Source organism: Streptococcus sp. 20925_1_22, assembly GCF_041431685.1.
Lineage (GTDB): Bacteria > Bacillota > Bacilli > Lactobacillales > Streptococcaceae > Streptococcus.
In genome coordinates this window covers 57,672-98,777 of the sequence record NZ_JAPVYE010000007.1, presented here as the reverse complement: position 1 = coordinate 98,777, position 41,106 = coordinate 57,672, and the positions used below count along the sequence as shown (strand labels likewise).

The following is a 41,106-nucleotide window of genomic DNA, read 5'->3' as shown; positions in this document are numbered from 1 at the left end:
ATACCACCAACCTGTCAATACCTTTTTCCAATTTTTTTGTTTTTTTTTGAAGTTTATTTTTCAACTGTATGTATAAAGTTAATTTCTTTGTGCCTAGGGTACTTATTCTATGTCAGCTGACAGTATGACTTTCTATAATCTAAAAAGGTTGAGAAACATGCTCTCAACCCTATTTTCTTATTTATTTGACTTCTAACAGACCAATATCTCCATCCTCTCGACGGTATATAACATTTGTGCTACTGTCCTCTGCATCGGAATAGATAAAGAAATCATGTCCCAATAAATCCATCTGCAGAATCGCTTCTTCCAAGTCCATCGGCTTCAAATCTATGTGTTTTGAACGGACAACTTTTGATGGGACTTCTTCTGCTTCCTCAGCAAAGGAATCTGTGAAAAGCTGGCTTGTAGCAACCTTATTGCGATTCTTTCTTTCAATCTTGGTTTTATTTTTGCGGATTTGGCGCTCAATCTTATCTGTAACCAAATCAATTGACCCATACATATCCTGAGAGATATCTTCTGCACGAAGAGTGATGGAGCCTAGCGGAATTGTTACTTCCACTTTCGCAGTCTTTTCACGGTAAACCTTGAGGTTCACACGCGCATCAAGTTCTTGCTCTGCTTGGAAATACTTCTCAATCTTCTCAAGTTTAGAAACTACGTAGTCACGGAGAGCATCTGTTACTTCTAGGTTTTCACCACGGATACTATATTTAAGCATATAAGTACCTTCTTTCTAAACATAAATGTTTTATTTATAATATCATTATAACGCTTTCATTCCTTTTTTGCAAATTTTTTCTCATCTTGCGATTGAAAATGTCAAAATTTCTTTCACTCCTGCTTCCAGCAAGATTTGCTTAGCCAATTGCAAGGTTTTTCCAGTCGTATAGATATCATCAACCAGCAAAATTTTATCTGGCAAATCAACTCCATTCTTAATTTTAAAAACCTGCTGCGTCTGCAGACGCTCCTCACGTGTCTTGCTCGACTGTGCTAGGGTGTCATTTTTCTCTAAGATATCTCTGTATGACAAGTTTGCAGCATCTAAAATCCCCTGCACTTGATTAAAACCTCTCACTTGAAATTTTTCGATACTGACTGGAATCGGAACAATGGTATGCTCTCTAAACATTTTGACTGCTTTTTTAGCTGCTTTTGCAAATACAAAGCGCAATACATAGTCTCCCTGAAACTTGTATTGACTGAAATATTCCTTCATTGCTTCATTATAGGTAAATAGTGACTGATGCTGGACTTGTTCCCCCTCTTCCTCCCATTTTTGGCAATCTGCACATAAATCTGATTTTCCATTGCGAAAACAGCGAGGGCAATGCTCTTCAGATATGTGTTCAAAATTTTGATAACAAGTGGAGCAGCAGCTTGCCCCTTCTTCTCTTAATAGAAAAAGCTGTAAAAAACTACTTTTCTCCTCAATTTGTCCCTTACATAAAAGACACGTTGTCATAATCCCGCCTCCTTATTCATATCTCTCATTTCCCGGATTGCCTTTTCCATAGCAAGGGTAGTCCCATCATGAAAAAATAGCAACTGTCCAGTCGGTCTATCCATACTACGACCAACTCGGCCTGAAATCTGAACCAGAGCACTACGACTGAACAAACGATGATTGGCTTCCAAGACAAAAACATCTACGCCAGGAAAAGTTACTCCACGCTCTAAGATAGTCGTTGTCACCAAAATAGTGATCTCCTTGCGACGAAACTGCTCGACAATCTCTAGACGATTTTCTGTTGTAGAGGCGACAAAAGCCAGCTTTTCATCAGGCAGAGCTATCTGCAAAGCATGAGCAACATCCTCTCCTCTTTGAATTTCTGCAGCAAATATTAAGAGAGGAAATTGAGTCTCCCTCTGTTTTTGTATATATTTTAAAAGCTTAGGTGTTATTTTCTTCTTCTGAAGATGTTTTTGAAAATCAGATAACCAAATTTTCTGAGGGATGGTCAAGGGATTACCATGAAATCTTCTGGGAAGACTCAGGCGTTTCAACTCACCTTTTTGAACTCTTTTATCCAATTCATCTGTGGAAGTGGCTGTCAGAAAAATAGTTGTAGCATCCTCTTTAACTGAACTCTCTACAGCGTGATACAGTATGGGATTATCCACATAAGGAAAAGCGTCTACCTCGTCCACAATCAACAAATCAAAAGCCCGATAAAATTTTAAGAGCTGGTGGGTGGTCGCAATTACCAAGGGGCTGCGAAAATAAGCTTCTGACTCCCCATGCAGAAGGGCTATTTCACAAGAAAAGTCTTCTTTTAGGCGCCGATAAAGTTCTAAACAAACATCAATCCGCGGACTGGCCAAGCAAACAGACCCTCCTCTATCAATAACTCTTGCAAGCACTTGGTAAATCATTTCTGTTTTTCCAGCGCCAGTAACAGCATGCACTAACGTATTCTGTCTTTTCTCTAGCGCATCCAGTAAGCCTTTGGAGACCTTCCCCTGAAACTCTGTCAGTTGCCCCTGCCATTTAAGCACTTTATTTTTAGGAAAATTCTCTTGAGGAAAATAGTAGAGTTTTTGGTCACTCCGTACCCGACCCAATAGTAAGCATTCTCTACAATAATAAGCTCCAACAGGTAGCTGATTTTCTCGTTCAATCAAGCTGTTGCAGCGTCCGCAGCGGAGCTTGCCTTTTTCTTCTCGGATACTGGGAATTTCTTTTGCTTGTGCTCGCAAGCTAGGCTCTAACTGATTTTCTGTAAATATCCGTCCTAAACAATCTTGTAACTCTAACATACTTATTTATTCGTAATTTTTTGGCAAAATTCGTCTTTTTTTGTAAAATATAGTTATGGAATTTAAGACAATTAAAGAAGATGGTATGGTTCAAGAGGAAATTAAAAAATCCCGCTTTATCTGCCATGTAAAACGAGTTTACTCTGAGGAAGAGGCTCGCGCTTTTATCGCTGCTATAAAAAAAGAACATTACAAGGCTACTCATAACTGCTCTGCTTTTATCATTGGAGAAAAGAGCGATATTAAGCGGACCAGTGATGATGGGGAGCCCAGCGGAACAGCCGGAGTTCCTATGCTGGGAGTTCTAGAAAAGCACAATTTGACCAATCTTTGCGTTGTGGTTACTCGCTATTTTGGCGGTATTAAGCTAGGAGCCGGCGGTCTGATTCGAGCTTATGCTGGCAGTGTTGCTCTGGCTATCAAGGAGATTGGGCTGGTTGAAATAAAAGAACAAGCTGGCCTGCGCCTACAACTGTCTTACAGCCAATATCAGGATTTTGCGAATTTTCTTAAGGCGGAAAATCTTGCTGAATACGATACTGAATTTACAGATACTGTCTCCACTCTTCTTTTCGTTGACAGAGGTGAAAGAGAACTGCTTAAAGACAAACTGACTGAGTTTTTTAAGGGCAAATTGGAGATGATGGATCAAGGACTGCGCCAAGTAGAAGTCCCCTTGATGTTTTGACATAAAGAAAAGCTATGGCTCTCATAGCTTTTTTATATTTTACAAAGCTCTTATTTCATTTTATACTAATTCTATTAAATTATATTGAGGTATGTATTCTATGTCACGTATTTATCAAAACATTACAGAACTAATTGGGCAAACTCCCATCGTCAAATTGAACAACTTGGTTCCAGAAGGAGCTGCTGAGGTTTATGTGAAGTTAGAGGCTTTCAATCCTGGTTCGTCTGTTAAAGACCGGATTGCTCTCAGCATGATTGAGGCGGCTGAGCGCGATGGCCTTATTAAGCCTGGCGATACCATCGTTGAAGCAACTAGTGGAAATACCGGTATTGGCCTTTCATGGGTTGGAGCAGCCAAAGGCTACAAGGTTGTCATTGTTATGCCTGAAACCATGAGTGTGGAGCGCCGCAAGATTATCCAAGCTTATGGTGCTGAGTTGGTCTTGACTCCGGGTAGCGAAGGAATGAAAGGCGCTATTGCAAAAGCACAAGAAATCGCACAAGAACGCAATGGTTGGTTGCCACTGCAGTTTAACAATCCGGCCAATCCAGAGGTTCACGAACGAACAACAGGAGCAGAAATTATCGCTGCTTTCAGTGAAACTGGACTGGATGCCTTTGTAGGCGGTGTCGGAACTGGCGGAACTATTTCCGGTGTATCTCACGCTCTCAAAAAAGTTAATCCGGACATCCAAATCTACGCAGTCGAAGCAGACGAATCTGCTATCCTTTCTGGTGAGAAGCCAGGCCCTCACAAAATCCAAGGGCTTTCAGCTGGATTCATTCCAGAGACCTTGGATACAGCAGCCTATAACGGTATTGTCCGCGTAACTTCTGATCAAGCACTGGAATTTGGACGCTATATTGGCGGTCAGGAAGGCTTCTTAGTGGGAATTTCATCTGCTGCTGCTATTTTCGCAGCTATTGAAGTAGCGAAAAAACTAGGAGCTGGCAAAAAAGTCCTTGCTCTGGCACCTGATAACGGCGAACGCTATCTGTCTACCGCTCTCTATGAATTTGATGCTTAGTATTTTTGAAAAATATGTCCATTTCAATTTAGCAGTCGGCTATGAATTGAACGGCAATTCTATCTAAAACAAAAATATCCTGTTCGATAAGAGAACAGGATATTTTTTAAACTTTTTCTTTTTTTAAGAATTTTTTTGCCTCTTTGATCCAGATAGGCAGCTGTCTGCCTAAAGGCTCAAAACCAATTTTACAGCGGTCATTTGAAAAGCGGTGGCGTCTAGGGAGGCGGTGCTTTTCTTCTTCTAGGGTCCGCATGGACAGACTGGACTTCCCAGAAAATTCATCATAATCCACAACCTGAACCAAGACTTGCTGGCCAACCTTTACACTATCATGGATATTTTCAATATAACCCGGACGAATTTCTGAGATATGAATCAAGCCAATCGTTCCGTTTTCCAGTTCAACAAAAGCTCCATAAGGCTGAATCCCAGTGATTTTGCCTTTTAATTTATCACCGATTTTCATCAGTCTTCTACCTCAATCGTCTCAATCACAACATCTTCCACGGGCTTGTCCATCGCACCCGTCTCAACAGCTGCAATCTTGTCCAAAACTTGATAGGACGCTTCATCAGCCAGCTGACCAAAGACAGTGTGGCGCCGATCCAAATGCGGAGTTCCTCCCTGACTGGCATAGACTTCAGCGATAGCTTCAGGCCAGCCGCCGCGGCTCAATTCCTTAGCTGAATAAGGAAGATTTTTATTTTGAACAATGAAAAATTGACTTCCATTAGTATTTGGCCCAGCATTTGCCATGGAAAGAGCCCCACGAATATTGTACAATTCTGGTGAAAACTCATCTTCAAATTTCTCGCCATAAATAGACTGACCGCCCATACCAGTACCAGTAGGATCGCCACCCTGAATCATAAAGTCCTGAATAATGCGGTGGAAAATCACACCGTCATAATATCCATCTTTAGCAAGGGCAATAAAGTTGGCTACTGTTTTTGGTGCCTGTTCTGGAAAAAGCTGAACTTTCATGTCCCCGTGATTAGTCTTGATAGTCGCTTTTGGACCTTCTGCTGCTGCAAGTTCTACTTGTGGAAAATGTAATTCTTTTTCTACCATACCTAACTCCTCTAAGGCGGCAAAAATACCGTCTTCTTCTACTGTTTTTGTAATATAATCTGCTCTTTTTCGCAGTTCTTCATGGGAAACGCCCATAGCAATGCCAATTCCGGCATAGTCAAACAATTCCAGATCATTGAGTCCGTCGCCAAAAACCATGACATTTTCAGGTTTGAAGCCCAGATGCTCGACAACCTTGGAAACTCCAGCTGCCTTGGAACCTTCTGTCGGCACGACATCTGACGAATGAGGATGCCAGCGAACCAAACGCAGATGCTCCGCTAACGCCTCTGGCAGCTGCAGGCTATCTCCTCTATCTTCAAAGGTCCAAAGCTGATAAATATCCTTGTCTAAATGAAAGTCTGGATTTACAGGCAAATCTGGATAAACCACATCAATAGCCTCTGAAATCAGAGAATTTCGATTGGACAAGGCTGCTCCATGGCTGCCGACCAAACCATAGTCAATCCCTACTTCCTGAGCCCAAGCAATATAGGACATCACTCTATCAGACGGGATAACCGTCTGAGAAATCACCTTTTCTTTGCTGTCTTCGACATAGGCTCCGTTCAGGGTAACGAAAAAGTCTGGCTGCAAAGCTCTCAGTTCCGGCACGACACCAAACATTCCTCGTCCAGACGCAATACCCGTCAAAATCCCTTTGTCTTTCAACTGCTTGAAAACTGTCTGGATAGAATCCGGAATAAAACCTGTATCCTTGACCCGCAGGGTATCATCTATATCGAAAAAGACAATTTTTATCTTTTTTGCCTTATACTTTAATTTTGCGTCCATATCTCCCCTTGTCCAATCTTAATCTTTTCTATTATACCATTAAAAGTCTTCTTGTGGGACAAGATGGTGCTGAAAAGCATAAACAACTGCCTGAGTGCGGTCGCTCACCTCCAATTTGGACAAGATATTGGAGACATGAGTCTTAACCGTTTTGAGGGAAATAAAGAGCTCATCCGCAATCCGTTGATTTTCATAACCCTTGGCTAAAAGCCCTAAAATATCACGCTCGCGAGCTGTCAAATCCTCGTGGAGCTCGATATGGTTACGATGATACTCCACTTTCTTGCTGACCTCTGTTTCAATGGCAAATTCTCCCTTGGCCACTTTTTTGACGGCACGGAGAATTTCTTCAGCGCTGGAAGTCTTAAGCATGTATCCATGAGCGCCTGCATCCAGAACAGGATAAATTTTTTCATTATCCAGATAAGAAGTCAAAATCAGAATCTTTGCTTCCGGCCACTCTTTCAAAATGGCCAGTGTCGCTTCAATCCCATTCATCTCAGGCATGACAATATCCATGATAATCACATCCGGACGACTTGCCAAAGCCTGCTCAACTCCTTCTTTACCATTGACTGCTTCAGATACTTCTGCTATATCATCTTGCAGTTCCAGGTAACTTTTCAATCCCAATCTGACCATCTGGTGGTCATCCACTAACAATATCTTCATGATCTTCTCCTTCTAGTAAAGGTATCGTGATTTCAATAGAAAGACCTTTTCTGGGAGCTGTCAAAAGCTTAAAAGTGCCCGCCATATCCCGCACACGGTCTTCCATATTTTTCAAGCCGTAGCTGAGTTCATCCTGAGCCAGCGGATCAAAACCGACGCCATTATCAGATACCTTAATTTTAAGCTCATTAGGCGCCTGATAGAGATAAATATCCAGCCGACTGGCCTGGGCATGCCGCAGTGTGTTGTTGATAATTTCCTGCATAATCCTGAAGACATGCTCCTCCATCTGTTTGGGTAAATGCCCAACCTGATGATTGAAGTGAACATCAATGTCGCTTTTATCAGTCAGCTCCTTGATAATCACATCCATACCTTCGACCAGAGTCTTATTTTCCAACTCTGTAGGTCGTAGGTGGAGCAGAAGAATCCGCAAATCCTTCTGGGCTGTGTCAAGAATATCTGCAATCCCCTTGAGCTGCTTTTGCAGTTTTTCTCCATCAAGCCGTTCTACATTTCCAGCTACTCCTGACAGAATCATATTGGCTGCAAATAATTCCTGACTGACAGTATCGTGCAAATCACGCGCAATCCGCCGCCGTTCTTTTTCGATAATTTTTTCTTCTGTCTGCAGGGATTGGTTTTCAGATTTTTGGAGATTCTCTGTCAGACGGTGCAGCCTTCTCTCAAGCTGATGCAGAGAGCGATCCAGGTCGGGTTGGTCTGTTGGCTCCAGCCTCCGTCCATCCAGCAAACGCCGAAGATTTTTTTGCACATGGGCTACCGACAGATATTGTATCAAGCGAGCTGCTATCACAATCAGAATGGTCAGTGATAAACCGATAATCACAACAAAGAAAACAAATGACTGCAATAGCTCCAAATCATTAAAGAGCTCCTGCCAAGTGAAATCGAAAATATTGAAAATATAATGGAAGATGATAAATAAGACAAAGAAAGTATAGAGGAGAATGAGAAAATAATTTGATTTCTTCACTTTCTGACAACCTCCACATTTCCTAAGAAGCTGACGAGGACAATCTTCACTGTCTTATTGGCCCGTTTATAGTCTGGTGTCGTCAGCGAAATAGTTTCATTGCGCAGCTTGCGGGATGGATGATGCAGAAAGTTCAGTTCCCCGTAAAGAGTATTGATTTGCAGCTGAATTTCCACATCCAGCGGCACAATAATCTTGGTATCACCAAAACCTTTTCGAATGACAATGACGTTATCATGGTTGACTAAAATCACGTCTTCCAAATGAATGGTGTCTTTCCCAACAATGCGCAAGAGATTGATGTCGTGGAATTGACAGCTGTCCTTAGAAAAATGCTGCAGGTCCCCCAGCCAGCGATTCTTCTCACTCTGAATTTCTACATCTTCTTCGTAAACGAGATGGGTTTCTTGATTTTCCTTATAGATATAAGGGTAGGCCACAATCATCCCATAAACCAGCGCGAATAAAAGGGCAGCAATGACGTAGGGATTGAGCATAATAATGAAAAACAGCATAATCATGGAAGCGACTAGCAGAAAATTCCCTTTTTGCTTGCCGAAGTAATAATAGAGCAGCAGCAAAAAAAGGACCAAGATAATGACAACTCGTGAAAAATCAGCTGCCAACATGGTAACCAATGCCATGGATAATAAGACTGTTTCAACAAAAACAAATAATTGAACCTTCCACATAGCCGTTTCCTTTCTCTACCTTCCTATTTTAACAAAATTAGGCCAAAAATCCTCCGTCCAAGGCATGAAATGGGGAAATTTGTCCAGCAACAAAGAAAAAACCATCCTTTCAAGCCAGAAAGCTTAAAAGGATGGCCTAGCTTCATCAATGGTCGGAAGAACTAGAGCTACTAGAATGACTTTCATCATCGGACGATGAACTGCTCTTTGAGCTGCTACTAGACGATGAAGATGACGAGCTAGATGACGATGGTGTTGTTGCTTCTGTCACGTAAAGAGTGATTTTTTCATTAGACTTGAGGTCAATTGTCTGACCAGCTGCTGGTGACTGGGAAGTTACCAAGTCTGCCTGAGTAGAAGAGACCGAACGGTCAACAACTCGCTCAATTCGGGAAGAAGAAATTCCCATTTGAATCAAGTAAGAACGTGCATTAGCGTAGGTGTACTGCATGCTACCAAAGTCAGGCATAGACACACTAGTTACTTCTTTGGCCACTGTCAGCTTAATCTTATGATTAGAAGTCAAATCATAGGTCGAACCAGCTGCTGGTGACTGACGAATGACCTGACCTGGCTCGTACTCGTCCGATTCCTCCTCAACAATCTCAATCAATTTCTCAGAAACATTATAGTTTGTTTTCAGATTTTCAACCACGGCTGATTTTGCTTGACCGACATAATCTTCCATTACAAAGGTCTTGGGTCCCTTGGAAATAATCAGGTCAATCTTGCTGCCTTCGCGGCGCTGACTATTGGCCTGTGGATCAGTTTTAATGACTTTGCCAGATTCGACATTGTCGCTGTATTCTTCCTTTTCGTCTCCGACAACCAGCTTCTTAGCTTCGATAGCGGAGCGAGCCTCTGCTACAGTCTGACCAGAAACATCTGGCACGCTGGTATTAGACGGGCTGTTATAGAGAAGGACAACAAAAGCTGCCAAAACCAATAGGACTGCAAAGAAAAGCACCTTGTAACGCGTTCTCAAACGACGTTTCTTTGGAACTTTCTTAACCGTATCAGCTGTCTCTTCCTTAACTTCATCCGATTCCGTTTTAGCTGGAGTTGGCTTAACAGGTGGAACTGCTGGCTGCGGTACAGGTGAGATTTTTGGTAAGGTCTTGGTGTCTGCTTTCGCTACATCATCAAAGACTAATTTCTTTTCATTACGACGCTCATAAGATAAGCTGCTGGACAAGTCAACATACATCTCTGCAACTGACTGATAACGATCCGTCAGTTTTTTGGCTGTCGCCTTAATGACCACATTTTCCAGGGCTTGAGGCACATTAGGATTTTCAGAAATGATGGATGGCAGCGGCTTTTGGAAATGCTGCAGGGCAATCGTAACGGCACTATCCCCATCATAAGGGATATGACCAGTCAGCATTTCATAAAAAATAATCCCCATCGCATAAATATCACTCTGAACAGTTGCTTTAGAGCCACGCGCCTGCTCAGGTGATAGATAATGAACCGAGCCTAGCATTGAGTTAGTCTGAGTCAGACTTGTCTCTGCAAAGGCCACCGCAATCCCAAAGTCTGTTACCTTGGCATTGCCATCTGGGGTCAAGAGGACATTTTGTGGTTTCAGGTCACGATGGACAATACCTCGTGTATGCGCCAAGCGCATTGCCAGCAAGATTTGTCCCATGATTCTGACTGCTTCTTCATTTGAAATCGGAGAATTCTCTTTGATATAGCGCTTGAGGTCAAGACCTGCCACGTATTCCATAGCCAGATACTGCTGGCCATCTTCTTCCCCAATATCAGTAATCCGAACGATGTGCGGATGGTCCAAGTCAGCCATCGCCTTAGCTTCCCGCTGGAAACGCGCGACAGCGATAGGATCTGTCTGGTAATTGGTCCTAAGAACCTTTACCGCAACTTCCTCACCATCCAAAATCAAGTCCTTGGCCAAATAGACATCTGCCATGCCTCCGCGGCCAATCTGCTTGATGATTTTATATCGCCCGGCAAAGATTTTGCCGATTTGAATCATGCCTTATCCTCCTTGTCAAAGCGAACCAGAGCAACTGTGATGTTATCCAGTCCTCCAGCATTGTTGGCAAAGCGAATCAAGGTTTCTGTTTTTTCAGACAGGCTGATGTCGCTGGTGACAATGTCACAAATTTCACTGTCTGAAATCATATTGGTCAGACCGTCACTATTAAGCAGAAGGTAGTCACCATCCTCCAAAGTGATCATGCCATAGTCAGGCTGCACTTCGTCTTTTTGACCAATAGACTGGGTAATGATATTCTTCTGCGGATGACGCTCCGCTTCTTCTGGAGTAATCTGTCCAGCTTTCAACAAAGCATTAACAAGCGAGTGATCATTAGTCAGCTGACGGTATTCATCACCGCGAATCAAGCCGATACGAGAATCACCGATATGAGCATAGATGGCTTGATTATCAATAATAGCCAAGGCTTCCAAAGTCGTACCCATGCCCTTGTATTCTTCATCTTGACCAAATTGATGAATGCGCTGATTTTCCTCTTCCAAGTGCTCCGCAAACCATTCACGCACCTGATTCACCGAATCAATCTGAGTATCAACCCAGGCAGCTCCTAAGTCTGTCACAGCCATTTCGCTGGCAATGTTTCCAGCTCTGTGACCGCCCATACCATCTGCCAAGATAATCAGGGTCTTGCCCGCCCGATTCACAAAAAGATTGGCATAATCTTGGTTATTTGTACGCTTTTGACCAACATCTGTTAATAATGAAATTTCCATACTGTCAGTTTCCTCCTCTTATTCCGATATCTTCCTAAATTGACTGATAAAAAATCCGTCGCTTTCATATAATTCCGGCGTAATTAAGATACAGCCGTCTTTGACGATATCTTTTCTTTCATGGTCTAATAAGACTTGCTCAAAGTTCGGATGACTGGCCAGAAATTTTTCAACAACCTCAAAATTCTCTTTGGCCATAATCGTGCAAGTACTATAAGCTATTATACCACCTTTACGTAGACTTTGACAAACGCTGTCTAGTATATCCAGCTGAATTTTTTGTAAATTCTCAAAATCTGCATTTTCTTTATTATATTTTATATCTGGTTTGCGGCGAATTAAGCCAATACCTGAGCAAGGAGCGTCCACCAGGATTTTATCGAAAGCATCTGGGCCAAAAGTCTCAAATACCTTGGTCGCGTCCAGCTTTTTAGTTGTGATTTTATCTGCCAAGCCCACTCTTTCTGCATTTTCTTCTACGAGCTCTAACTTATGATCGTAGAGGTCCAAGGCTGTAATGTGGCCGCTCGTCAGATAGGAAGCCATGTGAACAGTCTTGCCCCCCGGTGCACTGCAAGCATCCAAAATCTCCTCCTCTCCTTCGATGTCCAGAGTTGGAGCCACAAGCTGGCTAGACTCATCCTGAATCGTAATCGCTCCGCTTTCAAAGAGCTGATGCCCAGCAAAATGCCCCTGTCTTTTAACCAAGGCTGACCGAGATAAAAGCGAGTTCTCAGCCCCTAAAAGCTGGCGAAGCTCTGCCTTGCGCGACATATCCGTCACGCGAATGCTGGCCTTGCTGCGAACAAAGAGACTGGCAAAGATAGCTAGAGCTCTTTCTTCGCCAAACTCTTCTATCAGGTCTTTGACCAGCCAGACCGGCAAAGAATACTGGATCGAATAGCGTTTGTTTTTGCGCTTGATTGTTTCAAAATCAGCCACACCCTCACGCTCAATCCTACGTAACAAGGCATTGACAAATTTCTCGCTGCCACGCTTACGGATTTTCGCAATCTCAACAGCCTCATGAACAACTGCATGCTGAGGGATTTTATCCAGATAGAGCATCTGGTACAGACTGAGCATAAGCAGAATGTAGAGCCAGTTATCTAATTTGTTCCTATCCTCAATCAGATGGGATAGATACCATTCCAGAGTGATTTTCCGAGCAACTGTGCCGTAAACCAGCTCTGTTACCAGACCTTTATCTGCTTGGCTCAGCGGACTTTGACTCAGAGCTCGGTTTAAGGCGATATTGGAATAGGCTCCTTCTTCAAAAACTTCTTCCAAAATTTCCAAGGCCTGCCAACGGGCCGTTTTTTGCTTACTTTCCAAAAGCATCTCCTATGGACAGGCTGCGGCCCAGTCCATTCAAAAAATCAACGATAGCCATCTTGGGCTTGCCAGCAGGCTGAACCGTCTTCAGCGAGAGGGCTCCCTTACCAGCTGCAACCACCAGTTCTTTTTTACTAATAGACAATATCTGTCCAGGCTGACCGTCGCCATCTACCATATCTGCTTCATAAATCTTAAAGCGCTGCCCCTGCAGCAAGGTATGAGCTACTGGCCAAGGATACATGCCGCGAATTTGATTGAAAATTTGGCGGTTTGTTTTGCTCCAGTCTATCCTCTCTTCTTCTGGGCTGATATTCGGAGAGAAAGTGACCTGACTAGGATCTTGCGGCTGAGGGATAATCTGCCCTGCCCTATAGGCTGGCAGCACATCCAACAACAAATCTCGACCGATAAGCGCCAATTTTTCAAAGAGAGTTCCAACATTGTCAGTCTCTTCAATCTGCACCGCTCTGCTGGCTATCATATCTCCAGCATCCATCTCCTTGACCATTTCCATAATCGTAACACCCGCTTGCTCATCACCATTGATCAGAGCATAGTGAATGGGCGCACCACCTCGGTATTTAGGCAGCAAAGAAGCATGAACATTCACCGCAAAGTCAACACTGTCCAGTAAGCGGCTAGGTAAAAACTGCCCAAAAGCAGCTGTGACAATACCATCTGCTTCTAAGTTCATCAGCTCCTCTAAATCCGAGCTTTGAGCCAGCTTTTCCGGTTGATAAACTTGCAGCCCGTATTCCAAGGCCAATTCTTTTACTGGAGTCATGCGAATCTCTCTTTTACGGCCGACGGCACGGTCCGGTTGCGTTACCACTGCTAACACTTCGTATTGACCGCTGTCCAGCAGCCCTTTTAGGACAGTCGCTGAGAAGTCCGGTGTTCCCATAAATATTATTTTCATCATTTTCAACTATTGATTCCTTTTTTGTTCCTTCCCTTATTATATCAGAAGTCGTCTACAACAACCTTAATCTCGGCTAAAAAGCTTTACATAAAATTTTGTGGTTCATTATCAATTGTCAGGCGTAAATCTTTATTGTCCCGATTTTGTGTCCAGTCCAAGACTTGATTTAGCGTCGTCTGCAGCTTGTCTTCAAAGCGATATTTGAGCAAAATCTGATAATGATAGAGATTATGGGTGCGGGCAATGGGCTTCGGCGTTGGACCCAGTATTTGCACTTTTTCTGACAGACCGCTCCGCAGAATATCCATAACCTCATAAGCTTTTCGCACTGCTGTCTCTTCATCCTTGTGCGAAAGAGTCAGTCCGACCGTAAAGTAATAAGGCGGATAACCTAGCTGCCGGCGGATTCCCATTTCATAAGCATAAAAGCCCTCGTAATCCTGCTGCTTGGCAAATTCAATGGCATAATGATGAGGATTGTAGGACTGGATAAAGACCTGACCAGCCTTTTCAGCCCGACCAGCCCGGCCCGCCACCTGAGTCAGCAGCTGGAAGGTTCGCTCTGAAGAGCGAAAGTCCGGTAGATTAAGAGCAGTATCTGCATTGAGAACACCAACTAGCGTCACGTTTGGAAAATCCAGCCCCTTAGCAATCATCTGGGTGCCTAAGAGAATATCTGCCTGACCCTGACCAAAGCTTTCTAAAATGGCTTCATGACTGCCTTTCTTACGGGTCGTATCTACATCCATCCGCAAAATGCGAGCCTGTGAAAAGAGCTGAACCAGCTCATCATAAGCTTTCTGCGTCCCTGTCCCATAATAGCGGATGCTGCGGCTGGCACAGTTAGGACAACTATGAGGGATGTTCTTAGTATAACCACAGTAGTGGCAGTTCATGGTCTTAGTGTCCATATGCAGGGTCAGAGAAATATCACAGTTGGGACAGCTGTCAACGGTCCCGCATTCCCGACACATAACAAAGCTGGAATACCCCCGCCTATTAAGCATGAGAACCGTCTGCTCTCCCTTATCCAGACGATCTTGAATAGCCTCTAGCAGGACCGGGGTGAAATTACTGGCTTCATGCTGCCCGATATAATCCCGAAAATCCACCACTTCCACTTGAGGAATCTGCGCCAGCGGATTTGCACGCTTGCTGAGCAGCTGAAAATCATAGACTCCACGGCTTGCTCGGGCACGGCTCTCCAAGCTCGGAGTTGCCGAACCCAGCACTAGAACAGCTTGATTGTACTGAGCTCGCAGGAGAGCCACCTCTCTGGCATGATAGCGAGGATTGGAATCCTGCTTGTAGGAGGATTCATGCTCTTCATCAATGATAATGGCTCCAATATTTGTCAGCGGAGCAAAAATAGCTGAACGCGCGCCGACAACAACCTGGGCAGCTCCTCGCTCCACCTTGCGCCACTCATCATATTTCTCACCGTCGGACAGACCAGAATGCAAAATAGCAACTTGGTCCCCAAATCTAGAAATAAAGCGATCTGTAACCTGCGGAGTCAGAGAAATTTCTGGAACCAGCATGATAGCGGTCTTGCCTTGGGCCAGTGCCTCTGCGATGACCTGTAGGTAAACTTCGGTCTTCCCACTGCCCGTGACCCCTTCTAAGAGGACTGGCTGAGAATGACTCTGACCAATTTTCTGAGTGATTGCCGCAACCGCTGCGGCTTGTTCATCATTTAAGGTCAGACTTTGCTGCTGTCGCTCCTTTTGGAAATAAGCAACAGAACGGCTGATTTCTCTATCCTCAATGCTAATTAGGTTTTCTTTGATAAAGTAATTAATAATATCGCGCGAAAAATTTTCTCGCAAATCTGCCAAGAGCTGGCTATCCTGCTGCTCCAGCAAGACTTCTTTTAATGCTTGTTTTTTCTTGGCTTGTCGGGGAAGGTCATGATTTTGCAGAGCGGTATGATTGACCTGATACCATTTCTCAGTCTTAATATGCTTCTTGTCCGTCGCCTGATACTCCAGCCGAATGCGGCCAGTCTGGGTCAGTCGCATCAGCTTGGCCTGACTTTTCTTGTCCAAATCAGAAAAGCGAAGACTGTCCTCCTGACCAAAGATAGCTGAATGCTCCTCATCATTCAGCAGCTCCGTCGGATAGAGTAGTTTATCATAGCTGGAGTTGAGAAGACTAGGCAGCATGGCCTTTAAAAGGCTAATCTTATAGGAAAAGACTGACTTGCGCAGCTCATCCGCCAGCCAGAGCTGTTCCTGATTCAGCACGGGACTGAAATCAAGGACTTCCGCAATCTCCTTCAGCTCTTCTTGGTCTCCTGTCTCATCAAAACCAACCACAATCCCTTGAATCAGGCGATTTCCCTGCCCAAAAGGAACATGGACCCGCATGCCAGCTGTCAGCATCCCTACAAACTCTTCTGGAATAGCATAGCTATAGGGCTTGTCCGTCTGCATCAGAGGAACATCCACAATAATCTTTGCCACCTTCATATTCTCACCCCACTTTCCTCAACATCGTCACAGAAAAAATAAGATTGAGCATCCCCAACCTTAAATCTTCTCACCTTCTTCTTTTTCTTTAGCGATTTGCTCTTTAATCTTGCGTTCTTCTTCTTCTTTACGCAGGCGCTCTTCTTCTGCCCGACGGCGAACTGCCTCACGCTTGCCTTCTGGATCTGGATGGATAACGACATTGCCGGATTCAATTTCTTCCAAAGCACGAAGAGTGGATTTGACAGACTTGAATTCCTGCGTAGCGGGAGCTCCAGCTTCAAGCTCATGAGCGCGCTTAGCTTCTAAAATAACCAAGGAATACTTTGACGGAACCTTGTCCAGCAAAGTGTCAATAGACGGTTTTAACATCATAATTTTCTACCTAATTTCTAACTTTCTATCGAATAATCGTTTCATTTTTTGGAAGCATGTCCTGATAACGGCCGATAACACGGTCTACTCGGAAATGCTCTGCTTCAATCACGCGCTTGACTCGGTCGGCAGCCAGCGGAACCTGATCATTGACAATGGCATAATCATACTCGCGCATGAGGGCAATTTCTTCTTTGGCCTTTTCAATGCGCTGGGCGATAATCTCAGCACTGTCTGTCCCACGGCCGACCAAGCGGTCTTTGAGTTCTTCTAAGTCTGGAGGAGTCAAAAAAATAAAGACGGCATCTGGAACTTTTTTCTTGACTTGCAAAGCTCCCTGAACCTCAATCTCTAAGAAGACATCAATACCTTTATCCAACGTTTCATTGACATAAGTCAGAGGCGTCCCGTAGTAGTTTCCTACATACTCTGCATACTCCAGCATCTGTCCCTGACGAATCAGCTCTTCAAACTCCTCGCGAGTGCGGAAGAAATAGTCAACTCCATCCACTTCACCTGGACGCTGAGGACGAGTCGTCATGGATACCGAGTACTGGAATTGGTTATCAGTGCTTTCAAAAATTTCTCGTCTAACAGTCCCTTTTCCTACACCAGAGGGACCAGAAAAGACGATTAGTAAGCCTCGTTCCGTCATCATGTCTCCTTCACAGTCTTTCTATCTAGTGTAACAAAATTAGGCTGATATTTCAAGAGGATAGGAAGAAATGTATGTGTCTAGAGTTTTGAGAAAATAGAAAAAATAAGCAAGCAATCATACGGAAAACTAAATAGGCCAGCAGAACATTCAAGAAAAAAGCAATCTGTTACCAGACTGCATTTCTTCTTTATTTTGCGTAGTCAACGGCTCGCATCTCACGGATAACTGTTACCTTGATATTGCCTGGATATTCTAAGTTATTTTCGATCTTTTCACGAACATCGTGAGCCAAAATCGTAATCTTGTCATCCTTAATCTTGTCCGGCTGAACCATAATCCGGATTTCACGACCGGCTTGTAAAGCAAAGCTGTTCTTGACACCCTTGAAGCTATTAGCGATTTCTTCCAAATCTTGGAGACGCTTGATATAGCTTTCCAGAGATTCACTGCGGGCACCTGGACGAGCAGCACTGAGAGCGTCTGCTGCAGCTACGATAACAGCAATGACACTTTCCGCTTCCACATCTCCGTGGTGACTGGCAATCGTATTAACAACAACTGGATGCTCCTTGTACTTACGAGCCAGTTCTGTCCCGATTTCCACGTGGCTGCCTTCAACCTCACGGTCGATAGACTTGCCAATATCATGGAGGAATCCAGCACGGCGAGCTAAATTAGCATTTTCACCTAGCTCAGCAGCGATGATACCGGAAAGCTTGGCAACCTCAATAGAATGCCTCAGGACGTTCTGACCATAAGAAGTACGGAACTGCAAGCGACCCATGATTTTCATCAAATCAGGATGCAGGTTAGGAGCTCCGATTTCATAAGCTGCTGCTTCCCCGTACTCACGGATGCGATTGTCAATTTCCAGACGATTCTTCTCAACCAACTCCTCGATGCGGGCTGGATGAATGCGACCATCTTTCAAGAGTGCTTCCATGGTCATACGAGCAATCTCACGTCGAATCGGATCAAAACCTGAGAGAGTAACCACTTCAGGCGTATCATCAATGATGACATCAATACCAGTCAGACTTTCAAAAGTTCGGATATTGCGACCTTCACGGCCAATAATCCGACCCTTCATACTGTCATCTGGCAGATGCACCGTTGAGTTGGTTTGCTCAGCTACATAATCACCGGCAATACGCTGCATGGCTTGGACCAAGATATTCTTCGCAACCTTATCAGACCGCTCTTTGATATCTTGCTCAGCATCCCGAATTCTAGTCGCAATCTCTTTAGAAAGCTTGTCCTCGGTCTGCGTCAAAATAATATCACGCGCTTCTGTCTGCGATAGCGAAGCAACTCGCTCCAGCTCTGCTGCCTTCTGCTTTTCAAGTTCCGCTACTTGTTCTTCACGCGCATCAATGTGTTTAGATTTATCTGAGAGACTTTGTTCTTTTTGCTCCAAAGCCTTTTCTTTGTTGCTTAAATTATCGTCTTTGCGGTCAAGGGTAGAAGCACGCTCTGTCAAGCGGCTTTCGATTTGTTTTAACTCTTGACGTTCAGACTTAAATTCTGCATCAACTTGTTCACGATATTTTCTGGCTTCTTCTTTTGCCTCCAAAAGTGCTTCTTTTTTAAGCGAACTTGTTTCTCGCTTGGCTTCTTTGACAATCAAATCAGCTTCGCGTTCAGCCTGTCCGCGTAAATTGGTTGCTTCTTGTTCAGCATTTAAAAGAGTAAGCTCTGCAGCTTCTTTAGATGATTTCATCTTAGCCGAGGCACTTACATATCCAATCACTAAACCAATGATGGCAGCAAAAACAGACATAATTATAGGAAATAGGTCCATGTTTTTACTCCAAATCTATTTAATTGTTGAATTCAAAATTCCATACTATTCTATCACAAATCTAAAAAATTCACAAACCTATTTTTTGAAAATCAAGAAAGCTTTTGTCCATTTTTTAGAGACAAAATCATCAAAGTTTGTAGAAGCCTGAGCACCAAAACTTTTTCAAACCATAAACAAGATTATTCAAACTTTTTATTTTTCTAAAACTTAAACTTTATTCCCAAATAAAAAATTTTTATGCTATAATCAGAGAAAGAAAAGGAGTATATGAGACAGGCTTTTTCTTCGCTAACAAGACAAATCTATGGCTTGATATCACTAGAAAAACCTTCTCGCACTCGCTACATTGTAAAGGAGAAAACATGTCTAAAGAAGTTATCGTTGAAAGCTTTGAGCTGGATCACACCATTGTCAAAGCACCTTATGTCCGCCTTATCGGAGAAGAAACTGGCCCTAAAGGCGACATCATTTCCAATTTTGATATCCGCTTGGTTCAGCCTAACGAAGATTCCATTCCAACTGCCGGCCTGCATACCATCGAGCATTTGCTAGCCATGCTGATTCGCAAGCGCATTGATGGTATGATTGACTGCTCGCCTTTTGGCTGCCGCACCGGTTTTCACATGATTATGTGGGGCCAACACAGCTCCAGCCAGATTGCTCAGGTCATCAAATCCTGTCTGGAAGAAATCGCTGAGTCAACTAGCTGGGAAGATGTCCCTGGAACAACCATTGAATCCTGCGGAAACTACAAGGATCACAGCCTTTTCTCAGCCAAAGAATGGGCTAAACTTATTCTCAGCCAAGGAATCTCAGATGATGCCTTTGAACGCCATGTGATTTAAAACAATAAAAAGTTCTCGAAATTGAGAACTTTTTTTGTGCATGTATAATGAAATCCATCAACAAACTAGAAAGTCAGCTGCTGAAGAAATGTTCAAAGATGACTAGAAATCAAGTGAGTCAGCATGACCTGGTCCATTTCCGACGAAGTAGCCAGTCTTACAGTTGATACTGAAGAGGTAGGTACCGTCTGGCTTGAAGAGGTTATAGTAGCCGTTTCCTTTAATAATATTGACGCGTTCCAGGATATAGTTATCACCAGAAATATAGCCACGTTCACGGGAAGTTTGCAAAATCTTCTCCAGAACGCCAGGGTTGAATGTCCAAGCTGGATTGTTGACGTCATCAATAGCCGCTTGGTTATAAGGGACTCGACTGAGATCTCTCTGCAGATTTACTCCATTGCTTGGAAGACCATAGCCAGAGTATGAGCTGGAAGCGCCTGAACCAGAAGCAGACGAGCTTGAACCGCCGCTTGTACCCGTACCGGTGCCTCCCTGATCAGTAGCAGGAGCCGGTGTTGGAATCTGTTGGCCGCGTCCTTGGGCAATCGCTGCTTTTAGAACTTCATCTAATTTAGCATTGCCACTTGATACATCTGAGAAGGTCGCATTGGTATTGGCCTTGGCTTCCTTGTTCAAGACGCCGTCAGTGATCGCTCCGCCATCAAACTGCGAATTGACACTTTGGATAGCTGAAATTTGTTTTACTAGGGAATCATACTTGCTCTTGGCTGCATCATAGTCTTTGCTGCCTTTTAGCTTTTCAAGTAAGGTTTTTAATTTTTCCAAGTCGCCAAATTTACTATTTTTGACAGCTGTCTGATTGCTATCTGTGAAGAATGCAGCATACTCATCATTAAAGGACTTCAAATCCTTGGCAATATTATCAGAGCTAGAGGAAGACGAGCTCTTTTTGCTGGACTGCGATGTTGAAGAACTGGAGCTTGTAACGGTCTTGTGGCCCCAATTATGCCCCAGAGCAAAGTAAAGCCCTGTGCCCGCTACAGCAATCCCTAAAAGTCCTAAGACTGGATAAAGGAAAGCTTTTTTCTTGTAGAAAGGCGTCTTAGGAACCTGTAATTCCTTCTCATCAAGCGGTTCTGGAATAGGACCGTAAGATGTCTTTTGAACGGGAGCAGCGGGAACCGCATCTTCCTGCTCTGAGCGTTGACTGCGAGAACCTAAGGGGTTTGGAGCTGCTTCTGGTTCACTTGCTGTCTCAGTGCCGGGCGACTGTGCTGTTGGAATCTCCTGCTCACTTTCAACCTCTTGCCGTCTTTCTTTGATGAAATCGGTCAAATCAGAAGTGGCTTGCTCAGCTTGAGCCGCTTCCTGCTCCTGCAGCTTTCTGATTTTCTGGGTTTCAAATTTTCCAGCTTCGATTTCCTGACGGTGCTGCTTGATATACTTATCCAGCACATTGTCGCTTTCATTCACACCGGCTTCCAGCTCCTCTTTTTTACGAGTAGCTTGACCGACTGTCATTTCCTTGGCCTCTTCAAAATCAAGGACCGACTCTTTCTTTTCTTCTTCCGGTGAGTAGTTTTCTTCTTTCGTCACGGCAAATCCTTTCTAATCTAACTGACGTTTAACCCGCTGGCCAAAATACTGATACAAATCAACTTTTAAAGTTCCATTATAAAGTTTGCGTTTTTTATCGGCCTGACTACCATATTTGCTTTCAAAAGCTTCATCGCTAGTCAGGATAAACTTGCTCCAGGTTTTGAGCGGAGCAAAAGTTTCTCCCATCTCCTGATAAAGACGAGTCACAGCCTCATCATCTAGGAGGCGCTCCCCATACGGCGGATTAGAGATAATCACACCATTAATCTTATCTGTATGCAAATCCTGCAGACGCATCTGCTTAAAGTGAATCTGCTCTGCTACTCCTGCTTGCTCAGCGTTTTTTTGAGCTAGCTCTACCATACGGCCATCGATATCCGATCCAGAAATATCCAGCTGGATGGTCTGATCAATCTGACTGAGTGCAGTCGAGCGAGCCTGGGCTACCAGGTCTTTATCCACCCAATTCCAGTCTTCAAAGGCAAAGGAACGATGGAGTCCCGGCGCTATCTTCATCCCGATCATGGCTGCCTCGATACAAAAAGTACCAGAGCCGCAAGTCGGGTCTATCAAAGGCTTATCTGGATACCAATTGGACAGGAGTAAAATGGCCGCTGCCATATTTTCCTTAATCGGTGCACCGCCTTTATCGACACGATAGCCACGTTTGAAGAGGCTAGACCCTGTTGTATCAATCATGACCGTCGCTACATCTTTTAGAATAGAAACCTCTATCCTAAACTCAGCTCCATTTTCCTGCAGGGGCACCCCTTCCGGACGTGCATAATGCTTCTGCAGCTTCTTGACAACTGCCTTTTTAGAAATAGCCTGAACACTAGGCTCATTGTGAAGTTTTGACTTGACACATTTGGCCTTGGAAATAGGAAATTTAGCTCCCAGCGGTAGATAATTCTCCCAATCCAGAGCAAAAACTCCCTGAAAGAGCTCTTCAAAAGTCTTGGCTGGAAAACTGCCAACTACAATCTTAATCCGATCGGCCGCGCGCAACCAGAGATTGGTTTGAATAATGGAACTGACATCACCCTCAAAGCGAACCCGGCCATTTTCGACCTGACAATCAAGTCCCAGCTCTCTGATTTCACGGCCGACGACAGCTTCTAGCCCTGCCGCTGCGGTCGCAATTAAATTAAATTTTTCTTTCATCTTGGCTTTTTAAATGGATTCCAATCTATACAAACAAAGGGAGTGAGACAAAAATCGTGATTTCGTCACATCGATTTTCCTCACTCTCCCTTTTTAAATTTTGGGCTGAGAAGGTTTCGCTGCCATTTATCAATTAGCTCATTCCTTGAAATGTCCATCAGACAAATGAAGCAACAGCTAGTTGAACTTGGCAGAGAATAGAGCGCTCAGCCACTCTCTTGCTATTCTATTATAAAATTTAAAGAGGACAGGACTTGCCGTCCCAGCCTCAGCCTATATGCAATTTTCTGTAAGCCATGTTTTGTTCCGGAAATGACTAGGCACCATTTCCTTCGATAATCATCTGTCTACTGTTTCCAGTCAGAGTGCTATGTTCGCTTCCACGCACTCCATGCCCCGACCAAAGTTTGGGTTGCTAGCTTGAGGGGTTTACCGCGTTCCACTTCTTCTGTTTCCAGAAGAACTACGTCACTGTGGCACTTTCAGACCTAATCAGACATATCCAAAGACTTAGCCCTTTCGGTCGCCGTAACGGAAAAATCCGTCCCTAGGCTTATTTCTTCGCCTAGCACAAACACTACCGGCATCACAGCCAGTGCTAGCATGGACTTTCCTCATGAAAATCTAAAATTTCCACGCGATTATCCAAAAATTGCACTGTTCTAAAAGAACCATTATTCACGATCCAGAATTTGTTTTCCGAATACTTCCTTTTCAAGACGGTTCAAGCGCTTCAAGATATCAAAATTAGTCGCAGAAGTCATCTGAGGGAAGCTTTCTGCAGTTGACTGAGTCGCTTGTGTTGATTGGACAGGCTGAGTCGGCTGAACCGGTGCTTTTTCAACCGGCTTCGCAGCCAACTCTTCCTTGAGACGGCGATTTTCCTCACGCAGCTCCTTTACCAAGGCTGCATAAGTCTCATAATCCTTGATAATATCGTCCAAAAACTCATCCACTTCAGACTTACTATAGCCGCGTACTTCGCGTTTAAAATCCTGATCAAAAATATCTTTTGCTGTAAAAATAATACTTGCCATCTTCTCTCTCCAATCTAGTTTGTCATATTCAATTATAAACAAAATGCCCAATAAAAATCAAGATTTATCATCTAATTTCCCGAAAAATTTTCGGCCACTTCATTCAGGTCATCAAATGTTAATTTTTTGATAAAATATTGTTCTTGTTTTTTCATTTCTTGGTAAAGATATTTCAATTTTGTCTCCTGTTCTTCATCGTAAAAGAGGTAGGCACCATCTGTATTTTGAATGACGAATTGATTGTAATCACGAAACTGACTTGGATTTTGGTAGGTCGGATAAGCATACTTAACAAAATCGGTTTGTTTAAAAGCAGCTAATTTTGCTTGATTGGCTTCGTTCCAATTTTCACCTTGATTCTCAAAGAGAAAGATGGTTGCCGTCTGAAATTCATAGTCCTTTTTCAAGTCGTTGGCTAGCTCCAAAACCCAAGACTCGAAGCCCAGATTGCCCATAAAAACCAGCCAATCTACTCCATCTTCCAAAAAACGGATTAAGTCCCTCTTAGCGGCTTCTTTTATGATGTTTATTCTCATGTCTTTTTCCGTCGAAATGCCGATTTCAAAGGCTTTGTAGCCTGTTATTAGTAGACTGGTCATTTATTCTCCCTTAAAAAAGTTTTTTGTGGTATAATAGAGTGATGCTATTGTACCAATAAGGAGTTTTATGGTCAACTATCCACATAAGCTAAAGGCAAAAAGCAGTATCAATAGGCCAGTTCCCGGCATGATTAACTTTGCCAATCGTGGGATGTCTTTTGAAAAGATGATTAACGAATCCAACAGCTACTATCTAAGCAGAGGACTCGCTGTCATCCATAAAAAGCCCACCCCCATTCAGATTGTCAAGGTTGATTATCCGCACCGTAGCCGAGCCAAGATTGTAGAGGCTTACTTTCGGCAAGCTTCCACAACAGACTATTCTGGTGTCTACAAGGGCCATTATATTGACTTTGAAGCCAAGGAAACCCGACAGAAAAAATCGATGCCCATGAAAAATTTTCATTCGCATCAGATTGAGCACATGGAGGCTGTCCTTGAGCAAAAGGGCATCTGCTTTGTCTTACTGCATTTTTCCAGCTTAAGGGAGACTTACCTGCTTCCCGCTTCTTATTTAATTGAGTTTTACAAGATCGACAAGGGAGGGAAGTCCATGCCCTTAACCTACATTCAAGAGCATGGTTATCCGATTGAAATGCAGCAACTTCCCAGCATCCCTTATCTTGAAATTATCGAACAAAAACTACTAGGTGGTATTATAAATGAATAAACAAACTCTTATGCAGGCTTTGAAATATCTTGCAAGTGCACTTATAACCCTGCTTATGATTGGATTCGTGATTGGCTGTTTGGTATTTACCTACTATGCGGTCAAGGCTCCTAAGCTTTCTGAAAAAGACCTGATTGCGACCACATCCAGTAAGATTTTTGACAGCAATAACAATTTGATTGCGGACCTAGGCGCTGAAAAGCGGGTCAATGCTGAAACAAGTGAAATTCCTACGGATTTGGTCAACGCCATTGTCGCCATTGAAGACCATCGCTTCTTCAATCACCGCGGGGTAGACTTTATTCGGATTGCAGGTGCCCTTGTTAGCAACATCCGCGGAGGTCGCCAAGGGGGATCAACTCTGACCCAGCAATTGATTAAGCTGTCCTATTTCTCAACCTCTTCTTCAGATGCGACTCTTTCACGTAAAATCCAAGAAGCTTGGCTGGCCGCTCAGCTTGAGCGTAAAGCGACCAAGCAGCAAATATTAACCTATTATGTCAACAAAGTCTACATGTCTAACAGTAACTACGGTATGCAGACAGCAGCCCGAAGCTACTATGGCAAGGACCTAAAAGACTTGAGCTTACACCAAACAGCTCTACTGGCAGGTATGCCTCAGGCTCCTAACCAATATGACCCTTACACTCACCCAGAGGCTGCGACCAACCGTCGTAATCTGGTACTTCGTGAGATGCATGATCTCAAGTACATCACAGATGAGCAGTATGAGCAAGCTAAGAATACTCCTGTAACCGATGGACTTCAAAGCTTGAAAGCTTCCACTAGCTATCCTGCTTACATGGATAATTATCTTAAGGAAGTAATTGAACAAGTAGAAGAAGAGACTGGCTACAATGTCCTGACAACTGGTATGGAAGTCTATACAAACGTCAACACTGATGCCCAAAAGAAACTCTGGGATATTTACAACACAGGAGACTATGTAGCTTATCCAGATGACGAAATGCAGGTTGCGTCCACCGTTATGGATGTGCAAACTGGTAAAGTCATTGCCCAGCTCGGTTCTCGTAACCAATCTACCAATGTATCCTTTGGTACCAACCAAGCTGTTGAAACCAACCGTGACTTCGGTTCAACAATGAAGCCAATCACCGATTATGCTCCAGCTCTGGAAAATGAAGTCTATACTTCGACAGCCGCTCCTATCACGGATGCTCCATATAACTTCCCGTATTCCAGCACACCAGTCTACAACTGGGATAAGAAATACTATGGCGGGATGACGATTCAATACGCTATTCAGGAGTCCCGGAACGTTCCTGCCGTGAAAACGCTGGAAGCCGTTGGTCTGGATGAGTCTCTCAAGTTCCTAAATCGTATTGGGATTAACTATCCTGAAATGTTTTATGTTAATGCCTTTTCAAGTAATACCAGCAAATCCGGTAACGAGTACGGAGCCAGCAGTGAAAAAATGGCTGCTGCCTATGCTGCTTTTGCCAATGGCGGTACTTACTACAAACCTCAGTATGTCAATCGCGTCGTCTTCAGTGACGGAACGGAGAAGACCTTCTCCAACAATGGTTCCAAGGCTATGAAGGAAACGACAGCCTACATGATGACCGATATGATGAAAGCAGTCTTGCAGTCTGGTTCAGGTACAAACGCTGCTATTTCTGGTGTTTATCAGGCCGGTAAGACCGGTACCTCCAACTATGCTGACGATGAATTAGCTAAGTTGACCAAGCCTTACTACTATTCTAGCATTGTTACACCTGACGAGCTCTTCGTTGGTTACACGCCTAAGTATTCAATGGCTGTTTGGACCGGCTACTCTAACCGCCTGACACCAATTCTTGATGACGGGGTTAAGGTTGCAACAGATGTCTACCGCGAAATGATGCTTTACCTAGCTCAAGACGGCTCTGCTTCAGAAGATTGGGAAATGCCAGATGGTCTCTACCGCAGTGGCTCTTATGTCTACCTCAACAGTGGTACTGGCTATAACCGTTACTACAATAACCAGCAGTACTATAACTATTCTAGCTATAGCAGTTACAGTACAGAAGCTAGCTCTGACACATCAGCTTCCAGTGAGCATTCTGGTGATTCAAACAATAACTCTTCTAACCACAGCGACTCATCTTCCGGTAACGGTGGAGATGACTAGAGTGACGAAGATTAAAATATAAACTAAAAGAGTAAGAATGAAAAATTCTTACTCTTTTCTTATTCTCTCATCAAAGCTTACTTTGCCAAAGCTCCCATGGGATCCCAGGGAGCTAGGACAAGAGGCTCTGCTTCATATGCAGCTAATTCTGCGGCTGTCAGAAACTCCTTTCGGACGACGATTTGATAGGTATATTCGTCCATCCAAGCGTCACTGGCTACGAAATAGCCCTTATTACCAACCTTTTCACCCCAAGAGTTTTCGACCTTCCATTTCTTAGCCTTACCATTTTCATCCAAGTCTACCCCTGTCAAGACCATGGCGTGGGTCATGAGGCTTTCGCTATAGTCCAAGCGGCCAGCCTTGTCCTGAGTTAGTCCAATATCCATGCTGGCAGTGAAATCGTGCATCCCCTCTGCCATAACACCTTCCTTGCGATTGCTAGACTGACCAACATCCGAGCCAAACCAAACGGTCTCACCAGCCTGCATTTGAGCGATAGCCAGCTCTTTTAGTCGGTCCATTTCAACATTCAAATAACGAACGGGCTTGCTGCCAACGACATTGCCCAACATCTCAACTGAATAGGACCGACCATAAGGCTTGTCTGCAGTCGGCGCATTGATGATAGAAACATAGTCATCTAGCTTTAGATCGACATATTTTTGATAGAAAGTCAGAGGTGTCAATCCGCTCTCGCTATGGAAATGATTGTCCTTATCGCGATAAGAAAAGTCAAACTGGCGAGGCGGCAATCCTAAATTCATAGCTAGAAAGTTAAAGACTTCCTGTAAGAGTTCTTCTTTCTTGGCCTGAAGTTCAGCCGATTCTGCCCCTTCCGCTGCTAATTCTCGCAAAATCTGCGCATCTTGACGCAGGAGTTTATTGAGAATCTGATTGAGCTCGCGACTGTCACTGGAAGAGATTGACTCTGGATAGACCGACTTGGGTACGACCCCGTATTTCTCAAAGAGGGAAACAACCATATCCCACTGACCGCCATCCTGCTGAGGCGTGTCTAAGAGAAACTTGACCTTGCGATTAGTCAATTCTTGGTCAGCTGTCGCCAGCACCTGCTCTAAGAACCAGTTGGATTTTTCATATTTATCCCAAAAGAAGGTATGGGCCTGAGATAGCTCAAAATCTTCCAATTGGAAGTTCGCAATCATCTTGTGGCGGAAAGTATTAAGAGCTGCAAACATCCAACAGCGCCCTGAAGCTTTCTGGTCACTGACCTTATCTTTCGTGAGATCTAGTGAAAAAACTGGTGTATTTTCCACGGCAGCGCTTCGCTTCTCCAAAGAAGTCAAAAGGCCATTGTGACTGATAGCATTTTCCATTGCTGCAAACTTGGGATTGGCCTCATAAGCAGCATACAACTTATCTGTAAAATCTTGTTCTAACGAATGCATAGAATCCTCCTTGTCATTATACATCTATTATAGAACTTTAAAAAAGGAGCGCAAGTAAAAAGGCTGGACAAAAGAGTCCTAGCCTTTTTTAAATCGGATTTTAGGATTCCATAGACGGAAACATCTTTGACTTGTCCTTTATGAAATACAGCCTGACGGAAAGTGCCCTCGTAGCTCATGCCAGCTTTGGCCATGACACGCCCAGAAGCTGGATTGGCTGTTACAAATTTTGCTGTGACACGATTGAAACCTGCGTCTTGCAAGAGGTTGTTCAAAACAGCTTTCAAAGCTTCTGTCATCAATCCTTGTCCCCAATAGTCTTTACTTAGAATGTAACCGACCTCGCAAGCATTGACTGCCTCATCCATGTCCACCACACTGATGTCCCCGATTACAGAATCAGGATTTTCTTTCAGGCAGATGGCCCACTTGTAAAAATCCATGTTTTGATAATTCTCAACCCAGCGAGCAATAGACTGTTTGGTGACTTCAGGACTCTCGTGAGCATCCCAGGTCACATGCAGCAAATTATCCGGACGAGAAGCCCAGTTGTCATACATAGCTTGTGCATCCGATTCCAGAAAAGGTCTTAGCAAAAGACGTTTGGTTTCAATGAACTGTGTACCTATCTTTTTCATAGCTTCCTCATTTCTTGGCTCAGACTAAAAAGATTCGATAGAGATTTTCACTTCCAAAATTCGTCAAAAATTGTAATTGGCAAATGGCGTTTGTGCTGGCCTTTATGCCACCAAGACTCGATAGTTTCTTGGGCTTGGGCTGAAACGGACTTACCTTCAAGATAATCGTCAATTTCATTGTAGGTCACGCCTAGAGCGACTTCATCCGCAATCCCAGGTTTTTCCTCTTCCAAGTCAGCTGTCGGCACCTTTTCATAGAGAGCCGGATCCGCTCCCAAGGCGGCCAAAAGCTTCTTGCCTTGACGTTTATTAAGACGGTAAAGTGGTAAGATATCTGCTCCGCCATCCCCAAACTTGGTGAAAAAGGCCGTGACATTTTCGGCTGCATGATCCGTCCCAATGACAGCCCCACTGTATGAACCAGCCAAAGCATACTGGGCAATCATACGGCTACGCGCCTTGATATTGCCCTTGTTAAAATCAGAGACTTTGGCTCCCGTTGCCTCTACAGCCCTTGTCATAGCATCAGCAGATTCCTTGATATTAACTGTCAGACTGACATCAGGCTGGATAAAAGCAAGAGCCTTTTGCGCATCATCTTCATCTGCCTGAACACCGTAAGGCAGGCGGACAGCGATAAAACGATAGCCATTATCGCCTGTCTCAGCCCGCATTTCTTCTACAGCCAGCTGAGCCAAGCGGCCAGCCAAGGTTGAGTCCTGACCACCAGAAATTCCCAGGACATAGCTTTTCAAAAAAGGATGCTTTCTTAGATAAGCCTTGAGAAAGTCGACCGACTTGCGGATTTCTTCCTCCGGGTCAATCACTGGTTTGACGCCCAGTTGAGCGATAATTTCTTCTTGTAGGCTCATTTTTCTGCTCCTGTCTGGTAGGCTTTCTTGCGCATCTGGTCAATTAAGTCCATCTTATCCTGCCAAATATCTCGAGCCAGGTCAACTGGATAATCCTGTGGATTGAGAACCCGCTTGTACTCGTCCCAAAGTTTATCAAATTCCTTACGGGCATAGGCTTGAATTTCGGTCAGGCTCAGCTGAGAATAGACCAAATTTCCTTCTTGGAAAATCTCCACCAAAAGCGGTACAGCATCAAAATCCTTAACTGTCTTATTAATGTAGGTATAGGTTGGATGGAACATTTCCAGCTCTTCCAAGCCATTGACATCAAGGCCATCATAGGTAATGTAGTCACCCTCAGACTTCCCTTTTTCACGGCTGGTAATGCGCCAAACCTGCTTCTTTCCTGGAGTAGAAACTTTTTCAGCATTATTGGACAGCTTGATGGTATTGCGTAATTCACCAGTCTCATCTTCAATAGCAACAATCTTATAAACCGCCCCTAAAGCCGGCTGGTCGTAGGCTGTAATGAGCTTGGTTCCCACACCCCAGACATCAATCTTAGCTTTTTGCATTTTTAAGTTGAGAATGGTATTTTCATCCAGATCATTGGACGCATAAATCTTAGCATCAGGGAAGCCAGCTTCATCTAATTGCTGCCGAACCTTCTTAGAAATATAGGCAAGGTCTCCCGAATCAATGCGGACACCCAGAAACTTAATCTTGTCTCCTAGCTCACGCGCCACCCGAATGGCTGCCGGAACACCTAGACGCAGTGTATCGTAGGTGTCTACTAGGAAAACACAGTTATGATGAGTCCCAGCGTAAGCTTTAAAGGCTTCGTAATCATTTCCATAGACTTGAACGAGAGCATGGGCATGCGTTCCCAAGACTGGAATATCAAAGAGCTTGCCAGCCCGGACATTACTGGTACCGTTCGCTCCGCCAATCACCGCAGCCCTGGTCCCCCAAATAGCAGCATCCATTTCCTGGGCCCGGCGCGTACCGAACTCCATCAGAGGTTCATCTTCGATGACAGAGCGTATACGGGCTGCCTTGGTAGCAATCAGGGTCTGAAAATTAACGATATTGAGCAGAGCAGTCTCAACCAGCTGACACTGAGCCAGTGGACCTTCTACCTGCACAATTGGCTCATTGGCAAAAACCAAATCACCTTCCTGAACAGACCTTACGGTCAGGCTCATCTTGAGATTTCGCAAATAATCCAGAAACTCTCCGTGATAGCCCAGGGTTTGCAAATAATCTAAATCGCTCTGGCTGAAGGTCAGATTATTGAGATAGGAAATAATTCTTTCCAAGCCCGCAAAGACCGCGTAGCCGTTATTAAAAGGATTCTTACGGAAAAAAACTTCAAAAACTGCATGCTTGTTGTGAATATTTTGCTTGAAATAAACCTGCATCATGTTGATTTGGTACAAATCAGTGTGCAGCGTTAAACTATCATCTGGGTACATCTTCTTGCTCCTTTATGCTAGATACCTTATATTATATCATAATTCCAAAAAAGCTAAGCAAATCCTGTCAACTCACTTGAATAGACACACTTGCTTAGCTTATATTTTTATGCTTGCTCTGTAAGGTATTTGTAGGCTTCCTGACTGGCAATGGCACCATCGCCAACAGCTGTCGTAATCTGGCGCAGGTCTTTCTGGCGAACATCACCAACAGCGTAGATGCCAGCTACAGATGTCTTCATCTGATGATCCGTCAGAATCCAGCCAGCCTCATCAGTGATGCCCAAGTCCGCAGCAAATTCACTAACTGGATCTAGGCCAACATAGATAAAGATACCGCGAAACTCTGCCTGACTAACCTCACCTGTCTTGACATTCTTGAAGGTTACACCAGTCACCTTACGTTCATCACCATGGATACTTTCCACCACAGAATCCCAGACAAAGCGAATCTTTTCGTTGGCAAAGGCGCGATCCTGCAGCACCTTTTGTGCTCGCAACTCATCTCGACGGTGGACAATGGTCACACTTTTTGCAAAGCGCGTCAGGAAAATAGCCTCCTCTACAGCCGAGTCACCACCACCGACAACCAATAGGTCTTCATCACGGAAAAATGCGCCATCACAGACCGCACAGTAGGAAACGCCGCGGCTGTTGTAGTCTTCCTCGCCAGGAACCCCCAGATGACGATGATTGGCACCAGAAGCAATGATGACTGTTTTAGCTTCAAAACGCTCATCCTCTGTGATGATTTCCTTGAAATCACCTCGGTCTTCAATTTTCTCTACTAGGCCAAATAGATGTTCAACACCCAGATTCTCAAGAGGCTCAAACATTTTCTCTGCTAGCTCAGGACCGCTGATATTAGCATAGCCTGGATAGTTTTCAATGTCAGCAGTATTGTTCATCTGACCACCAGGAATACCGCGCTCCAGCAGGGCAACTTTTAGGTTGCTGCGGGCTGCATAGAGGGCAGCTGTCATGCCAGCAGGCCCAGCTCCAATAATAATTGTATCGTACATAACTTTTCTTTCTCCTTGTTGTAACTAGAATTATTCTAACAACTTTTCTACAGTTTTACAAGCATTTAAGCTTTTAGGACAATGAGCAGGCCCAACGTCGCAAAAGACAGGACTGGAATCGTCATAATGACAATCAGAAGGACATCATACAGATGACTCTGGCGCTCCTTGGCTGTCTTGTCCTTGCGGCGAATCATCCGCAGTCCAATCCATAAACCCGCAATGATCCCTACACCGACTGCTGTATAAAGCAAGCTCTCGATATAAAGTGCAAATATTTGATCTAACATGTCAACTCCTCAAAGGTCAATCAGCCTCATAGTGCATAGAAAGGGAACAATTCCAAATCTAGCCGTCAATATAAAACACCCACTAGACAAGAAAGCCTGCCCCACAGTATGCTAAGACTGAAAACAAACTCAGCTGGTCTAGCCAACTGAGCCTTCACTGTCTCTATTATATCAAATATAGGTCCGTTTGTAACTAGCAAAAAATTCCTTGGTTCTTTCTTCCTTTGGTTGATGGATAATTTCATCTGGTGTCCCAGACTCTATGATTTTCCCCTTGTCCAAAAAGAGTACTCTATCCGCAACCTGAGCGACAAAGGACATATCATGACTGACCAGAATCATGGTTTGGCCAGACTTGGCTGCATCAGCGATTGATTTCTCTACTTCTCCGACCAACTCGGGATCCAAGGCTGAGGTCGGCTCGTCTAGCAAAAGAACATCTGGCTTCATAGCTAAAGCCCTTGCCAAGGCTACCCTCTGCTTCTGTCCGCCTGACAAATGTCTAGGATAGTGATTTTCTCGGTCTGACAAGCCAACTTTTGCTAACTCTTCCTTGGCTATCTTAGTCGCTTCTTGGTCTGACAGTTTCTTAACTACCAGCAGACCTTCCTTGACATTTTCCAGAGCTGTCCGACGGGAAAAGAGGTTGAACTGCTGAAAAACCATGGCTAGCTTGCGGCGCAGTAGCAAAATCTCATCTTTGGAAATCCTTGAAAAATCCACTTTGAAGCCGTCGATAGTAATCTTTCCGCTATCAGGCTGTTCCAGATAGTTGAGACTGCGGAGGAAAGTTGACTTCCCAGCACCTGAAGAGCCAATCAAAGCCACTACTTCACCTTTTTGAATGTCCAAACTGAGATCATCCAGAACCTTTTGACCTGAAAAAGTCTTACTTAAATGTGAAATATTAATCATCAGATTCCTTCTCCTTCTGCTTGCTGAAGCGATTCAAATTTATCCGGCTGTTTAATATCCATCATCTTTTCAATCCAGCGACCAAGTTGCTCAATGAGAATATTGACTGCCCAATAAATCAGCGAAACCGAAATAAAACGCTCAAAGTAACGGTAGTCCGCCCCCGCGATAGCCTGTGCCTTGGCAAAAATTTCCACTACACCGGCACTAAAGGCCAGAGAAGTTCCCTTGGTTAAGCCAATCAGGGAATTAATCAGACTAGGTGTCGCCACTACTGCTGCATTGGGGATAATGACACGCATATAAACCTGCTTGTTGGTCATCCCTAAGCTGCGAGCAGCCTCGATTTCTCCCGGATCTACGGACAAGATTGCTGCCCGGATGGTCTCACTGGCATAAGCCGCTTCGTTGAAAGCAAAGGCAACAATCGCAAAGACAGACGCTGGGATCTCGTTGATATTAAAGCTTGTACCATACTTCTGATTGATGGCCTTGAGCAATAAAGGAATCCCAAAATAGGTCAGCATGAGCTGGACCAGAAGAGGTGTTCCTCTCAGAAAGCTGACAAAGAAAGCCTGAATCGGATACAGGACTTTAACCCGATTAATCTTGACGACAGCAAAAACCATGGCAAGCAAAATACCAAAGACTGCACCACCCACCGTCAAGAGAAGGGTGATTGGCAGATTTTGCAAAATACCGGGAATAGCCTCAAAAACAGCCCTTAAACTAAATAATTTACCATCTGGAATGAACTTGAGGAACTCCTCATACCAACCAGTTGTCAGAAGATAAGTTGTAACCGCCATTATTACTTCCTTTTCTTGATAATGAAATATTTTAACACAATTCTGGAACAAAACAAAGAATTTGCTTCGCTTTTACTGTCTTTTAGCAGTCAAAACGTGAGTAGCTAGTGCAAATCTCGTGTTCCTAAATATCAAATAAGCCACACTAAGCCCAATATAAAAATAGACTAGTTTCACTAGTCTATCATATCTATCTCATAAAGACTAATATATTTTTCTTATCACAGCGATAAGAAAAGTATATCACTAAAAGGTTTCGCGCTTAGCCTTACGTTCTGCCCGGCCACGTGCACGATTCTCTGCTCGCTTGGTCTTGCGGCGCTTTTCGTTAACAGCCCACTGGATTTTTTTCTTGTAGCCTGGTTTGATTTTTTTCTTTTTCTTCTTGACCAGCCCCAGCATTTCCGTATCCAGCTTCTCCCGGCTCTTTTCCCGATTGGCCCGACGGTCTCGATCGTAGGAATCCTGAAACTCATCATCTTTTATCATCTTGGGAACGAACTTAATCCCCATCTTTTCCAACTCCCGAATATCTGAGTCGTCACTCGGCTGGTAGAGAGTAATGGCTGTGCCGGGAAGACCATTACGGCCGGTCCGGCCTACCCGATGGACAAAGAAAGACAAGTCCTGAGGAATGGCATCGTTGATAACATGGCTGACACCTTCGATATCAATCCCCCGCGCTGCCAAGTCAGTAGCGACAATGTACTCAAAATCCAGATTTTTGACCTGATTCATGATACGCTTGCGCTCCCGCGGAGCAATATCTCCATGAATTTTAGCAACTTTGAGCCCTTGGGCTGTCAGATAGCTGTGCAGCTCATCTGCCCTCGTCTTGGTATTGACGAAAATCATGGCCAGATAAGGCTGCAGGAGTTGACTGATTTGATATATCTGGGCATTCTTGTCTCGTCCCTTGGTTGACAAGAGCCAGTTTTCAATGGTGTCGGCAATGACCGTCTTGGTCTTAATCTGCTCAATGACTGGATTAGACAGGTATTTTTTCAAAAAAGGCTGAAGCTTCTGTGGAATGGTCGCTGAAAAAACAAGAAACTGCAGGTCTTTTGGCAACCGGCCTGCAATCTTATCAACCGTCGCCAAAAAGCCCATGTCCAGTGTCATATCTGCCTCGTCAACGACAAAGGTCTTGGCCTTGTGAATGGCCAAGTCGCCAGACTCTACCAAGTCATAAATCCGCCCCGGCGTTCCGATGACGATATGAGGCTGACTGGACTCTAACTTCCCAATCTGACGAGCCTTGTCAGTTCCACCGACATAATTGGCCACCCGAATCTCTTTTTCAGAAAAACTAGCTAACTGACGAGCGGCCTGATAAATCTGCGCTGCCAGCTCCCGACTTGGGGCTGTAATAACAGCCTGAACGCTGTCTGCTTCCTCATCCAGCATTTGAAAGATCGGCAGCAAAAACGTGTGGGTCTTACCAGAGCCTGTCTTGGACTCGCCAACCAAATCCCGACCTGACAATACCACAGGAATCAGCTTTTCTTGGACTGGAGTCGCTTCAACGAAGTTCAAATCCCTAAGCGCTTCCTGAATATAATCTTTAAACTTAAATTCTGTAAATTTCATATTGTCCTCTATTCTATTATCCTAACTATTATACCAAAAAAATAACCATCCTGCTTACCCTCAAATCTAAGAAGCAGAAAAGCGAGCCAGAGACTCGCTTCTTGCTATAGATATAGGATAGCCAGGGTCAAGAGACTGCCCACAATACCGATTCCCCAGAAGAAGAAATCGACCTTCCACTCGCTCCACTCCTTGCCGTGGCCAGTTAGGCCACCCAGCTCAAAGTGATGATGAACTGGAGTCATCCGGAAAATCCGCTTGCCACCAGTTAACTTGAAGTAGGTCACCTGCATCATGACAGAAGTCGTCTCAAATACATAGACAATACCAATCAAGAGCAGGGTCCACTCTTGGTGAAGGGAAATAGAGATAGCAGCCAGCATACCACCCAAAGCCAAGCTTCCTACATCTCCCATGAAGATTTTAGCAGGCTTATGGTTGAAAACAAAGAAGCCTAGCAAGCCACCAATCATACTGATGATGACAATCAAAATATCAAAACGCTTCTGCTCGACAGCAATCACAGCATAGGCCACCAAGCTGATGACCACCGAGATACTGGCCAAACCATCAATTCCATCCGTCAGATTGACAGCATTGGAGAAGCCAATCAGCCAAAAAAGGACGAAAAAGACATAGAGGAAGCCCAGATGGACAGGAACGGTGAAGACATTTAGATAGTCACCTGCCCCGTGCTGATTGTAAAAGAAGTAAAAGACAACTCCGCCGACCAGCTGCAGAAATAGTTTCTGCTTGGGATTAAGACCCTCATTGATCTTACGAAACACCTTGAGGAAGTCATCCAAAAAGCCGACAACACCATACAGGACCAAGATAAAAAGAATCATGATGAGGCCGTTGGACAGCTGATGCGAAATCAAACCGATAACAAAGCTGGCCAGAACAGATGTCAAGAGAAAGACAGTACCACCCATGGTTGGTGTTCCGGCCTTGGCCTGATGCTGCTTGACATCTTCGTGCATTTGTTGGCCTGTGATACGAGCCTTATGGTAAAAACGAATAAAGGCAGGAATGCCGATGATAGTTAGGATAAAAGTTACGATTCCTGCAATAAGAGCAATAAGCATATTAGTCTCCCATTGTAATTGTTATTTTCTTGAGATTTTTCAGCGAAGTATTGGTCTTCTCGCTCTGCTTGACGACCTTAGAGCCCTCTCCTTTGAAAGTGACTTCGATGTCCTGCCACTTGGCAAAACGTTCGACATTTGCCTTGGTCCAGCCGTACATATCAGGCAGACTTTCTAAATCATCTGACAAGATCAAAACCTGTTGATTAGCCTTGAGATTTTTACCCTCTTTGACAGATACTTTTTTAATCTTGCCACCTGTTCCCAGAACAATTGGCTGGACTAGGTTGCGGCTCAATTCATCTGCCAGACCGCCAGGACTGATTTGATTTTTCAGACCTAGTTGCTTGGTCAGTTTTTCTACGGACGGCATTTTATAACTGGTTTCTTCAGTGACTGTTTCAAGAGCTGGAGTTGCCTCCGTTGTCAGATTAAGGCTGTCTTTGAGAGCGACTGCTTCTTCCAAGACCGGATTGACCACTTCCTGCCAGAATATTGGCTGGAATTTTTCCTCAGGCTGCTGAACAGTCACATACATGATAAATTCAGGATTTTCTGCCGGCGTCATGGCAACAACTGAATAGATATTGTCATTCTCACCCTCTAGATAACCATTTTCAGAAGAGATCTGAGCGGTCCCTGACTTAACAGCTACATTCTGACCAGCCACTTGAATAACAGGCTCGCCACCGACATTCAGGGTTCCTTTGTAGGGGTCTGTTCCGACTTGAACCATATAATCCCGAGTGGTTTGAGCTGCTTTTTCTGAGACAGGATTTCCGATAATTTCCGTCGCAGTCTTACGAGCTGTATTGGTTTTAGGATCATGGATAGCATTGATAAACTTAGGCTCAACCATGACACCATCATTGGCAACGGACGAGAAGGCGCGCAGCATCTGCACCTGGGTCACACCAATCCCTTGACCGAAAGAACTCATGGCAATCGTAACATAGTTATCACCTGGCAAGGAGCCATAGGTTTCATTCCCCATCCCGAAGCGGGTCGGCAGACCAAACTTAAACTTACTCAAGTAGTCTAGCCACTTGTCATTGCCCATCTTCTGCTCTAGAATAGTCATACCGACGTTACTGGAATAGGTAAATCCTTGGGCAAAGGTCAGGGTTTCCCCTTCTGAAATCCCCATGTTGACGTTCCAGTCTCGAATGGTCGCATCCATAACCTTGTACTCTCTACTGTCAAAAGTATCATGAGGATTAAAGCTGCCATTATCAATAGCTGAAGCCAGAGTCATGACTTTCATGGTAGAACCAGGCTCGTACTGGCCTTGATAGAGCATGGTGTTCCAGTTGCCCAGATTTTTCTCATTCAAGCCTTCCTTAGTATCTGCATTATAGGTCGGCCGTTGAGAAGTGGCTAGGATTTCGCCGGTCTTGGCACTGACCAAGGTTGCATTGACAAACTTGCCTTTAACCTTTTCCTGGAAGGCATTCATCCGCGTTTCTAGGTAGGTTTGCAAATCAGCTGACAGCGTTGTATAAACATCCTTGCCATCTTCTGCCTGTACAGAGACCTTTTCTGACCCAGGTACAACATTACCGTTTCGGTCTTTTTCATAGGTCACAATCCCATTCTGACCAGCAAGAATCCTATCCAGTGCCTGCTCCATGCCAGAAGTCCCTTTCAGAGTCTTATTGCCTTCCTTATCCTCCTGCAGCTGAGCAAGACCGATAAACTGGGAAGCAAACACACCGTTATTATAACTGCGGTTAGGACTGGTAGTAAAGTCAATCCCTTCAATACCAGCAGCTTCAAAGGCTTCCCGCATGGCATTCATATTACTGTAGGTAATGCCATTACCCTGTGCCCCGAAGGAAACCTGCTTGAGATTTTTCTGCGACAGCTGGGTTTTGACGTAGTCCTTATCCAACTCTAGGTATTGATTGAAAATCTCTGCCACCTTATCATACTGGGATTCTTCCACATAGAGAATCTTGCCGGTAGCTGACTTGTAACTCTTGTCAATAATGGCATAGACATTATAAGTCGTGGCATCCTCCGCAATGGGAACTCCATTTCGGTCATAGATAGTTCCCCGCCGGGCAGCGACTGTGACCGTCTTTTGATGGACAACTTCTGCACCTTTTGATAGATTAACACCGAACTTCTGGTCTGTTCCGATAATAATGGCAAAATTAATCAAGAAAACGAAAAAGAGAAAGATAGCTAAGATGCTCATGCTCTTTCCCACTTGCCGCCGATTGTATTCAGGGGTTTGCCTATTTTTCAGGGCGTATTTTTTAATTTTTTCAAAAATTTTATTCTTCATCCGTTGAACTCACTGTTTTACGATTTCCCTTCTGGAGTTTCATATCCTGAGAGCTGGCTAGCTGGGACAGCCTTTCATAGCGGGTCAGTTCATTGACTTCCTGCTTGATGTCGGCCAGCTCTGTCTGCTCCGCTTCGATCTGTGTATTGACTTCCGTCAAATCCCGATCTACCTGCAATAGTTTGGTCTGCATAAAGACGATACTGACCGCTAAAATAATGGCAGTCAAAACGATAGAGCCGTAAAAGGCCTTCTCAACTCGGGAAAATTTTCGCATCTGATCTTGAAGCGGGTTTGGTCTTTTTTCTGACATTTCTTCCTCACTTGTGTATCTTACGGGCCACGCGCAGCTTGGCGGAATGAGCCCGGTTATTGCTTTCTAATTCTTCTTTGCTTGGTAAAATTGGTTTGCGGCTGACCAGCTCCAGCTTAGGCTGCAGTTCATCAGGAATGAAGGGCAAGCCTTTAGGAACATCCACTGTCGACGCCTCTTTGAAAAGCTGCTTGGTCAGGCGGTCTTCCAGCGAATGAAAGGTAATGACCGCAATCCGGCCGTCCACCGCCAGCAAATCAATTGCTTGCTGAATAGACTCATCCGCCGCTCCCAGTTCATCATTAACCTCAATCCGAATGGCCTGAAAAATCTGCTTGGCTGGATGACCTTTCTTCTTCAGCTCCTTAGCTGGCTTAGCCGACTTGATAATTTCAGCCAGTTCTGTCGTTGTTTCTATAGGCTTGACACTTCTAGCCTGCTCAATCTTGCGAGCAATCTGCTTAGAAAACTTGTCTTCGCCGTATTTAAAAAAGATTCGTACTAAATCCTGATAACTATAATGATTGACAACCTCAAAAGCTGTCAAGGCTGCCTCGCGGTTCATGCGCATATCCAAAGGCGCATCCTGTTTATAGGAGAAACCACGCTCACGCTGATCCAGCTGAGGGCTGGAAACGCCTAAGTCATAACAAATCCCATCAATTTCTTCCACACCAGCTTCTTGCAAACGGCTCTTGAGATGGCGAAAATTGTCCTTGATAAAGGTCACCATCCCCCGCTCTACATAAGGAGCCAAGCGCTTTTTAGCATTGTCAATAGCTGTCTGGTCCTGATCAAAGGCATAGAGATGCCCCTCATCTCCGAGCTGACTCAAAAGATATTCGCTGTGACCAGCACCCCCAAGGGTCGCATCAACATAGATGCCGTCAGGCTTAACAGCTAGCTGGTCAACCGTTTCATGAAGAAGAACTGTAATGTGATGAAATTCGTTTGTCATATCTTACTTATTATATCACATTCAAAAGCAAAAAAAAATTTAAAAGAAAAAGTAAGCGGATGAAATCCTTTTTTAAATTTTTTGTCAGATATACTTGACACTTTTTCCGAAAAGTATTATACTAGCATAAAATAAAAGTCAAATATAACTGACAAACTTACTGAAAGTTATCAGTTATAGAATTAGAAAGGAAGGGTGTAATGAATCGTGTCAAAGAATTTCGAAAAGAAAAAAAGATGTCTCAGCTAGAGTTGGCCAAGTCTATCAGGGTATCGCGGCAAACTATCAATATGATTGAAAACAACAAATACAACCCCACCCTCGAGCTCTGTATCAATCTGGCTAGAGCGCTGGATACTGACCTCAACGCCCTCTTTTGGGAACCCCAGCTGACAGATGAAGATTCAGAGGACTAAGAATTTTTC

At 44.2% G+C, this 41,106-nt stretch carries 38 protein-coding genes, 1 other RNA gene and 1 pseudogene; 6 read left to right on the top strand and 34 right to left on the bottom strand.

The window, feature by feature from the left end:
- Positions 1-181: 181 nt before the first annotated feature.
- From hpf to O3621_RS10160, 3 genes are all read right to left on the bottom strand, one after another.
- Positions 182-724, bottom strand: a complete 543-nt coding sequence (gene hpf, locus O3621_RS10170) for a ribosome hibernation-promoting factor, HPF/YfiA family (RefSeq protein ID WP_002903257.1) — start codon at positions 722-724, stop codon at positions 182-184.
- An 81-nt stretch (positions 725-805) separates the two neighbouring features.
- Positions 806-1,471 (bottom strand): ComF family protein, encoded by a 666-nt coding sequence (locus tag O3621_RS10165; protein ID WP_101771700.1) that lies wholly within the window; start codon positions 1,469-1,471, stop codon positions 806-808.
- Positions 1,468-2,766 carry a DEAD/DEAH box helicase gene (locus O3621_RS10160; RefSeq protein ID WP_371514136.1) on the bottom strand — a complete coding sequence of 433 codons (1,299 nt, stop codon included), beginning with the start codon at positions 2,764-2,766 and terminating at the stop codon, positions 1,468-1,470. Before O3621_RS10160 ends, O3621_RS10165 begins: the two co-directional genes overlap by 4 nt.
- A 55-nt stretch (positions 2,767-2,821) precedes the next feature.
- Between O3621_RS10160 and O3621_RS10155 the strand changes: the two genes are divergently transcribed.
- Both O3621_RS10155 and cysK read left to right on the top strand, forming a co-directional pair.
- Positions 2,822-3,454, top strand: coding sequence for a YigZ family protein (locus O3621_RS10155; protein ID WP_371514135.1), 633 nt, complete (start codon positions 2,822-2,824; stop codon positions 3,452-3,454).
- Between the two features lie 100 nt (positions 3,455-3,554).
- Complete coding sequence (gene cysK / locus O3621_RS10150) at positions 3,555-4,484, top strand: cysteine synthase A (protein ID WP_004185656.1); 930 nt, start codon at positions 3,555-3,557, stop codon at positions 4,482-4,484.
- 106 nt (positions 4,485-4,590) lie between these two features.
- Here the strand turns inward: cysK and O3621_RS10145 are convergent, their stop codons facing one another.
- The 13 genes from O3621_RS10145 to O3621_RS10085 all read right to left on the bottom strand — a co-directional run bounded on the left by O3621_RS10145 (position 4,591) and on the right by O3621_RS10085 (position 19,015).
- A complete protein-coding gene (locus O3621_RS10145; RefSeq protein ID WP_111675398.1) occupies positions 4,591-4,953 on the bottom strand; it encodes a S1 RNA-binding domain-containing protein in 363 nt (120 codons plus the stop codon).
- Positions 4,953-6,353: a bifunctional Cof-type HAD-IIB family hydrolase/peptidylprolyl isomerase gene (locus O3621_RS10140; RefSeq protein ID WP_268697484.1), complete on the bottom strand. Its 1,401-nt coding sequence runs from the start codon at positions 6,351-6,353 to the stop codon at positions 4,953-4,955. Before O3621_RS10140 ends, O3621_RS10145 begins: the two co-directional genes overlap by 1 nt.
- Positions 6,354-6,392: 39 nt before the next feature.
- A complete protein-coding gene (locus O3621_RS10135; RefSeq protein WP_002926512.1) occupies positions 6,393-7,025 on the bottom strand; it encodes a response regulator transcription factor in 633 nt (210 codons plus the stop codon).
- Positions 7,003-8,022, bottom strand: coding sequence for a sensor histidine kinase (locus tag O3621_RS10130; RefSeq protein ID WP_314450341.1), 1,020 nt, complete (start codon positions 8,020-8,022; stop codon positions 7,003-7,005). The genes O3621_RS10135 and O3621_RS10130 overlap by 23 nt, the downstream gene beginning before the upstream one ends.
- Positions 8,019-8,714: a cell wall-active antibiotics response protein LiaF gene (gene liaF / locus O3621_RS10125; RefSeq protein WP_002893496.1), complete on the bottom strand. Its 696-nt coding sequence runs from the start codon at positions 8,712-8,714 to the stop codon at positions 8,019-8,021. Before liaF ends, O3621_RS10130 begins: the two co-directional genes overlap by 4 nt.
- A 145-nt stretch (positions 8,715-8,859) precedes the next feature.
- Positions 8,860-10,713, bottom strand: a complete 1,854-nt coding sequence (gene pknB / locus O3621_RS10120; RefSeq protein WP_002909001.1) for a Stk1 family PASTA domain-containing Ser/Thr kinase — start codon at positions 10,711-10,713, stop codon at positions 8,860-8,862.
- On the bottom strand, positions 10,710-11,450 hold the full coding sequence (locus tag O3621_RS10115) for a Stp1/IreP family PP2C-type Ser/Thr phosphatase (protein WP_002893499.1): 741 nt from the start codon (positions 11,448-11,450) through the stop codon (positions 10,710-10,712). Before O3621_RS10115 ends, pknB begins: the two co-directional genes overlap by 4 nt.
- Positions 11,451-11,468: 18 nt before the next feature.
- Positions 11,469-12,785 (bottom strand): 16S rRNA (cytosine(967)-C(5))-methyltransferase RsmB, encoded by a 1,317-nt coding sequence (gene rsmB / locus O3621_RS10110; RefSeq protein WP_314365941.1) that lies wholly within the window; start codon positions 12,783-12,785, stop codon positions 11,469-11,471.
- On the bottom strand, positions 12,775-13,710 hold the full coding sequence (gene fmt, locus O3621_RS10105; RefSeq protein ID WP_314365943.1) for a methionyl-tRNA formyltransferase: 936 nt from the start codon (positions 13,708-13,710) through the stop codon (positions 12,775-12,777). Before fmt ends, rsmB begins: the two co-directional genes overlap by 11 nt.
- 83 nt (positions 13,711-13,793) lie before the next feature.
- A complete protein-coding gene (locus O3621_RS10100) occupies positions 13,794-16,181 on the bottom strand; it encodes a primosomal protein N' (RefSeq protein WP_314449823.1) in 2,388 nt (795 codons plus the stop codon).
- Positions 16,182-16,241: 60 nt separating this feature from the next.
- Complete coding sequence (gene rpoZ, locus O3621_RS10095; protein ID WP_002893503.1) at positions 16,242-16,556, bottom strand: DNA-directed RNA polymerase subunit omega; 315 nt, start codon at positions 16,554-16,556, stop codon at positions 16,242-16,244.
- Between the two features lie 25 nt (positions 16,557-16,581).
- On the bottom strand, positions 16,582-17,214 hold the full coding sequence (gmk, locus tag O3621_RS10090; protein ID WP_002893505.1) for a guanylate kinase: 633 nt from the start codon (positions 17,212-17,214) through the stop codon (positions 16,582-16,584).
- A 187-nt stretch (positions 17,215-17,401) separates the two neighbouring features.
- A complete protein-coding gene (locus tag O3621_RS10085) occupies positions 17,402-19,015 on the bottom strand; it encodes a ribonuclease Y (protein WP_371514134.1) in 1,614 nt (537 codons plus the stop codon).
- A 365-nt stretch (positions 19,016-19,380) separates the two neighbouring features.
- Between O3621_RS10085 and O3621_RS10080 the strand changes: the two genes are divergently transcribed.
- On the top strand, positions 19,381-19,863 hold the full coding sequence (locus O3621_RS10080; protein ID WP_002893508.1) for an S-ribosylhomocysteine lyase: 483 nt from the start codon (positions 19,381-19,383) through the stop codon (positions 19,861-19,863).
- 102 nt (positions 19,864-19,965) lie between these two features.
- On the opposite strand, the gene O3621_RS10075 is transcribed toward O3621_RS10080, so the two are convergent.
- From O3621_RS10075 to O3621_RS10055, 5 genes are all read right to left on the bottom strand, one after another.
- Positions 19,966-21,423 (bottom strand): cell division site-positioning protein MapZ family protein, encoded by a 1,458-nt coding sequence (locus O3621_RS10075; protein WP_149566091.1) that lies wholly within the window; start codon positions 21,421-21,423, stop codon positions 19,966-19,968.
- A gap of 12 nt (positions 21,424-21,435) precedes the next feature.
- Positions 21,436-22,590, bottom strand: coding sequence for a class I SAM-dependent RNA methyltransferase (locus O3621_RS10070; protein ID WP_149566090.1), 1,155 nt, complete (start codon positions 22,588-22,590; stop codon positions 21,436-21,438).
- 285 nt (positions 22,591-22,875) lie between these two features.
- Positions 22,876-23,243, bottom strand: an RNA gene (rnpB, locus tag O3621_RS10065) — RNase P RNA component class B.
- A 21-nt stretch (positions 23,244-23,264) separates the two neighbouring features.
- The gene (gpsB, locus tag O3621_RS10060) at positions 23,265-23,627 is read right to left on the bottom strand and encodes a cell division regulator GpsB (protein ID WP_023917285.1); all 363 of its coding nucleotides are present in this window, start codon (positions 23,625-23,627) and stop codon (positions 23,265-23,267) included.
- Between the two features lie 71 nt (positions 23,628-23,698).
- Complete coding sequence (locus O3621_RS10055) at positions 23,699-24,226, bottom strand: DUF1273 domain-containing protein (RefSeq protein WP_002903279.1); 528 nt, start codon at positions 24,224-24,226, stop codon at positions 23,699-23,701.
- A gap of 67 nt (positions 24,227-24,293) precedes the next feature.
- On the opposite strand from O3621_RS10055, the gene recU reads away from it, so the two are divergent.
- Both recU and pbp1a read left to right on the top strand, forming a co-directional pair.
- On the top strand, positions 24,294-24,896 hold the full coding sequence (recU, locus tag O3621_RS10050; protein WP_002911298.1) for a Holliday junction resolvase RecU: 603 nt from the start codon (positions 24,294-24,296) through the stop codon (positions 24,894-24,896).
- A complete protein-coding gene (gene pbp1a / locus O3621_RS10045; RefSeq protein ID WP_314449822.1) occupies positions 24,889-27,027 on the top strand; it encodes a penicillin-binding protein PBP1A in 2,139 nt (712 codons plus the stop codon). The genes recU and pbp1a overlap by 8 nt, the downstream gene beginning before the upstream one ends.
- A gap of 77 nt (positions 27,028-27,104) precedes the next feature.
- Here pbp1a and pepC read toward each other — a convergent pair whose 3' ends face one another.
- The 13 genes and pseudogenes from pepC to rsmH form a co-directional block, all read right to left on the bottom strand.
- The gene (pepC, locus tag O3621_RS10040) at positions 27,105-28,439 is read right to left on the bottom strand and encodes an aminopeptidase C (RefSeq protein WP_314449821.1); all 1,335 of its coding nucleotides are present in this window, start codon (positions 28,437-28,439) and stop codon (positions 27,105-27,107) included.
- Positions 28,440-28,522: 83 nt separating this feature from the next.
- Positions 28,523-29,077 (bottom strand): annotated as a pseudogene (locus O3621_RS10035) (GNAT family N-acetyltransferase); the annotation flags it as partial.
- A gap of 47 nt (positions 29,078-29,124) precedes the next feature.
- Entirely contained in the window at positions 29,125-29,949 is an 825-nt protein-coding gene (nadE, locus tag O3621_RS10030) for an ammonia-dependent NAD(+) synthetase (RefSeq protein WP_371514133.1), read from the bottom strand.
- On the bottom strand, positions 29,946-31,406 hold the full coding sequence (locus O3621_RS10025) for a nicotinate phosphoribosyltransferase (protein ID WP_111675387.1): 1,461 nt from the start codon (positions 31,404-31,406) through the stop codon (positions 29,946-29,948). Before O3621_RS10025 ends, nadE begins: the two co-directional genes overlap by 4 nt.
- Before the next feature lie 107 nt (positions 31,407-31,513).
- Complete coding sequence (gene trxB, locus O3621_RS10020; RefSeq protein ID WP_371514132.1) at positions 31,514-32,428, bottom strand: thioredoxin-disulfide reductase; 915 nt, start codon at positions 32,426-32,428, stop codon at positions 31,514-31,516.
- A gap of 65 nt (positions 32,429-32,493) precedes the next feature.
- Positions 32,494-32,718 carry a DUF4059 family protein gene (locus O3621_RS10015; RefSeq protein WP_002893522.1) on the bottom strand — a complete coding sequence of 75 codons (225 nt, stop codon included), beginning with the start codon at positions 32,716-32,718 and terminating at the stop codon, positions 32,494-32,496.
- Positions 32,719-32,889: 171 nt separating this feature from the next.
- Positions 32,890-33,633: an amino acid ABC transporter ATP-binding protein gene (locus tag O3621_RS10010; RefSeq protein ID WP_371514131.1), complete on the bottom strand. Its 744-nt coding sequence runs from the start codon at positions 33,631-33,633 to the stop codon at positions 32,890-32,892.
- The gene (locus O3621_RS10005) at positions 33,633-34,442 is read right to left on the bottom strand and encodes an amino acid ABC transporter permease (protein WP_371514130.1); all 810 of its coding nucleotides are present in this window, start codon (positions 34,440-34,442) and stop codon (positions 33,633-33,635) included. The genes O3621_RS10010 and O3621_RS10005 overlap by 1 nt, the downstream gene beginning before the upstream one ends.
- A gap of 246 nt (positions 34,443-34,688) precedes the next feature.
- Positions 34,689-36,032: a DEAD/DEAH box helicase gene (locus tag O3621_RS10000; protein ID WP_371514129.1), complete on the bottom strand. Its 1,344-nt coding sequence runs from the start codon at positions 36,030-36,032 to the stop codon at positions 34,689-34,691.
- Between the two features lie 104 nt (positions 36,033-36,136).
- Positions 36,137-37,120 carry a phospho-N-acetylmuramoyl-pentapeptide-transferase gene (gene mraY / locus O3621_RS09995; protein WP_371514128.1) on the bottom strand — a complete coding sequence of 328 codons (984 nt, stop codon included), beginning with the start codon at positions 37,118-37,120 and terminating at the stop codon, positions 36,137-36,139.
- A 1-nt stretch (position 37,121) separates the two neighbouring features.
- Positions 37,122-39,410 carry a penicillin-binding protein PBP2X gene (gene pbp2X, locus O3621_RS09990; protein WP_371514127.1) on the bottom strand — a complete coding sequence of 763 codons (2,289 nt, stop codon included), beginning with the start codon at positions 39,408-39,410 and terminating at the stop codon, positions 37,122-37,124.
- Entirely contained in the window at positions 39,400-39,723 is a 324-nt protein-coding gene (gene ftsL, locus O3621_RS09985) for a cell division protein FtsL (protein ID WP_002893529.1), read from the bottom strand. The genes pbp2X and ftsL overlap by 11 nt, the downstream gene beginning before the upstream one ends.
- A gap of 7 nt (positions 39,724-39,730) precedes the next feature.
- On the bottom strand, positions 39,731-40,681 hold the full coding sequence (rsmH, locus tag O3621_RS09980; protein WP_002903293.1) for a 16S rRNA (cytosine(1402)-N(4))-methyltransferase RsmH: 951 nt from the start codon (positions 40,679-40,681) through the stop codon (positions 39,731-39,733).
- A gap of 200 nt (positions 40,682-40,881) precedes the next feature.
- Here rsmH and O3621_RS09975 point away from each other — a divergent pair, with 200 nt between their 5' ends.
- Complete coding sequence (locus O3621_RS09975; protein ID WP_371514126.1) at positions 40,882-41,097, top strand: helix-turn-helix transcriptional regulator; 216 nt, start codon at positions 40,882-40,884, stop codon at positions 41,095-41,097.
- The last annotated feature ends 9 nt before the right edge of the window (positions 41,098-41,106 follow it).

Coding starts and splice junctions, on each gene's coding strand:
- O3621_RS10085 (WP_371514134.1), bottom strand. CDS start 19,015: ATGGACCTATTTCCTATAATTATGTCTGTTTTTGCTGCCATCATTGGT.
- O3621_RS10140 (WP_268697484.1), bottom strand. CDS start 6,353: ATGGACGCAAAATTAAAGTATAAGGCAAAAAAGATAAAAATTGTCTTT.
- O3621_RS10115 (WP_002893499.1), bottom strand. CDS start 11,450: ATGGAAATTTCATTATTAACAGATGTTGGTCAAAAGCGTACAAATAAC.
- hpf (WP_002903257.1), bottom strand. CDS start 724: ATGCTTAAATATAGTATCCGTGGTGAAAACCTAGAAGTAACAGATGCT.
- trxB (WP_371514132.1), bottom strand. CDS start 32,428: ATGTACGATACAATTATTATTGGAGCTGGGCCTGCTGGCATGACAGCT.
- O3621_RS10080 (WP_002893508.1), top strand. CDS start 19,381: ATGTCTAAAGAAGTTATCGTTGAAAGCTTTGAGCTGGATCACACCATT.
- O3621_RS10025 (WP_111675387.1), bottom strand. CDS start 31,406: ATGTACCCAGATGATAGTTTAACGCTGCACACTGATTTGTACCAAATC.
- nadE (WP_371514133.1), bottom strand. CDS start 29,949: ATGAGCCTACAAGAAGAAATTATCGCTCAACTGGGCGTCAAACCAGTG.
- recU (WP_002911298.1), top strand. CDS start 24,294: ATGGTCAACTATCCACATAAGCTAAAGGCAAAAAGCAGTATCAATAGG.
- cysK (WP_004185656.1), top strand. CDS start 3,555: ATGTCACGTATTTATCAAAACATTACAGAACTAATTGGGCAAACTCCC.
- rsmH (WP_002903293.1), bottom strand. CDS start 40,681: ATGACAAACGAATTTCATCACATTACAGTTCTTCTTCATGAAACGGTT.
- O3621_RS09975 (WP_371514126.1), top strand. CDS start 40,882: ATGAATCGTGTCAAAGAATTTCGAAAAGAAAAAAAGATGTCTCAGCTA.
- pepC (WP_314449821.1), bottom strand. CDS start 28,439: ATGCATTCGTTAGAACAAGATTTTACAGATAAGTTGTATGCTGCTTAT.
- O3621_RS10155 (WP_371514135.1), top strand. CDS start 2,822: ATGGAATTTAAGACAATTAAAGAAGATGGTATGGTTCAAGAGGAAATT.
- ftsL (WP_002893529.1), bottom strand. CDS start 39,723: ATGTCAGAAAAAAGACCAAACCCGCTTCAAGATCAGATGCGAAAATTT.
- O3621_RS10005 (WP_371514130.1), bottom strand. CDS start 34,442: ATGGCGGTTACAACTTATCTTCTGACAACTGGTTGGTATGAGGAGTTC.
- liaF (WP_002893496.1), bottom strand. CDS start 8,714: ATGTGGAAGGTTCAATTATTTGTTTTTGTTGAAACAGTCTTATTATCC.
- fmt (WP_314365943.1), bottom strand. CDS start 13,710: ATGATGAAAATAATATTTATGGGAACACCGGACTTCTCAGCGACTGTC.
- O3621_RS10015 (WP_002893522.1), bottom strand. CDS start 32,718: ATGTTAGATCAAATATTTGCACTTTATATCGAGAGCTTGCTTTATACA.
- pknB (WP_002909001.1), bottom strand. CDS start 10,713: ATGATTCAAATCGGCAAAATCTTTGCCGGGCGATATAAAATCATCAAG.
- pbp1a (WP_314449822.1), top strand. CDS start 24,889: ATGAATAAACAAACTCTTATGCAGGCTTTGAAATATCTTGCAAGTGCA.
- O3621_RS10160 (WP_371514136.1), bottom strand. CDS start 2,766: ATGTTAGAGTTACAAGATTGTTTAGGACGGATATTTACAGAAAATCAG.
- O3621_RS10055 (WP_002903279.1), bottom strand. CDS start 24,226: ATGACCAGTCTACTAATAACAGGCTACAAAGCCTTTGAAATCGGCATT.
- O3621_RS10100 (WP_314449823.1), bottom strand. CDS start 16,181: ATGAAGGTGGCAAAGATTATTGTGGATGTTCCTCTGATGCAGACGGAC.
- O3621_RS10145 (WP_111675398.1), bottom strand. CDS start 4,953: ATGAAAATCGGTGATAAATTAAAAGGCAAAATCACTGGGATTCAGCCT.
- O3621_RS10010 (WP_371514131.1), bottom strand. CDS start 33,633: ATGATTAATATTTCACATTTAAGTAAGACTTTTTCAGGTCAAAAGGTT.
- gpsB (WP_023917285.1), bottom strand. CDS start 23,627: ATGGCAAGTATTATTTTTACAGCAAAAGATATTTTTGATCAGGATTTT.
- gmk (WP_002893505.1), bottom strand. CDS start 17,214: ATGATGACGGAACGAGGCTTACTAATCGTCTTTTCTGGTCCCTCTGGT.
- mraY (WP_371514128.1), bottom strand. CDS start 37,120: ATGCTTATTGCTCTTATTGCAGGAATCGTAACTTTTATCCTAACTATC.
- O3621_RS10070 (WP_149566090.1), bottom strand. CDS start 22,590: ATGAAAGAAAAATTTAATTTAATTGCGACCGCAGCGGCAGGGCTAGAA.
- O3621_RS10135 (WP_002926512.1), bottom strand. CDS start 7,025: ATGAAGATATTGTTAGTGGATGACCACCAGATGGTCAGATTGGGATTG.
- pbp2X (WP_371514127.1), bottom strand. CDS start 39,410: ATGAAGAATAAAATTTTTGAAAAAATTAAAAAATACGCCCTGAAAAAT.
- rpoZ (WP_002893503.1), bottom strand. CDS start 16,556: ATGATGTTAAAACCGTCTATTGACACTTTGCTGGACAAGGTTCCGTCA.
- O3621_RS10165 (WP_101771700.1), bottom strand. CDS start 1,471: ATGACAACGTGTCTTTTATGTAAGGGACAAATTGAGGAGAAAAGTAGT.
- O3621_RS10000 (WP_371514129.1), bottom strand. CDS start 36,032: ATGAAATTTACAGAATTTAAGTTTAAAGATTATATTCAGGAAGCGCTT.